At 61.5% G+C, this 56,768-nt stretch carries 49 protein-coding genes and 1 pseudogene; 24 read left to right on the forward strand and 26 right to left on the reverse strand.

Annotation, left to right across the window (positions count from 1 at the left end):
* Window positions 1-89: 89 nt before the first annotated feature.
* The gene (locus C3Y91_RS25810; protein WP_174827134.1) at window positions 90-548 is read right to left on the reverse strand and encodes a winged helix-turn-helix transcriptional regulator; all 459 of its coding nucleotides are present in this window, start codon (window positions 546-548) and stop codon (window positions 90-92) included.
* A 34-nt stretch (window positions 549-582) separates the two neighbouring features.
* Here C3Y91_RS25810 and C3Y91_RS25815 point away from each other — a divergent pair, with 34 nt between their 5' ends.
* Entirely contained in the window at window positions 583-1,476 is an 894-nt protein-coding gene (locus tag C3Y91_RS25815; RefSeq protein ID WP_018073992.1) for an oxidoreductase, read from the forward strand.
* 146 nt (window positions 1,477-1,622) lie between these two features.
* Here the strand turns inward: C3Y91_RS25815 and C3Y91_RS25820 are convergent, their stop codons facing one another.
* The 3 genes from C3Y91_RS25820 to C3Y91_RS25830 form a co-directional block, all read right to left on the reverse strand.
* On the reverse strand, window positions 1,623-2,075 hold the full coding sequence (locus C3Y91_RS25820) for a BA14K family protein (RefSeq protein ID WP_032996031.1): 453 nt from the start codon (window positions 2,073-2,075) through the stop codon (window positions 1,623-1,625).
* Between the two features lie 147 nt (window positions 2,076-2,222).
* Window positions 2,223-2,438, reverse strand: coding sequence for a cold-shock protein (locus tag C3Y91_RS25825; protein ID WP_003561293.1), 216 nt, complete (start codon window positions 2,436-2,438; stop codon window positions 2,223-2,225).
* Between the two features lie 487 nt (window positions 2,439-2,925).
* Complete coding sequence (locus C3Y91_RS25830; protein ID WP_018073994.1) at window positions 2,926-3,816, reverse strand: DMT family transporter; 891 nt, start codon at window positions 3,814-3,816, stop codon at window positions 2,926-2,928.
* Between the two features lie 100 nt (window positions 3,817-3,916).
* Between C3Y91_RS25830 and C3Y91_RS25835 the strand changes: the two genes are divergently transcribed.
* Window positions 3,917-4,387 (forward strand): DUF3052 domain-containing protein, encoded by a 471-nt coding sequence (locus C3Y91_RS25835; RefSeq protein WP_075224515.1) that lies wholly within the window; start codon window positions 3,917-3,919, stop codon window positions 4,385-4,387.
* A 637-nt stretch (window positions 4,388-5,024) separates the two neighbouring features.
* Here the strand turns inward: C3Y91_RS25835 and C3Y91_RS25840 are convergent.
* The 3 genes from C3Y91_RS25840 to C3Y91_RS25850 are packed head-to-tail and all read right to left on the reverse strand — an operon-like array spanning window position 5,025 to window position 9,378.
* A complete protein-coding gene (locus tag C3Y91_RS25840) occupies window positions 5,025-6,167 on the reverse strand; it encodes a PQQ-dependent sugar dehydrogenase (protein ID WP_168575999.1) in 1,143 nt (380 codons plus the stop codon).
* 60 nt (window positions 6,168-6,227) lie between these two features.
* Window positions 6,228-7,001 (reverse strand): class GN sortase, encoded by a 774-nt coding sequence (locus tag C3Y91_RS25845; protein ID WP_024319548.1) that lies wholly within the window; start codon window positions 6,999-7,001, stop codon window positions 6,228-6,230.
* Window positions 6,991-9,378, reverse strand: a complete 2,388-nt coding sequence (locus C3Y91_RS25850; protein WP_168576000.1) for a marine proteobacterial sortase target protein — start codon at window positions 9,376-9,378, stop codon at window positions 6,991-6,993. Before C3Y91_RS25850 ends, C3Y91_RS25845 begins: the two co-directional genes overlap by 11 nt.
* Window positions 9,379-9,762: 384 nt before the next feature.
* On the opposite strand from C3Y91_RS25850, the gene C3Y91_RS25855 reads away from it, so the two are divergent.
* The 4 genes from C3Y91_RS25855 (at window position 9,763) to C3Y91_RS25870 (ending at window position 13,839) form a co-directional block, all read left to right on the forward strand.
* Window positions 9,763-10,965 (forward strand): pyridoxal phosphate-dependent aminotransferase, encoded by a 1,203-nt coding sequence (locus tag C3Y91_RS25855; RefSeq protein ID WP_024319550.1) that lies wholly within the window; start codon window positions 9,763-9,765, stop codon window positions 10,963-10,965.
* A 270-nt stretch (window positions 10,966-11,235) separates the two neighbouring features.
* Window positions 11,236-12,141, forward strand: a complete 906-nt coding sequence (locus tag C3Y91_RS25860; RefSeq protein ID WP_024319551.1) for a glycosyltransferase family 8 protein — start codon at window positions 11,236-11,238, stop codon at window positions 12,139-12,141.
* Between the two features lie 43 nt (window positions 12,142-12,184).
* Window positions 12,185-13,054, forward strand: coding sequence for a hypothetical protein (locus C3Y91_RS25865; RefSeq protein WP_024319552.1), 870 nt, complete (start codon window positions 12,185-12,187; stop codon window positions 13,052-13,054).
* 95 nt (window positions 13,055-13,149) lie between these two features.
* Window positions 13,150-13,839: an LPS glycosyltransferase gene (locus C3Y91_RS25870; protein WP_018074003.1), complete on the forward strand. Its 690-nt coding sequence runs from the start codon at window positions 13,150-13,152 to the stop codon at window positions 13,837-13,839.
* Window positions 13,840-13,873: 34 nt separating this feature from the next.
* On the opposite strand, the gene C3Y91_RS25875 is transcribed toward C3Y91_RS25870, so the two are convergent.
* On the reverse strand, window positions 13,874-14,971 hold the full coding sequence (locus C3Y91_RS25875; RefSeq protein WP_024319553.1) for a calcium:cation antiporter: 1,098 nt from the start codon (window positions 14,969-14,971) through the stop codon (window positions 13,874-13,876).
* A gap of 231 nt (window positions 14,972-15,202) precedes the next feature.
* Here C3Y91_RS25875 and C3Y91_RS25880 point away from each other — a divergent pair, with 231 nt between their 5' ends.
* A complete protein-coding gene (locus tag C3Y91_RS25880; RefSeq protein WP_018074005.1) occupies window positions 15,203-15,490 on the forward strand; it encodes a DUF2188 domain-containing protein in 288 nt (95 codons plus the stop codon).
* Here C3Y91_RS25880 and C3Y91_RS25885 read toward each other — a convergent pair.
* On the reverse strand, window positions 15,487-16,002 hold the full coding sequence (locus C3Y91_RS25885) for a GrpB family protein (protein ID WP_130664906.1): 516 nt from the start codon (window positions 16,000-16,002) through the stop codon (window positions 15,487-15,489). The two genes, C3Y91_RS25880 and C3Y91_RS25885, sit on opposite strands and share 4 nt — an antisense overlap.
* Window positions 16,003-16,106: 104 nt before the next feature.
* Window positions 16,107-17,006: a LysR family transcriptional regulator gene (locus C3Y91_RS25890; RefSeq protein ID WP_168576001.1), complete on the reverse strand. Its 900-nt coding sequence runs from the start codon at window positions 17,004-17,006 to the stop codon at window positions 16,107-16,109.
* A gap of 94 nt (window positions 17,007-17,100) precedes the next feature.
* Here C3Y91_RS25890 and C3Y91_RS25895 point away from each other — a divergent pair, with 94 nt between their 5' ends.
* The gene (locus C3Y91_RS25895; RefSeq protein WP_168576002.1) at window positions 17,101-18,123 is read left to right on the forward strand and encodes an NAD(P)H-binding protein; all 1,023 of its coding nucleotides are present in this window, start codon (window positions 17,101-17,103) and stop codon (window positions 18,121-18,123) included.
* Here C3Y91_RS25895 and C3Y91_RS25900 read toward each other — a convergent pair.
* From C3Y91_RS25900 to trxB, 6 genes are all read right to left on the reverse strand, one after another.
* The gene (locus C3Y91_RS25900) at window positions 18,120-18,920 is read right to left on the reverse strand and encodes an aminoglycoside phosphotransferase family protein (RefSeq protein ID WP_130661999.1); all 801 of its coding nucleotides are present in this window, start codon (window positions 18,918-18,920) and stop codon (window positions 18,120-18,122) included. The two genes, C3Y91_RS25895 and C3Y91_RS25900, sit on opposite strands and share 4 nt — an antisense overlap.
* Window positions 18,921-18,995: 75 nt before the next feature.
* Window positions 18,996-20,120: an alkene reductase gene (locus C3Y91_RS25905; protein ID WP_164568157.1), complete on the reverse strand. Its 1,125-nt coding sequence runs from the start codon at window positions 20,118-20,120 to the stop codon at window positions 18,996-18,998.
* Window positions 20,121-20,145: 25 nt separating this feature from the next.
* Window positions 20,146-21,312, reverse strand: coding sequence for an MFS transporter (locus tag C3Y91_RS25910; RefSeq protein WP_168576003.1), 1,167 nt, complete (start codon window positions 21,310-21,312; stop codon window positions 20,146-20,148).
* Between the two features lies 1 nt (window position 21,313).
* Window positions 21,314-21,607: an ArsR/SmtB family transcription factor gene (locus tag C3Y91_RS25915; protein WP_018484589.1), complete on the reverse strand. Its 294-nt coding sequence runs from the start codon at window positions 21,605-21,607 to the stop codon at window positions 21,314-21,316.
* Window positions 21,608-22,161: 554 nt separating this feature from the next.
* Window positions 22,162-23,058 (reverse strand): LysR family transcriptional regulator VtlR, encoded by an 897-nt coding sequence (locus C3Y91_RS25920; protein WP_018446649.1) that lies wholly within the window; start codon window positions 23,056-23,058, stop codon window positions 22,162-22,164.
* A 22-nt stretch (window positions 23,059-23,080) separates the two neighbouring features.
* On the reverse strand, window positions 23,081-24,055 hold the full coding sequence (gene trxB / locus C3Y91_RS25925; RefSeq protein WP_003541649.1) for a thioredoxin-disulfide reductase: 975 nt from the start codon (window positions 24,053-24,055) through the stop codon (window positions 23,081-23,083).
* A 231-nt stretch (window positions 24,056-24,286) separates the two neighbouring features.
* On the opposite strand from trxB, the gene C3Y91_RS25930 reads away from it, so the two are divergent.
* Window positions 24,287-24,754 (forward strand): Lrp/AsnC family transcriptional regulator, encoded by a 468-nt coding sequence (locus C3Y91_RS25930; RefSeq protein WP_003541645.1) that lies wholly within the window; start codon window positions 24,287-24,289, stop codon window positions 24,752-24,754.
* 31 nt (window positions 24,755-24,785) lie between these two features.
* Here the strand turns inward: C3Y91_RS25930 and C3Y91_RS25935 are convergent, their stop codons facing one another.
* Window positions 24,786-26,132 carry a sigma-54-dependent transcriptional regulator gene (locus C3Y91_RS25935; RefSeq protein ID WP_130772597.1) on the reverse strand — a complete coding sequence of 449 codons (1,347 nt, stop codon included), beginning with the start codon at window positions 26,130-26,132 and terminating at the stop codon, window positions 24,786-24,788.
* 4 nt (window positions 26,133-26,136) lie between these two features.
* Window positions 26,137-28,005, reverse strand: coding sequence for a sensor histidine kinase (locus tag C3Y91_RS25940; protein WP_130772595.1), 1,869 nt, complete (start codon window positions 28,003-28,005; stop codon window positions 26,137-26,139).
* A gap of 224 nt (window positions 28,006-28,229) precedes the next feature.
* Between C3Y91_RS25940 and C3Y91_RS25945 the strand changes: the two genes are divergently transcribed.
* Window positions 28,230-29,564: a dicarboxylate/amino acid:cation symporter gene (locus C3Y91_RS25945; protein ID WP_168576004.1), complete on the forward strand. Its 1,335-nt coding sequence runs from the start codon at window positions 28,230-28,232 to the stop codon at window positions 29,562-29,564.
* 73 nt (window positions 29,565-29,637) lie between these two features.
* Here C3Y91_RS25945 and C3Y91_RS25950 read toward each other — a convergent pair whose 3' ends face one another.
* Window positions 29,638-30,696 carry a glycosyltransferase family 4 protein gene (locus C3Y91_RS25950; RefSeq protein ID WP_168576005.1) on the reverse strand — a complete coding sequence of 353 codons (1,059 nt, stop codon included), beginning with the start codon at window positions 30,694-30,696 and terminating at the stop codon, window positions 29,638-29,640.
* 27 nt (window positions 30,697-30,723) lie between these two features.
* A complete protein-coding gene (gene greA / locus C3Y91_RS25955) occupies window positions 30,724-31,200 on the reverse strand; it encodes a transcription elongation factor GreA (protein WP_018074018.1) in 477 nt (158 codons plus the stop codon).
* A gap of 253 nt (window positions 31,201-31,453) precedes the next feature.
* Here greA and C3Y91_RS25960 point away from each other — a divergent pair, with 253 nt between their 5' ends.
* Together C3Y91_RS25960 and C3Y91_RS25965 are read left to right on the forward strand one after the other, a co-directional pair.
* On the forward strand, window positions 31,454-32,686 hold the full coding sequence (locus C3Y91_RS25960) for a putative DNA modification/repair radical SAM protein (protein ID WP_130673546.1): 1,233 nt from the start codon (window positions 31,454-31,456) through the stop codon (window positions 32,684-32,686).
* A complete protein-coding gene (locus tag C3Y91_RS25965) occupies window positions 32,686-34,140 on the forward strand; it encodes a UdgX family uracil-DNA binding protein (protein WP_130713581.1) in 1,455 nt (484 codons plus the stop codon). The genes C3Y91_RS25960 and C3Y91_RS25965 overlap by 1 nt, the downstream gene beginning before the upstream one ends.
* Window positions 34,141-34,211: 71 nt before the next feature.
* On the opposite strand, the gene carB is transcribed toward C3Y91_RS25965, so the two are convergent.
* Together carB and C3Y91_RS25975 are read right to left on the reverse strand one after the other, a co-directional pair.
* Window positions 34,212-37,700: a carbamoyl-phosphate synthase large subunit gene (carB, locus tag C3Y91_RS25970; RefSeq protein ID WP_075224506.1), complete on the reverse strand. Its 3,489-nt coding sequence runs from the start codon at window positions 37,698-37,700 to the stop codon at window positions 34,212-34,214.
* A gap of 269 nt (window positions 37,701-37,969) precedes the next feature.
* Window positions 37,970-38,746 carry a LytTR family DNA-binding domain-containing protein gene (locus C3Y91_RS25975; RefSeq protein ID WP_130655948.1) on the reverse strand — a complete coding sequence of 259 codons (777 nt, stop codon included), beginning with the start codon at window positions 38,744-38,746 and terminating at the stop codon, window positions 37,970-37,972.
* A gap of 47 nt (window positions 38,747-38,793) precedes the next feature.
* Here C3Y91_RS25975 and C3Y91_RS25980 point away from each other — a divergent pair, with 47 nt between their 5' ends.
* Entirely contained in the window at window positions 38,794-39,324 is a 531-nt protein-coding gene (locus C3Y91_RS25980; protein WP_075224504.1) for a DUF2306 domain-containing protein, read from the forward strand.
* 76 nt (window positions 39,325-39,400) lie between these two features.
* Entirely contained in the window at window positions 39,401-40,321 is a 921-nt protein-coding gene (gene ypfJ / locus C3Y91_RS25985) for a KPN_02809 family neutral zinc metallopeptidase (RefSeq protein WP_018074024.1), read from the forward strand.
* A gap of 55 nt (window positions 40,322-40,376) precedes the next feature.
* On the opposite strand, the gene C3Y91_RS25990 is transcribed toward ypfJ, so the two are convergent.
* Window positions 40,377-41,372 (reverse strand): aldo/keto reductase, encoded by a 996-nt coding sequence (locus C3Y91_RS25990; protein WP_168576006.1) that lies wholly within the window; start codon window positions 41,370-41,372, stop codon window positions 40,377-40,379.
* A 110-nt stretch (window positions 41,373-41,482) separates the two neighbouring features.
* Between C3Y91_RS25990 and C3Y91_RS25995 the strand changes: the two genes are divergently transcribed.
* The 3 genes from C3Y91_RS25995 (at window position 41,483) to C3Y91_RS26005 (ending at window position 45,322) form a co-directional block, all read left to right on the forward strand.
* Window positions 41,483-42,394, forward strand: coding sequence for a LysR family transcriptional regulator (locus C3Y91_RS25995; RefSeq protein ID WP_018074026.1), 912 nt, complete (start codon window positions 41,483-41,485; stop codon window positions 42,392-42,394).
* Between the two features lie 137 nt (window positions 42,395-42,531).
* Entirely contained in the window at window positions 42,532-43,776 is a 1,245-nt protein-coding gene (locus C3Y91_RS26000) for a TCR/Tet family MFS transporter (protein WP_018074027.1), read from the forward strand.
* Between the two features lie 142 nt (window positions 43,777-43,918).
* On the forward strand, window positions 43,919-45,322 hold the full coding sequence (locus C3Y91_RS26005) for an MATE family efflux transporter (RefSeq protein WP_018074028.1): 1,404 nt from the start codon (window positions 43,919-43,921) through the stop codon (window positions 45,320-45,322).
* 10 nt (window positions 45,323-45,332) lie between these two features.
* On the opposite strand, the gene C3Y91_RS26010 is transcribed toward C3Y91_RS26005, so the two are convergent.
* The gene (locus C3Y91_RS26010; protein ID WP_018074029.1) at window positions 45,333-45,653 is read right to left on the reverse strand and encodes an antibiotic biosynthesis monooxygenase family protein; all 321 of its coding nucleotides are present in this window, start codon (window positions 45,651-45,653) and stop codon (window positions 45,333-45,335) included.
* Between the two features lie 128 nt (window positions 45,654-45,781).
* Window positions 45,782-46,987, reverse strand: a complete 1,206-nt coding sequence (gene carA / locus C3Y91_RS26015; RefSeq protein WP_168576007.1) for a glutamine-hydrolyzing carbamoyl-phosphate synthase small subunit — start codon at window positions 46,985-46,987, stop codon at window positions 45,782-45,784.
* Between the two features lie 272 nt (window positions 46,988-47,259).
* On the opposite strand from carA, the gene C3Y91_RS26020 reads away from it, so the two are divergent.
* Entirely contained in the window at window positions 47,260-47,715 is a 456-nt protein-coding gene (locus C3Y91_RS26020) for a GatB/YqeY domain-containing protein (RefSeq protein WP_018242983.1), read from the forward strand.
* Between the two features lie 3 nt (window positions 47,716-47,718).
* Here C3Y91_RS26020 and C3Y91_RS26025 read toward each other — a convergent pair whose 3' ends face one another.
* On the reverse strand, window positions 47,719-48,609 hold the full coding sequence (locus C3Y91_RS26025) for a hypothetical protein (RefSeq protein WP_168576008.1): 891 nt from the start codon (window positions 48,607-48,609) through the stop codon (window positions 47,719-47,721).
* 670 nt (window positions 48,610-49,279) lie between these two features.
* Between C3Y91_RS26025 and dnaG the strand changes: the two genes are divergently transcribed.
* The 6 genes and pseudogenes from dnaG to C3Y91_RS38160 form a co-directional block, all read left to right on the forward strand.
* Window positions 49,280-51,289, forward strand: a complete 2,010-nt coding sequence (gene dnaG, locus C3Y91_RS26030) for a DNA primase (protein ID WP_168576009.1) — start codon at window positions 49,280-49,282, stop codon at window positions 51,287-51,289.
* Entirely contained in the window at window positions 51,289-53,157 is a 1,869-nt protein-coding gene (recQ, locus tag C3Y91_RS26035; RefSeq protein ID WP_168576010.1) for a DNA helicase RecQ, read from the forward strand. The genes dnaG and recQ overlap by 1 nt, the downstream gene beginning before the upstream one ends.
* Window positions 53,158-53,327: 170 nt before the next feature.
* Complete coding sequence (locus tag C3Y91_RS26040) at window positions 53,328-54,056, forward strand: class I SAM-dependent methyltransferase (RefSeq protein ID WP_168576011.1); 729 nt, start codon at window positions 53,328-53,330, stop codon at window positions 54,054-54,056.
* Window positions 54,057-54,221: 165 nt separating this feature from the next.
* Window positions 54,222-55,409, forward strand: coding sequence for a glycine C-acetyltransferase (locus C3Y91_RS26045; RefSeq protein WP_018074037.1), 1,188 nt, complete (start codon window positions 54,222-54,224; stop codon window positions 55,407-55,409).
* Window positions 55,410-55,519: 110 nt separating this feature from the next.
* Window positions 55,520-56,557, forward strand: a complete 1,038-nt coding sequence (gene tdh / locus C3Y91_RS26050) for an L-threonine 3-dehydrogenase (RefSeq protein WP_130664892.1) — start codon at window positions 55,520-55,522, stop codon at window positions 56,555-56,557.
* A 9-nt stretch (window positions 56,558-56,566) separates the two neighbouring features.
* A pseudogene (locus C3Y91_RS38160) lies at window positions 56,567-56,659 on the forward strand (GFA family protein); the annotation flags it as partial.
* Window positions 56,660-56,768: the final 109 nt, after the last annotated feature.

Here is a 56,768-nt window from a genome sequence, read left to right on the forward strand (position 1 = left end):
AAACTATCTTAGAAACTCAGGATATGCTGCCGTCTAAAAACAGCACGCTCTAGAGTGCGAGGAGCGAATCTGAAAGATCGCGACGCGCTTTAGGCACGGGCCGCCGTCAGCTTCACGGCTTTGCACGCATCGAAATCGTCCAGGTGTTCGACGATCCAGCGCCAGAGCGCGGCGACCTGCATGAGGAGGTCGCGTCCGAGCGGCGTCAACTCATATTCGACGCGCGGCGGCACTTCGGGATAGAGTGTGCGGATGATGAGGCCATCTCTTTCGAGGGTGCGCAGCGTCTGCGTCAGCACTTTCTGGCTGATGCCCTCGACCCTTTCCATAAGGCGCGAGAAGCGCAGGGGTGCGCCGGCATCCGAGAGCACATGCAGAATGCGCAGCGGCCATTTCGCCGCCGCCCGCTCAATCAGTTCGCGGGCCCGCGCATCCTGTTCATCCGTCATGCTGCTGCAGAAATCGAACATGTCGCTGGTCACGTTGGTTACCTCAAGGTGTGTATGGATCGTCTGGGTACCTTCTTTCGATCGGATACAGTAGAGCATACATGAGCCGGGAACCAAAGAAGGAGGGTTTCCGATGTCCAGGGTCTGGTTGATAACAGGGAGTTCGCGCGGTCTCGGCCGGGCGCTGGCGGAGGCGGTTCTGGCCTCCGGCGACAATCTGGTGGCGACGGCGCGCGATCCCGGCCAGCTTGCCGATCTTTCCGAGCGGTATGGCGATCAGGTGCTGACGCTGGCGCTTGACGTGACCGACGAGGCGGCGGCAGCGGCGGCAGTCGAGGCGGGTGTGAAGCGGTTCGGGCGCATCGACGTGCTTGTCAACAATGCCGGCTACGGCAATGTCGGCTCGATCGAGGATACCAGCCTTGCCGATTTTCGCGCCCAGATCGAGACCAACCTCTTCGGCACGATCATCATGACCAAGGCAGTCATCGCCCTGATGCGTGGGCAGGGAGCGGGGCACATCATCCAGTTCTCATCCGTCGGCGGCCGGATCGGACCTGCCGGGCGCGGCGCCTATTCGGCGGCGAAATTCGGTGTTGAGGGATTTTCCGAGGTGCTGGCGAAGGAGGTCGCGCCATTCGGGATCAAGGTGACGGTGATCGAGCCCGGCGGCTTCAGGACCGATTTCGCCGGCTCCTCGACGGTGCTTGCCGAAGGGCGGCAGGACTATGCGGAGACGGTCGGCGCCACGGTGCGCTTCCAGCGTGAATACGATGGGCGCCAGCCCGGCGATCCTGCCAAAGCGGCTGCGGTCGTCATCCACATCGCCGGTCTCGAAGAGCCGCCGTTGCGGCTGCTGCTCGGCAGCGATGCGGTACGCAATGTCGAAAAGGCGGATGCGGCGCGTATCGAAGCTGATCGGATGTGGCGCACCGTGAGCGTCTCGACCGATTTTGATACCGAGGCCGAGTCCATGCCCCAGATCAGGATGATTTTAGGCCAGATCGGCCTAAAATCTGAATCCTGATCTAAATCAAAGAAATAGAGCATGATGTCGCCCGAAAACCGCGCACACTTTTCGGCATCATGCTCTAGGAAAAGAAGGCCGGTTGACCCATGCAAAACAAAAGCGCCGCTGAAAAGCGGCGCTTTGCATCAGGGATATTCGACGATTCAGCCGGCGGTGCAGAAGTGGCTGCGGCCGTCATTGCCGATATAGGTGCCGCTGCGCGGATCGAAGGAGCGGTAGCGGTACGAGCAGTAACGCTGCCATTGCGGTGACCAGGGCTCCACCGCCGTGCGAACCGGTTCGTAATATTGCGGCTGATCGACATAGACGCGGCGCGGGGCGCGATAGACTGGAGCGGGCTCGTAGTAATCCGGCTCGTAGGCTGGGTCGATGTAGCGACGCTCTTCGTAAACCGGACCATTATTGGCGTTGGCGATGGCAGAGCCGACGATCAGGCCGGTGGCCAGGCCGACGGCGCCGCCGACCCACGCATCGTTGTTGCCGTGATGATTGTCGTGGCGCCAGTGGCGGTCGCGGGCCGACGCTTCACCGATCGCGGAAAGCGTGAGTGCGGCAGCGGTTGCCGTCAGCAGAAGGGTCTTGGCGAGCCTGTTCATAAGCAAAAATCCTAATCCCGGGAACCGAACGCCGGTCCCTTTCTCGATGGTCACAGCAGTAAAGATTTGTAGCTGAACGAAGGCTGAACGACAAAACCCGGCATTGCTGCCGGGCTTCAACTCGAACTCGCCAGCCTTGTTAAGGGTTCAGCCCGCAATCTGCAGATTGACGGCCTTCGGGCCCTTGCCGCGGCGATCCGGCTCCGTGTCGAAGCTTACCTTCTGGTTTTCCGTCAGACCGGCCAGGCCGGAGGCCTGAACGGCAGAAATGTGAACGAAGATATCGGCGCCGCCCCGGTCCGGCTTGATGAAGCCGAAGCCTTTGTCGGTATTGAAGAATTTTACAGTGCCAGTCTCTGCCATGCGTCAGGTCCTTTTCTCTCTGCCCGCCATCCACACGGGCAGCATCATAGCATTGCCTCCCTTGCAGGAGGCGTTGGCAGGCAATTCTTGAAATTTGAGAAAAAGGTCCCCTCTACCTCGGCCTGTTCCAGGCAGGACTTTCGCCCGCCATTTTCGGAACCGGCTGACCGGAATATTAGCGTTCCCGGCGCGCAAATACTTAAGGACTTCCCATGCTCGCAAAATGCCCGAACGCGCTGAGAGTGCTGCGTTTAAAGGATTTTGGCAAGCAAAAGTTTTTTTACGTGTCGTTCCTGGCACACCCCTGCCGATATCCAATTTGCGCAAAAACGCAAAATTTCCTTCGCCGACAGGGAATGATTAACGTTTTATATCGTCAGCAATATAAGTTCCGAGCAGATTTTCCCAAAAATGCAACGTGAACGCGTCTCCCGCATCGGATAAAATTTTTTTCCGATGCGTGACTTACCCAAATTTGGACGCGTGTTCACGCGGCCGGCAGGCGCCGCCGGGTGAATCCGGGTACGAGTTCGACCACAAGCATAGCGATAAACATTAGCGCGCAACCTGCATAGCCTGTTACCGGCATCGTCTCGCCGAGCATCAGGGCCGCAAGCGAGGCACCGAAGAGCGCTTCGGAAGAAAGAAAGATCGCGGCCTGCGAGGGCGTCGTGTAGCGCTGGCCGATCACCTGCAGCACGAAAGCCACGCCCGACGAGAAGATACCGACATAAAGGATCTCCGGCGCCGCGGCCTGTATCGCCGAAAGGCTGACCGGTTCGACGGCTGCGGCAACGGCCAGCGCACAGACCGCGGTGACGGCGAATTGCACGGCGGAGAGCGCGAGCGGCCTTCCGGTCTCCGAAACGGTGGTGCCGGCAAGAGTGATCTGGATCGCCCAGAAGACGGCGCAGACGACGGTCAGCAGATCGCCAGGCGCCATCGCCGAGAGCTGGCCGCCGGACAGGAGGTAGATGCCGGTGATCGCCATCAATGCGCCCGGCCAGATGATCCAATGCGGAGCACGGCGTAGGAAGAACACGGCGATCAGCGGCACGAAAACGACGTAGAGGCCGGTGATGAAGCTGGAATTCGTCACCGTCGTCGTCTGCAGTCCGACCTGCTGCGTGGCTGCACCGCCGAAAAGGGCAAGGCCGATCAGGATGTAGAGCTTGGCATGGCGCGCGCTTGTCTTCTCCGTTGCCTTGCGCGCTTCAAAAAGGACAAAAGGCAGCACGGCCAGGGTGGCGACGGCAAAGCGCAGGCCGATGAACCAGAAGGGGCCGATCGCCTTCATCGCCGTCGACTGCGCGACGAAGCCGCCGCCCCAGATGGCGGCTGCAAGCAATAGAAGGAGATTCGCCTGAACGCGCGTCATGTCGTCCTCGATGGGGAAGGGAGATGTGCCCAAGCGGTTAGCAGTTGCGTTTCCTTTCGGCAAGGGTGAAGACTTCGTGTCGGTTGACGGAGATGAATGCATGCGACGCGAGGAACGGAAGCCGACCGGCGATGCGGCTGCGCCTAGGACGGCAGGTTATTCCGGCACGCCGCTTGTCAGGAAGCTCGGCCTTGCACAAGGGCAGGCCGCCGCCCTTCTCGGCATTCCGGAAACGATCGGTGACATCAATGGTTTCGACGGTTTTGCTTCGGTCGTCCGCGCGCTTCCCGAGACGCCTCAGCGTGCATTTGACTATGTGCATCTGTTTACGACCGAACGGGCGGCGCTGGATGCGGTTGCGCCTGCGCTTTTCCGTGTCCTCAGGCGGGACGGCATGGTCTGGATATCATGGCCAAAGAAGAGTTCACGCGTGCCGACTGACATCTCGGAGGACGTACTGCGGGAGGTTCTGCTCCCAACCGGTCTGGTCGACGTCAAGGTCTGCGCCGTCGACGAGATCTGGTCCGGGCTGAAGTTCGTCATCCGCAAGGAGCTGCGCGGCGCGTTGTGATCGCTCAGCCGTTGCCGCCGTGCGCCGTGTTCGATTTGATCGCAATCTGAAGACGGCAACTATCGCGCAGGGCTGGTCCAGATTGCAGATTATGTATATGGCGGAAGACCGTATCATCAAGTCGAATGCAGCCGGAGCGCGTTCTAATGTATGGCAGATATGTAAAGTATATCACTTTGTGGGGACTTCTTGCGGTTGCCACAGAACCAGCGGATGCCCGCGACGCTATAGATAGTGGAGCAACACAGCTTAGCGGCTCGAAATTCAATTATTCAGTCATTGCTCTAGCTTCCAAAGATCGAAGGATCGAAGTCACTCATAGCGGGGAAAAATACCGTGGCCCGCTAGCGAATATGTCGTTTCGGGATCGTCATTTGCAGGTCTTCGAGATGGTGGCGAGGTTGATCAAAAACAGCTGCCAGAACGGCGTCTCTTCGCTCGGCGATATATGGTTGAGCAAAGACCCGGAACAAGATGTGGATCCGGACGCTAGGCATCCCCAATACTTCATTTGGGAATATAGTTGTAAATAGACGCACGAGTTTGGGGTCCCAGCTCGCTGTCGAGATCGATGACGGCGTTCCATTCCGGGTTGCTAGCCTCGACCTTTAGTCCGTTTCTCATCGTCATCGTGACCTCAGCCGTTGCTGGCTTCCACGCGCGAAACCCTGAGCAGCGCGCCGTTATCCTCGTCCGTCACCATCAGCAGCGCTCCGTCGGGTGCGATGACAACGTCGCGGATGCGGCCGTATTCGCCCTCGAACAGGCGCTCTTCGGCGACAAAGGCGCCGCTATCGTCACGCTGCATGCGCGAGAGCAGTTGGAACTTCAGAGCTGCGACGATGAAATTGCCGTCCCATTCCGGAAACATGGCGCCGCGATAGATGGCGAGCGCGCCGGGTGCGATCGAAGGATCCCAATAATGCAGCGGCTGTTCCAGCCCTTCCTTGGCCGTGCCTTCGCCGATCTCGGCGCCCGAATAGTCGCGGCCATAGGTGATGATCGGCCAGCCGTAATTCTTGCCGGCCTCGGGCTGGTTGATCTCGTCGCCGCCGCGCGCGCCGTGCTCGACGGTATAGAGCTTGCCATCCTTGGCGTCGAAGGTGATGCCCTGCGGGTTGCGGTGGCCTTTCGACCAGATTTCCGGCAGCGCCTTGCCGCCGTCTTTGAACGGATTGTCGGCAGGGATGCTACCGTCGGCATTGATGTGGATGATCGAGCCGGCATCGTCCTGCCAGTCTTGCGAGCGGTCGCGGTCGCCACGGTCGCCGACGCTGATGAACAGCGAGCCGTCACCTGATATCGCGATGCGCGAGCCATACTGGATATTGCCTGAGGTGAAGCGCCGCATGCTGAAAACAGGCGTCACGGCGTGGAGCGTCTTTTCGTCAGTTGAAAGTGTGGCGCTGAAGGCTTCGGTGCCGGAGCCCTGGCTGTTGGCGATGGCGGCGGTGAAATAGAGCTTTCTAGATGTCGCAAAGTCCGGCGCGAGCGCCACGTCCATCAGGCCGCCCTGGCCACGGGCGCTGACCTTGGGCACGCCGCCGATCGGGTCGGAGACCGTGCCGTCGCGGACGATGCGCATGCGGCCCGGCCGCTCGGTGACGAGATAGGCGCCATCGGGCAAGACCTCGACCGCCCAGGGATGTTGGAGGCCGTTGGCGAGCTTGTCGACACGGACCGCGAGATCCTGCGTGTTGATGGTGTCGGCTGCATCCGCCGATGCGGTGCCGAACAGGACCAGCGCTGCGGCGAAATGGAAGGTGGACATTCGCTTCATCTTGCTTCCCCGTCGTCTCTCCAGGCTGAACGTGGAGCGGGCAGGGGACAGCTTCAACCCTCATTCGGTCTGCAATAACGGCTTTGTGTTTACCGTTTGAACCGATCCCGTTGCCTGGCCATCGACCAATTCCGCCTCGAGGATGTAGCGCAACGGCCCGCGTTCGGTGGCATTGAAGGGCCAGCAGGTGGTCAGCACCAAGTGGCGGCCATCGGAGGAGGGATCGATACCGCTTGCATCCCACGGGGCGATGCGGCCCTCGCCGGCCTTGAAGGTCAATAGTTTGCCGTCGCGGCGCGTGACTTCAATCGTATCGCCGGGCCTTATATATTGCAGCCAGCGGAAATGCGTGTCGCGATGGGCGGCGATGACGGAGGTGCCTTCCTCGCCCGGTTGCGGCGTGTTGGCGAGCCAGGCCGGACCGAAGGCGAGAGCCTCGCCGGAGGCGCCGGAGAGCACGATCGCCTCCTTGCCGAGGCGCGGGGCGCGCACCTTGGCCTCGGTGGTGAAATCCGCCCAGGGCCAGGGTTTTGTTTCTTCGCCCCGCAATTCGGCAGCGAAGGCGCGTTTCAGCAGAACCTGGGAAAGCTCTGCCTTCGCCTTCAGCAGGAAGCCGTCGCCGATCAGCGCCAGGCCATAGAGGGCAAGGCCGGCGATGGCAAAGGCAATTGCTTTTTCGATCGAGGAAAGGCGCCAGAGGAAGAAACCCTTCTTCTGGCGCATCTTCGGCCGATCATAGGCCGTGGCGGCGGCCATGGCGAGTTCCAGATAGGTCGGAAGCGGCTCGAATTCGGCCGCTTCCTCATTCTGGCTTGCGGAGAGCCTAGAGACCATTTCGCTTGACCCCGACCGCAATAATGCCCTTGAGGCGTCGCCGCCACACGGCAAGCCCGCTTGCCGCCGTCAGCGCCACGAGCAGCATGGTCAGCCCGCGGATGATCTGCTCGTCGGCGCGCGTCGCCGTCTGCGGCAGGTTCACGGTCGTGCTTTTTTGCGCGATCATGGTGGCCGCCTTGGCGGTCGGGGCTGCGGCCATCATGTTTGCGATCTCAGGCGATGCGGCGAGCTCCTGTGTTTCGGCCGCAGCCTGCTCCGGTCCGGGGTTTCCTGTCGGCGTAGCCGAGCCATGGCGCTCCGTGCCGCCAAGAGGGGCGGGGTTTTCGCCGAGGATCTTATCAAAGTCCCAACCTTCCGGCAGGTTGAGCGGCAGCTTGGTCGAGCCGAGCGGCTGGTCGACCGGACGAGACGGAGTGACGTCGACGGCGACCAGGCTGGTGACGCGGGAGACGAGGTGATGGGCGAGCGCCACGGTCTCGATATCCTTGTCGAGCGCGGCCGGATCCTGACGCTCATAGGCGCGCGCCTCGAAATCGTCGATCTTGCGCCGCGCCCAGAGCTTGGAAATGCCGTTGCCGTTGGCGGCATTGGCGATATCCATCTCGACGCGCCAGGGCTGGTCGCCTGTCTTGCCGATGATCTGCAGCTTGCCGGCGGGCTGATCGTCAGGCAGCTGCGCGGTCAGCACGACGGGCTCGCCGCTGTAGAGGTCCGGCATCGGGTTCGGCGTGATATCCTCGGCCTCGATGCCTTCGAAGGTGGCAGTGATATCGGTCATGGCTGGGTTCTGCAGCTTGGCGAAAAGCTCGCCCATGCGGCTTGCCACCTGATCGGTCGAGCCGATCGCCGTGAAGGTGCCGCGGCCGACTTCGGCGGCCTTGGTCATGAAATAGGTGTTCGGTGCCGAGCCGATGCCGACGGTGAAGACGCGGGCATCGGCTCGGTTCGCGGTGATTTCCTCAAAAAGCTGCTGTTCGTTGCCGATCGCACCATCCGTCAGGAATACGACCTGGCGCAGCGCTCCGGTTGCGACCGGTCCCTGGTTACGCAGCGCAGCCTGCAAGGCAGGCAGCATTTCCGTGCCGCCGTCGGCTGTCAGGCCTCTGACATAGGCGATCGCCTTTTCGCGATTGTCAGGGGTGGCTGCGACGAGACCCTTGAAATAATCGGTCATCGTATCGTCGAAACGGATGACGTTGAAGCGGTCGTCGGGGTTCAGCTTGGCGATGGCAAGCGCCAGGCTCTGCCTTGCCTGCTCGATCGACGGGCCGGACATGGAGCCGGAATTGTCGATGACGAAGACCACCTCGCGTTTTGCCGGCGGCGCTGCCGTATCCGGGGCCATGGGCGGGGTGACGAAGGCGAGCAGATAGGTCTTACCATCAATCACTTCGCGAAAGAGGCCGGCACTCGGCATCTTACCGGGGGCGGCCTTCCAGGTGAGCTCGAAATCCTTGTCGGCCGGAACGGAGTCCGCCTTCAGACTGATCGTCCTCGCCTGGTCGCCGTCCTGGCTGATATCGACCGCATGGAAGGAGGATTTGACGTCGCCGAGCGGGAAACCGGCCTTGAGGTCTACGGTCAGCGAAACCGGATTGATCCTGGCGTTCTCACGCGGATCAAGCGCGGGGGCTTCGATCTTGTCGCGGTTTTCCACCGGGTCGCGCGGCGTGGCAAAACCAGCGCCGTTGTTGAACTCGACGGTCTGGACGATCGGCGCCGGATTGTAGCGCGGGGCGACGACCATCGGGAAGCGCAGCGAGAACTCGCCGCCCGATTGGTGGATCATCTGCTGATATTCGATCTGGACGACGATGGTTTCGCCGGGGCCGATATTGGCGACCTGGTTGGTGAAGATGTTCGGCCGCTGCTGTTCGAGCAACGCCGTCTTCTTGCCCTCGGCCTTGGCCTGCTCGTAGATCTCGCGGGCTTCCTGGCGCGGCTTGATCTGGCCTTCGATGAAGCGTTCGCCGATCTGCATTTTCAGCGCGTCGACGGCGGAATTATCCGGCAGCGGGAAGACGTAGGTGCCTTCGACCCAACCCTGGCTCGGATTCTGGAAGCGCTGCGTCACCTTCACCCTGGCGATCGGGCCGGAGACATCGATGGCAACATCACTCTTCAGCCGCGGCGCTTCGACATAGAAGCCCGGCTCCTTCGACGGAAAGAGCAGCGAGCCGCTGTTGACGTCGTTCGGCCGGACAAGCGCTGCGAGCTGGACGGATGCCTGCGGCGTCTCGGCGGCGCGGGCGGCGGAGGCAAGCCCCAGCATCGCGGCGATGCAGGCGGCAAAGGCGGTGACGGCAACAAGGACTGAAACGGAAATTCGGCGCGCACGAATGCGCCCTATGGCAAACTCATCTTCCAGAAACATTGGCATACCCTCAATAACCAATTTCGGATGCCGGATGATGCGGCTTCGATCTCGGCGCGCTCGCGACCGAATTGCGGCGTGGCGCGGCATTTGTTGCGGCTTATTCGTGGCGATGGCCGAATTCGACGATGCCTCTGATTTCAGGGGATAAATCCGGATGACTTCAGAGATTGATTCAAGATCTGCGAATGGCCTTTCGACCGCGTGACGCAAGCCTCTCCCAAGGGCGCGGCATGCCGGGCGGGCGGCGCGGCGAACCGATCAATAAGAATCATGCCACCATGACGCCTTTCCGCTTGAAATGCCGTCATACATTGGACATAGAGCTAACCGCAGAACTCCGGTCCCGGCTTTCTGCCCGTTTCAACCATTAGGACCGTTATCATGGCTTTCCTTGCCGATGCTCTTTCCCGTGTGAAGCCTTCAGCCACCATCGCCGTCTCCCAGAAAGCGCGCGAGCTGAAAGCAAAAGGACGTGACGTCATTGGCCTCGGCGCAGGAGAGCCGGATTTCGATACGCCCGATAATATCAAGACGGCCGCCATCGACGCGATCAACCGCGGCGAAACGAAGTACACGCCGGTTTCCGGCATTCCCGAGTTGCGCAAGGCGATCGCCGCCAAGTTCAAGCGCGAGAACGGCCTTGACTATTCCTGGGAGCAGACGATCGTCGGCACCGGCGGCAAGCAGATCCTTTTCAACGCCTTCATGGCAACGCTGAACCCCGGCGACGAAGTCGTCATCCCGGCGCCTTACTGGGTTTCCTATCCTGAGATGGTGGCGCTGTGCGGCGGCACGCCGGTTTTCGTTTCGGCCACCCAGGAGCATAACTTCAAGCTCCAGGCGGCCGATCTCGAAAAGGCGATCACGCCGAAGACCAAGTGGTTCATTTTCAACTCTCCGTCCAACCCGACGGGGGCGGCCTATACACAGGACGAGCTGAAGGCGCTGACGGATGTGCTGATGAAGAATCCGCAGGTCTGGGTGCTGACCGACGACATGTACGAGCACCTGACCTATGGCGACTTCAAGTTCGTCACGCCTGTGGAAGTCGAGCCTAAGCTCTACGACCGCACGTTGACGATGAACGGCGTCTCCAAGGCCTATGCGATGACCGGCTGGCGTATCGGCTATGCGGCCGGCCCGATCCAGCTCATCAAGGCCATGGACATGATCCAGGGGCAGCAGACCTCGGGTGCGACGTCAATCGCCCAGTGGGCGGCTGTCGAAGCGCTGAACGGCACGCAGGACTTCATCCCTGCGAACAAGAAGATCTTCGAAGGCCGTCGCGATCTCGTCGTTTCGATGCTGAATCAGGCCAAGGGGATCGTCTGCCCGGTGCCGGAAGGCGCCTTCTATGTCTATCCCTCGTGCAAGGGTCTGATTGGCAAGACCGCGCCCTCCGGCAAGGTCATCGAGACGGACGAGGATTTCGTTTCCGAGCTTCTGGAAACGGAAGGTGTCGCCGTCGTTCACGGTTCGGCCTTCGGTCTCGGCCCGAACTTCCGCATCTCCTACGCGACTTCGGAAGAGCTGCTCGAGGAAGCCTGCCGCCGCATCCAGCGCTTCTGCGGCGCCTGCAAGTAAGCGGGTTAGTGTAACGCCGATCGAAGGCCTGCCGGCGACGGCGGGCCTTGTTGTTGTGCGGCGACGTTGGGCTGGCGCTGCGATTGTAGCTCACATCCCGATTCAACATCCTGCGGGGTTGATTCCGCTTTGCCTCGCAAGCCGTTGAAATCGGATTCAAAACGTGACGCAGAGTGACGGTCCGGCGGGTGATCTGCGGTTGCGGGTTGGCATCAAACCAACTAGATATCCGGCATCAAGTTGAAGTTGCCGCTTCGGGAGGCCGGGATTTTGCAGCAGAGTGCCGTGATCGTCTGTTCGGATGTCAACATGCTGCCGGCCGCCTGCTGCACCCTGCTTTCCGTCAAGCGCAATCTCTCAGGTTCCACTGTTGAGTTCCTGCTTCTCGGCATCGACCTCAAGCCGAATGAAATCGCCGAGGTCGGAAATTTCGCGCGACTGCACGGCATGGCGATCAGGGTGCTGCCCTACAATACGCCGGATACTGCGCTGCAGGCGCGGGGTCGCTGGTCGGGGGCGACGCTGGCGCGGCTCTACATGGATCTGTACATTCCCGATCATGTTGAGCGGCTGCTCTATCTCGACGCCGATGTGCTGGCGGTTTCGCCGGTCGACGAACTCTTCACGAGAAATCTTCAAGGCAAAGCGCTTGCCGCGGTCGACGACTATGTCATGGCCTTTCCCGAGAAGGCCGGGGCGCGGCAGCGCAAGATCGGCATGGGCCAGGGCGGCCGCTACTTCAATGCCGGCGTACTGCTGTTCGACTGGTCCGTCTGCCGGGCGAGGGGGCTTTTCGCCAGGACCCGGGAAATCTTCGAGGAGCGGTCGCATCTGTTCGAGAACAATGACCAGGATGCGTTGAACGTCACTTTCGACCGCGACTGGCTGGCGCTCGATCCGCGCTGGAATACACAGACGGGCCTGCTGCCTTTCGTCAATCGGCCGGCCATCCTTCATTTCACCGGCCGGAAAAAGCCGTGGCAGGCCACCGTGCCCTGGGTGCACCGGCGGATGGCCAAACAATATATCGAGGATCTCGGCAACACACCGTGGGCCTCTTTCTGCAGGCAGCCGTCGATGGCGGGCCGGGTTGCGGGTTTCCTCTCGCATTTGGGGAAGCGCATCGGCGGGCTGACGCGGCTTGCCCGGATGCGCACCTATTTTAGCAACAGCTAGTCGGGCGGACCGCGTCGTCCTTGGAAAGTGCATGTGAGGCGATATGGAAGCAATCCCCAGCGATAACAAGGCTACGACCGCTCCGGATGGCGGCTTCAGTTTCTTGACGCCGGAAGCGTGGAAGGCGCTGTTGTCGGGCTATTCCCATGTCGTGCTGGTAGCAAACAGCGAGGTGGTCGATCTCGAACGGCTGCGGAGCGAACTGCCGGAGACGGCGCTCTACATCTTCTTCAACAAGGCCTATAAGGTGCTCGACGAACCCTTCGTCGGCCATTCGATGCTGGTTGCCCGCAGCGACGTGATGGGCGCCCATATCGTCCATCGGCGCGAAGCGGCGGATGTCTTGCGCTTCTTTGGCGGCGACGATTTCCTCGGCGTCGTCAACATCCGGGTCTCCGTCGAGGAGAATCTCAGCGAAAAGAGCTGCTTCGAAGGCGCTAAGGCCCGTCACCTTGATCTGACACAAATGCTCGCCGATCTCTATCCGATCGGCAAGATCGCGACGAGCGGCTTTGCGGTAGCGCTGTGGCTCGCCGATCTGCAACTGCCGGGCAAGATCCTGCTTGCCGGCTTTTCGGCGAAGCGGAGCGAGAAGTGGAAGGTCTTCGACGTGCACGATTGGACGTTCGAGCAGATCTTCCTGCGTCTCTTTGCGCGCAAGGGGTCGATCTCGATGGTGGGCGGCGTCGATGCCAGCCCCTATTCGGCGCTCGCCAAACGGTTTCCTGAGGTGCCGCCGATCGAGATCGCGATGACTGCGGCTGAGGTCCTGTCGGAGCGGCTCGACAATACGAACAGCCAGATCGACAGGCTGATGTCCGTCACTAAATTCATCCGCGCCGTCGACAGTTTCTTTCGGCGGTTCAAACCGAAAACCCGCAAGCAGCGTTTTCTCGAAAAGTCGAAGGGATGACTGTCGCAGGCCTTTGCTAACAGGCGTGGGTGGCCAAAAACGCTGTTTCCGATACCAATCAATTCATCTCTCTATACTGGCGATCGAGGTGGACAATGGAACAACAGAACGTCCGAATTTTCGTGGGATTCGATCCCAAGGAAGTGGTTGCCTACCACGTTCTCGTACAGAGCATCATCGAGAAGTCGTCGATCCCGGTCGAGTTCTCGCCCATTGCGCTCTCCAATCTTGGCGGGATTTTCACCCGCCAGCGCAACGCGCTGCAATCCACGGAGTTCTCCTTCTCGCGTTTCCTGACTCCCTATCTGAGCGGTTACGGGGGCTGGAGCATCTTCATGGATTGCGACATGCTGATGCGTGCCGATATCGCCGAGCTTTGGGCATTGCGCGACTGGCGTTACGCCGTCATGTGCGTCAAACACGATTACCAGCCGAAGATCGACACCAAGTTCCTCGGCCAGGCGCAGACCAAGTACGAAAAGAAGAACTGGTCGAGCTTCATCCTCTTCAACAATGACGAATGCCGCGCACTGACGCCCAACTACGTCAATACCGCGACCGGGCTGCAACTGCATCAGTTCAAATGGCTGGAGAATGAAGACCTCATAGGCGAATTGCCGGTGACGTGGAATTACCTCGTCAATGAATACGACTACCGCGAAGACGCCAAGAACGTCCATTTCACCGATGGCGGGCCGTATTTCGAGGAATACAAGAACGACGATTACGCCGAGGAATGGTTCGCAGCCCGCGAACGCCTGCTCTTCGCCCAACAGCCCGCCTAAACAGCTTGTTCTTTCCCTTTCTCCGCGGGAGCCTTCAAAGCCCCAGCGCGGTCAGCATGACGAAGGTGGCGAAGAGGATGAAATGCGTCATGCCCTCGATAGCGTTGGTCTCGCCGTCGTTGAGGTTGATCGCGGCCGCAATCAGCGTGATCGCGACCATCACCGTCTGTACCGGGGTCATCGCCATCATGAAGGGCTGGCCGGTATAGAGCGCGATCGCTTCCATGACGGGCACGGTCAGGATGACCGTCGACAGCGAGGCGCCCATGGCGATGTTGACCGTCGCCTGCATGCGGTTCCTGAGTGCCGCCCTCAACGCGGTCAGGATCTCGGGTGCGGCCGAAATTGCCGCGACGACCACGGCGGTCACCGCGATCGGCGCGCCGCTGTCGCGCAGGCCTTCGGTCATGAAGGCCGCCATGAACTCCGCCAGCAGGCCGATGATGACGACGCCGACGAGAATGGTGGCGATCGAAATCGCGGCCGACTCGTCGGGGCCATGCTCGTCCGGACTTTCCTTCTTTCGTTCGGAGCGCGGATAGCTGTAGCTGAAGAAATAGCTGTGCTGGCCAACCTGCATGCGCAGGAAGAGGCCGTAAAGCGCGATCATCGCGACGATGGTGAAGGCGGAATAATAGTGCCATTTGTCGCTGGGCACGAATTCCGGCACGATCATCGAGATGCCCATGGCGGTGAGGATCATCACGCCGTAGGTCTTGCCGGAATTGTCGTTATAGGGCTGTTCGCCGTGCTTGAGGCCGCCGAGCAGGGCGGCCAGGCCGAGAATGCCGTTGATATCGAGCATCAGGGCCGAATAGATCGTGTCGCGTACCAGCGTCGGCGAGCTCTCGCCGCTCATCATGATGGCGAGGATGATAACTTCGACGGCAACAGCCGAGAGCGTCAGGATCATCGTGCCGTAGGGATCGCCGACCTTGACGGCGAGCAGCTCGGCATGATGGGCAACACGGATCGAGGCGAGCACGATGGTGCCGACCAGGGCAGCGGCGGCAATCAGCGCGACGCCTCGCCCCATCTCGATCACTGCGTGTTCCAAGAGATAGGCAATCGCCGCAACGACAAGTGCGGCGACCAGAAACTTTTCCTCTTTAAAGCGTGACGCGATCCCCAAGCCTCTGCTCCGGTTCAGATTCATGCATTTTATCTAAGTCACTGATTTCGCCTATCAAGTAAGCCCCGGTCGAGTGCCATTTGCAGTCTTCGGCGTTTAATGGAATACTGAACGTCATCGGGGCCGGAAAGCAGATCGCGGCGTCCTCGAATTCTCGTCAAGCGGCCGCGATGATCCGGATCCTGTCCGGAAGCGTGCGAATGCGCAACAAGAAGATGAGGAGACGGATGCATGATCAAGGTGGTCTACGAAGTCGTGCCGCATGACGGCGGCTGGGCCTACAGGCTGGGAGGTGTCTATTCCGAGGCATTCCCGACCCATGCCGAGGCGCTCGAAGCTGCACGCATCGTCGCGGCCGAACAGCAGGTCGGCGGCGATTCCGCCGAGATCAGTTGGCAGGACGAGAACGGCAAGTGGCATGAGGAATATGCCGAGGGCGGCGACCGGCCGGAAACCGAGGTGGTGGACGGCCAGTGGAAGGATCGCACGGCCGAGGCCTCGCAAGGCATCGGAAACTAACCATCTCCCGCCAATGCCCGCGCGACGATCGCATCGACGAATTCGCGCTTATGCGCAGTATAGCCGTCGCCGTCCATCCGGAATTCGGCTGCCAGCCTGCGTTTGAGTGCGGCATAATCGGCCGCCGCTTGTGGATGCGCGGTGAGATAATCCCGGAAAGCCAGCCTGTTTCGATGCGTGCCGTTGCCGAAAGGGCAAAGGTAGACCCGTTCTACCGGCACCGAACCTTTCGATAAGAATGCCCAGACATCGTCGTCATAGCGGTTGCCGCGCGGCTCGTAGCCCTCGGCCAGAAGCACGCGCGTGGCGTCCTCGATATGGCCGAGGCCGGGAAGAACGATGTCGATATCGATAAGCGGCTTGGCGATCATGCCTGGTATGGACGTGCTACCGATGTGATCGATGGAGAGCGCCTGCGGCAACAAAGCCAGAAGCCTGCCGCGGATGCGCTGGAAGGCTTGTGGCCATTGCGGATCGCAGGGCACGAGTTCAACCGCATGGTGCTTTGTCATTTGCATCCCGCTGGGGTGCACGTCCGATAAGACGCGTTAAGGAGGCTCTATCGCTTCGAAATTTGCGCATGATTCTTTGCGAAAATCGATTCCGATTTTTGCGATTATGCGCTGGTCGAATATCGGAGATAGTCCTGAAGCCCCTTGACCAATACGTCAAAGGTAGCGCGGCAGCGCGGCGAAGACTTCAGGCTCTCATGCATCGCCACCCACGTGCCGAGCGGTAGGCTGAAGGCATCAGGCAGGATGTGAACAAGGTCGGGATTTTCACGCGCGAGCCCTCTCTGGCAGATGCCGATGCCGACGCCGGCGCGGATTGCGGAAAGCTGGGCAAGATTGCTGTCGGTCCTGTAGGAGAACTCGATGCCGGGCACCGCATAGCGTTTCATCACCATGCGGACATAGGCCGTCTGGCGGTCGAAGCCGATAAGCCGGTGGTTTGCGAGGTCAGCCAGGGTTTGCGGAATGCCGTATCGTTCGAGATAACGGTGATGGGCGTGAAAGCCGAGCGGGATATCGCCGATGCGGCGCACGACGAGTGCAGCCTGCTGCGGCTCCGCCATGCGCACGGCGATATCGGCCTCGCGGTTCACCAGGTCCTCGATCGTATCGGATGCCGAGAGCTCGATCTGCAGTTCGGGATAGGTTTCCTGCAGCGGTCCGAGAATCCCGGGCAGCACTTCGACGGCGATGACCTCGCTGGCGCTGATTCTGACGGTTCCAGCCACGCGCTCGCGCTGCCCGGATGCGGTGCGCAAAAGGGCGGCCGTGGTTGCCGCCAGCGTCTCGGCGTAAGGCTTCAGCGCCAGTGCGGCGTCCGTTGGCAGCAGCCCATTCGGTGAGCGGGTGAAGAGTTCGGCGCCGATCGCCAGTTCCAGTGCGTCGACATGGCGGCCTATGGTCGGCTGGGTCAGCCCCAGTTCGCGGGCGGCGGCCGACAGCGATCCCTGTTGGAGCACGGTCAGGAAACTGCGGTAGAAATCCCAGCTGGGTTCATAGTTCATATATTTTCGTATATCAGATGCATTTCTTTCGTCAATTTCGTTTATATCCCTCTGATGGCATGATCCTCTCATTCCATCGAAGGAGATGATTGTCATGAACAGCGAAATGAAGACGACGGCCCTCATTCTCGGCGCCACCGGCGGTATCGGCGGCGCGGTGGCCCGCAAGCTGCTGGCGCGCGGCTGGCGCATCCGGGCGCTCAATCGTGATGCCGCCAAGGTGTCGAGGAACGAGCCAGCCTTCGACTGGGTGCAGGGCGATGCGATGAATGTCGGCGACGTCCTGAAGGCGGCTGAAGGCGTCGGCCTGATCGTCCATGCCGTCAACCCACCTGGCTACCGCGACTGGGAAACGCTGGTGCTGCCGATGCTCGACAATACCATCGCCGCTGCTCGCGCCGTCGGCGCGCGAATCGTGCTGCCGGGCAATATTTATAATTTTGGTCCCGATGCCCTGCCGACGCCGACGGAAGAAAGCCCGCAGCATCCAACGACGAAGAAGGGGGCGATCCGCGTCGAAATGGAGAAGCGGCTGAAGGCGGCGTCGCGGTCCGGCGCCGGCGCCATCATCGTCAGGGCAGGGGATTTCTTCGGTCCAGGCGCGACGGCCAACAGCTGGTTTTCGTCCGGTCTCGTGACCCCAGGCAAGCCGGTTGGCACGATCAGGAACCCGGCACGGCGCGGCATCGGTCATCAATGGGCCTACCTGCCCGACATGGCGGAAGCCGTTGTCCAGCTCATCGAACGGGCCGATCGGCTGCCGCCTTTCTCCGTCTATCACATGGAGGGCTTCTGGGATGCGGACGGCATGCAGATGGCCGAAGCAATCAAGCGCGTCGCCGGCGGCAAAGCAAAGATCGGCAACTTCCCCTGGTGGATCGTGCCGCTGGCCGCTCCTTTTGTTCCTGTGATGCGGGAGATCAAGGAGATGCGCTATCTCTGGAAGGTGCCGGTGCGGATGCGGAACACCAGGCTTACGGCCGAACTCGGCGGGGAACCGCAGACGCCGATCGACGAGGCGGTCAGGGCTTCGCTCGTGGCGCTTGGCTGCCTGCCCGAACCGCGTCGTGACACGGCGGCTGCCTTTGTCGGGCACCCGTCGCAGAACGCGGGTTAGCTCTCGAGTTCGGCCAGCGCGATCCGGGCGACCGTCATGGCCGTTTCTGCCTGCTGAATATTCGGATCACCGAGGAACCAGGCGGCGGAAAGACCGGAATAGGCGGCGATCCATTGCAGCAGTCGCTTCGGCTCCAGCTTCGCCTCCGCTGAAACGATGGCGAGTTGGCGGCGGAAACGGGCGGGATCGGTGATCGTTGGCAGTTCTTCGTTGGCGAAGATATTGGCGAAATCGAAGCCGCGCTCGCCGTACAGCCGCTTCGGATCGATCGCCAGCCAGCCGCGCGCCTGGAAATCGAGAATGTTGCCGTGATGGATGTCGCCGTGGAGGATGGTGACATCACGCTGATCGGCAAGGAGGACGTTGGCGATCGCCGAGCAATCGGCAAGCGTGCTGCCATGCTTGCCTGCTGCCGGCTCCAGATCGCGAAACCAGCGGGTGAGGGGCACGGGATCGGGAAGCGGTTTTTCGCGCGGCGCATGCAGCCGTGCCGCCGTCCCGCAGAGGATGCGGCTTGCCTCATCGTCCTCGCCGTTCATCGCCATGGCAAGCAGCGAGCGTTTTCCCGTCGCCCGTTCCAGCAGCACGGCGTCGCCCTCATGGGCGTAGACATAGGCTGCGCCGTCACCGTCCCACCACTGCATCAGAAGCGCGCCGTATCGTTCGTCGATATCTGCCGCCACTTTCAGCATGGCGGGCCTGTCCCGCCAGAGGACCGGCAGCAGGCGGCTGGAATGGGTAATGATGGGCTCGCCGTCAGCAATCAGCGACCAGCGATCAAGATGGGAACTAAACATGGTGCAAGTTACCGAGACGTCGTGAAAATGGAAATCCCGCCTCTCGGGCGGGATTCGCGTTTGCGTGTGAAAGGTTCAAGCGACCTTTTCGAGGATGGGATAGTCGATATAGCCCTTGCCGGTGCCGCCGTAGAAGGTCGACTGGTCGGGCGTGTTGAGCGGCAGGTTGTGTTCAAGGCGCTCGACGAGATCGGGATTGGCGATGAAGGGCTTGCCGAAGGCGACGAGATCGGCGCGGCCGCTTTCGACGGCGTCGATCGCCAGATCGCGATCGTAGCCGTTGTTGACCATCCAGTCGGCTTTGCCGCCGGCCTTTTCATAAGTCTGGCGCAGTGCCTTGTAATCGAAGGAGGGATTGTCGCCCTGCTTGTAGTCGCGCTCGCCGCCGGTTTGGCCTTCGATGACATGGATATAGGCGAGGTCGTATTTGGCCAGTCCTTCGACGACATGGGTGAAGGTCACCTGCGGATTGGAATCGTAGCTTTCGCCGGACGGCGTCACCGGCGAGATGCGGATCGCCGTGCGGCCGGCGCCGATTTCCTTGACCACGGCATCGACGACTTCGAGGGTCAGGCGGGTGCGGTTTTCGATCGAGCCACCATATTGGTCGGTGCGGTCGTTGATGCCGTCGCGGATGAACTGGTCGAGCAGGTAGCCGTTGGCGCCGTGGATCTCGACACCGTCGAAGCCAGCGTCGATCGCCGCCCGGGCAGCCTTGCGGTAATCGTCGATGATGCCGGGGATTTCGGCTGTTTCGAGCGCGCGCGGCTCGGAGGTGTCGGCAAAGCTGCCGGTGCTGTCGGCATTGACCAGATAGGTCTTGGCCTTGGCGACGCGATTGGTCGAAGAAACCGGCTTGCCATCGTTCGGCTGCAGCGTCGTGTGCGAGATGCGGCCGACATGCCACATCTGGACGACGATCTTGCCGCCGGCCGAGTGAACGGCGTCGGTGACGCGCTTCCAACCGTCGAGAGCCTCTTTGCTGTAGAGACCAGGCACGTTGGCATAACCCTGGCCCTGATGGGTGATCGCGGTTGCTTCGGTGATAATCAGGCCTGATGTGGCGCGCTGGCGGTAGTATTCGACGTTGAGGTCGTTGGGGATTGCGCCCGGCGAACGGTTGCGGGTGAGTGGCGCCATGACGATGCGGTTCTTGACTGATATGTCGCCGACTTTCGTGGGTTCGAAAAGCTTGGCCATGATGGTCCTTTCTTTTGCGGGAGGATCACTCGGCAGGGGCGAGGGCGGCCCGGCCCCTGGCGGAGAGATAGGTGAGCGCCGTCGCGCCGAGGCCGATCAGGGCCATCAAGGCTGCAGCGAGCGGAACGCGGGTGAGATCGAAGCCGGCGTCGATGACCAGGCCACCCACCCAGGCGCCGAGCGCATTGCCGGTGTTGAAGGCGCCGATATTGATTGTCGAAACCAGGTTCGGGGCGTCCTTCCCGAAGCCGACGACGCCGACCTGAAGTGCCGGCACGGCGGCGAAGCTTGCCATCGCCCAGAGGAAAAGGGTGATTTCAGCCGGGATGAAGAAGCGGCTCGTATAGCTGAAGGCGATCGAGGTGATGGCGATCGCGGCAAAGACGCCGGCAAGCGTCGCGCCGAGGCGCCAGTCGGCAAGTTTGCCGCCGACGAGGTTGCCGATGGTCAGTCCGAGGCCGATCAGGAACAGCGTCCAGGTGACGCCTTCCGGTGACACGCCGGTGACGTCGCGCAGCAACGGCGCGATATAGGTGAAGAGGGCGAACATCGAGGCGGCGAAGAAGACAGTGGTGGAGAGCGCCAACCACAGGCCGCCATTCCTGAGGGCTGCGATCTCCCGCAGGATGCTGCCGTTTTCCTGCTGCTTATCCCTGGGCAGGATGGCGATCAGGCCTGATATGGTGACGATGCCGATGACGGTGACGACGCCGAAGGTGGCGCGCCAGCCATAGGCCTGGCCGATTGCGGTGCCAAGCGGCACGCCGAGAACATTGGCGAGCGTCAGGCCGGTGAACATCAGCGCGACGGCGCGGGCCCTGCGGTCTTCGGCGACGAGGCCGGCGGCAACCACCGAGCCGATGCCGAAGAAGGCGCCGTGGCAGAGTGCCGTCACAACACGGGCGATCATCAGCACCCAATAGTCGCTCGCCAGAGCGCAAAGCAAATTGCCTGCGATGAATAAGGCCATCAGCGCAATCAGGGCGGTACGGCGCTTCAGCTTCGCGGTCAAAACGGCCATCACAGGGGCACCGATCGCGACCGCCAGGGCATAACCGGTGACCAGCCATCCGGCCTGCGGGATGGTCACAGAGAGATCGGTGGCGACCTCCGGCAACAGACCCATGATGACGAATTCGGTGGTGCCTATCGCAAACGAGCTCAAGGCGAGAACGAGAAGGGCGAGGGGCATTCTAAAGATCCTGCGTCAGTTGCTTGAGGAAGGCGGCGATCGTTTCTTCGTTGCGTTTGTAAAAGATCCACTGGCCGACGCGTTTGGTGGTGACGAGGTCGGCGCGATGCAGCGTGCCGAGATGGGCCGAGACCGTCGACTGCGATAGGCCGCAGCGCTCGAACTGGCTGGCGCAAACGCCCATTTCGAAAGGATGCTCCTGCGAGGGGAAATGTTCCTCGGGGTTTTTCAGCCAGCTCAGAATGTCCATCCGGGTGGGATGGGCGAGCGCCTTGATAATTTCGTCTTTGTCCATCGTTGTTCGCCGAACTATAAATCGTGTTTGAGCGATATATTGATCGTCAGACTTCGATATGCAAATCACGGAGGCGTGAGGCAATGGTTTTTAGTGAATGCGCAAATTTTGGGCAAAAAAAGAGGGCCACCGGAAAACCAGGGCCCTTATAATTGTGAAGGTCAAAAACCTCCAGAGGGGAACAGCTAATGCGGTGGTACTGGGAGAGAAACCACAAGATGCATCAGCTGAGTAGAGATATGGTGCTTCCTTGAGCAGGTTTCAATGCTTTTTTGTGCATGTCTGCTATGCGTCGCACAATTTTTTTGCGGTGCGGCATTTATCAAGGAAGCAAAGACAAAAAAAGAGGGCCACTGGAAAACCAGGGCCCTTATAAGTGTGAAGGTCAAAAACCTCCAGAGGGGAACAGCTAATGCGGTGGAACTGGGAGGAAAAGCCACCATGTGCATCAGCTATGTGCGATATGGTGGTTTATTGGGCAAACGGCAACCCTCATTTGTGCATGTCAGTCATGCACGTTCTGCATAGTCGGTAATTCATCAATAAAACCGGGCTTAAAAGTTCCAGTTTCTGGCCTTGCTGACGATAAAATCGCGGAAGGCCTTCAGCTTGGCGGCGTTCTTGATCTCGTCGGGATAGCAGAAATAGGTGTCGAAGGACGGGACGTCGGCATTGATCGCCAGCTGAATCAGGCCGGGGTCGCGGCCGACGATGTAATCCGGCAGGCAGGCGACACCGATTCCGAGCAGGGCGGCGCGCTTGATCGAGGTCTGGCTGTTGATCTGCAGATGCGGGATGCGCTTGTTGTCGGAGGAGCGGCCGGCGACCTCAAGCCAATTGACATCGAGCAGGTAACTCGGCGCCGGCTCGCCAAAGGTGATGATGCGGTGATTGTCGAGATCCTCGACCTTCTGCGGCTCGCCGTGGCGATTGATGTAGGACGGGGCCGCATAGACGTGCATGTGCACGGTGAAGAGCTTGCGCTGGATGAGGTCGGATTGCTGCGGCTGGCGCAGGCGGATCGCGCAGTCGGCATGACGCATGTTCACATCCACTTCCTCGTTGTCCAGGATCAGCTGGATCTGCACATCGGGATAGAGCTGCAGGAATTCCTGGATCTTGTCGGTCAGCCAGCCCTGGCCGAGGCCGACCGTCGTCGTGACGCGCAGCTTGCCGGATGGCGTCTCGGTCGTCTCGGTGAGCTGCATCTTCACGGTTTCGAGCTTCAGCAGCACGTCATGGGCGGTGCGGTAAAGCAGCTCGCCCTGTTCCGTGAGAATCAGGCCGCGTGCGTGGCGGTGAAACAGCTTGGTGCCGACATCCTGCTCCAGCGCGCTGACCTGGCGGCTGATGGCGGATTGGGACAGATGCAGTTTATCCGCCGCATGCGTGAACGAACCCGCCTCGGCAGCTGCGTGAAAAATACGCAGCTTGTCCCAATCCAATGGCATTCCCCCACCCCTCATGCCGATCTTACTCCGCGGCCACGGCGACGGGCATGTGGCCCGTCAAGTATCGCTCGGCTTCAAGTGCAGCCATGCAACCCAAGCCGGCGGCAGTGATCGCCTGGCGGAACGTATCATCCGTCACGTCGCCGGCGGCATAGACGCCGTCCAGGCTGGTCGCGGTCGAATCCGGCGCGGTCCAGAGATAGCCATTGTCCTTCAGCTTCAGCTTGTCCTTGAAAAGCTCGGTTGCCGGCGCATGGCCGATCGCAACGAAGACGCCATCGATCACCATGTCGGTGATCGTGCCCGTGCGGGTGTCGCGCAGGCGCGCGCCGGATACGGATTGCGGCATCGGCGGCTTGGCCGGTGTGCCTGTTATTTCGGCCACTTCGGTATTCCACAGCACCTTGACATTGTCCTTGGAGAACAGGCGTTCCTGCAGGATCTTCTCGGCTCGGAAGAAGTCGCGCCGGTGCACTAATGTCACCGACTTGGCGATGTTGGAGAGATAGAGCGCCTCCTCGACGGCGCTGTTGCCGCCGCCAACCACGATCACATCCTTGTTGCGATAGAAGAAACCGTCGCAAGTGGCGCAGGCCGAAACGCCAAAGCCCTGGAAATGCTGCTCGCTCTCGATGCCGAGCCACTTGGCCTTGGCGCCGGTGGCGATGATCAGCGTATCGGCGGTCCAGACCTGGCCGCTGTCGGTGCGGGCGACGAAAGGACGCTGGTTCATGTCGACTTCGGTCACGAGGTCGTTGACGATCTCGGCGCCGACATGTTTTGCCTGCTGCAGCATCTGTTCCATCAGCCAGGGACCCTGGATCGGATCGGCAAAACCCGGATAGTTCTCGACATCGGTGGTGATCATCAGCTGGCCGCCCTGTTCGAGACCGGCGATCAAAACCGGTTTCAGCATGGCGCGCGCGGCATAGACCGCGGCAGTGTAGCCTGCGGGTCCGGAACCGATGATGAGCACCTTGGTGTGGCGGGCAGGCATGTCATTTCCTTTCGACTGGCAGGAGGGCGGCGGCTAAGTGGCGATTGCGGCCGTTTCGCGGTCCATGGGCCATTTATGAACGTCCAATGCTTTTATTCAAGGGCAGCCTTGCGTTACCAACAAGGCAAATCACCCGGATATGCAAGAATCCGTCATCGGCGTGAAACTTTCTTGCGTATTCCGCGGCTTTATATAGAAGCTCCCCGCGGAGAATTAAAGAAAGGCAATGATGTGGGGCGTGCGGAACTCGACGTCATCGATATAAAGATCCTCCGGGAGCTGCAGGCCGATGGCCGCATGACCAATGTGGAGCTTGCCGATCGCGTCGGCATCTCGGCGCCGCCTTGCCTGCGCCGTGTGCGCAAGCTCGAGGAAGCCGGCATTATCGAGGGCTACCACGCGATGCTGAACAGCCCGAAGCTCGGCTTCGACCTCGTCGCTTTTTGTATGGTCGGCCTCAAGCACCAGTCGGAAGGCAATCTCAAGGCGTTTGCCGCCGCCACCGCCGAATGGCCGCTGGTGCGCCAGGCCTGGATGGTCTCGGGCGACAGCGATTTCCTGCTGCATTGCGTAGCGGAGAACCTCACCCGCTTTCAGGATTTTGTCATCGAGGTGCTGACGGCGAACGAACATGTCGATACCGTGCGCACCATGCTGACGATCCGGCAGGTGAAGAAGCTGGGACTGGTGGAAGTCTGAAGCCACTCGGCAGACAGACCGTCATCGCCAACTATTTGCGCGAGATATAGCCGCCCCGATTGATGCCGTGGCGCTGAAGTTTGTCATAAAACGTCTTTCTCGGAATGCCGAGCGCTTCGATGGTCCGGCGAACGTCTCCATCATTGGCCGACAGCGCGTCACGGATGATCTCCGCTTCGTAGCGCTCTAGCCGTTCGGGAAGTGTCTCGCCTGTCGGCTGCGGAGAGACAACCGCCGTTGCCCCACCTTCCACGCCAAGCACGACTCTTTCGGCATAATGGGAGAGTTCGCGGACATTGCCCGGCCATGCGTGCGAGGCAAGATGCCGGCGGACATCGGGTGAAAGCGGCGGCACATCACGGCGGAAGCGCTCCGCGGCGCGGGCAGTGAAGTGGGAGAACAGCAGCGGAATATCGTCGCGACGTTCTCTCAGCGGCGGAATGGAGATCGTCACGACATTCAGCCTGTAATAGAGATCCTCGCGAAAATCCCCGCGCACCGAGGGATCTCCGAGGTCGATCTTGGCTGCCGCGACGACGCGAAGATCGACCGGACGCACCTCGTTGGTGCCGAGCGGCGTGATCTCCCGCATTTCCAGCACCCTCAGCATTTTGACCTGCGTGGCGGCCGGCATGCTTTCGATTTCGTCGAGGAAAAGCGTGCCGCCGCTTGCATGTTCGATGCGGCCCGTGCGGCGCTTCTGAGCGCCGGTAAAGGCGCCGGCCTCGTGGCCGAACAGCTCGCTTTCGATGACGGTTTCGGGCAGGGCGCCACAGTTCAGCGCCACGAAATTGCCCTTCCGGCGGTGGCTCCATTGATGCAGGATCTGGGCGACCACTTCCTTGCCGCTGCCCGTTTCGCCGGCGACGAGCACGTCCACATCTGTATCGGCGATGTGCCGAAGGATGTTTCTGAGGTTTTCCATGACAGGCGTCTGGCCGATCAGCGGCAAATTCTCCTGCGCATCCTCGGCCGCTTTCCGCAGCATGCGGTTCTCCAGAACAAGCTGCCGCTTCTCACTTGCGCGACGCACGCTCTGCACGAGCCGATCGGCGGCGAAGGGCTTGGCGATGAAATCATAGGCGCCGTCCTGGATCGCCTGAACGGCCATGGGAATATCGCCGTGGCCGGTCATCAGGATCACTGGCAGGTCGGCATCCATGCCTTGTAGCGTGGCGAAGAGTTGCAGTCCGTCGATCTCCGGCATGCGGATATCGGTGACGATAGGGCCAGCAAAATCCGCCGGCAGGTCTGCCAGCGCGGCTTTTGCACCGTCATAGGCGGAAACGGAAAATCCGGCGAGTTCGAGCGTCTGCGCGGTGGCGCGACGCAGATCCTTGTCGTCGTCGATCAGCGCAACGGGCATCAGTGTGTCCATGACATCAAGCCTTCTTCAACTGAACGGTGAACCGAGTTCCGCCGCCGTCGCTTGCAACCTCCATCCGGCCGCCGTAATCGCCGACGATATCCTTGGAGATCACCAGGCCAAGGCCGAGACCGCTTTCCTTCGAGGTATTGAATGGCGTGAACAAGCCTTTGCGGATCTCCGGCGGGATGCCGGGGCCGTTGTCGGCGACCGTCACCGTTACCATCCCTGCATCAGTGGACGTCGTGACCTCGACGCGACCCTCTCCGCCCTTCGGCGCCACCGCCTCCAGGGCGTTTTGAAGCAGGTTGATGAGCACCTGCTCGAGACGAATCCGGTTTCCCATCACTTGCAGGTCAGGGGGCGGCAGGTCGATGTCGAGCGTATCCATCCGCCCGGCAAAGCGGCTGCGCAACAGCATCACCGCACCCTCGATGACGTCTTTCAATCCGGTTGGTTCGGCGCTGCCGCGGCCCTTGCGGGCAAAGGTCTTCAGCTCCTCGGTGATCGAGCCTATGCGCTCCGTCAGCGCCGCAATGCTTTCGAGATTTTCGCCGGCAGGCGCCGTCTGGCCGCGATCGAGGAAGGTGCGGGCGTTATCCGCATAGGCACGAATGGTCGCCACCGGCTGGTTGATCTCATGGGCGACGCCGGCGGCCACCTGACCCAGTATGGCCAACCGGTTGGCCTGCACCAGATCCTGTTGCACCGCCTGCAGCTTCTGCTCCGTACTCTTGTGGCCGATGATTTCAGCCTGCAGCCGGTCCCGCGCCTGGCTGAGATCCAGCGTCCGCTCGACTACCCGCCGTTCCAGTTCCTCCCGCGCCTGCTGTTCGCTGGAGATCCGCAGGGTGATCACATGGCGGCGGCGCAACAGGAAGGCTGCTCCGGCCAGCAGCGGCAGGAGTATCAGCAATGCCAGCATGCGGGCCTCGCGAATCCCCGCATCGACGGACGGCCCGAGCGCCACGAGATGCTGCAAATGCCATCCGGTCGCCGGCACCGACGTTGCGACATTGAGAAACCTGGTTTTCCCGGCATCGCCCGGCATGACGATCTCGACGACATCGAGCCCGTCACCGAGATTTCGGACCATGTCGAGCGGCAAGGGTTGAAGCGGCGCATCGCCGAATTGAAGGCTTTCGCGGATCGCCGTCAGCCGGTCTTCGGCGATCCGGCCGATCGTCATGAACCGCCATGATGGAAGACTGGTGATGAGGACAATCCCGCGCTCGTCAACGACGTAGGACGGGGTGCCCGAGGCGTTCCAATCTGCCTCGACGTCGTCGAATTCGACCTTGACGACAACGACGCCCAGCAGGCCATGGCTGCCCGAAATCCGCTGGGAGATATAGAGACCCGGTTTCTTGCTGACCGTGCCGAGCGCGAAGTGCTCGGCCTGTCCTCGTTCGGCCGCCCCCTGAAAATACTCCCGGAAGCGGTAGTCATTGCCGACGAAGCTCGTCGGTTCGCGCCAGTTGCTGGCCGAAACCGCGATGCCGTCCTTGTCGATGACATAGATGACGGCAGCCTTCGTGCCCGCCGCCAGCATTTCAAGCTTCCGACTGAGCTGCTCGAACGTGCCGGCATCGTTTCCCGCCAGTGCCGCGGCGAGCGCGGTATCCTGCGACAGCACGAAGGGAAGCGCCCGGTATTTTTCGAGAACCGTGCGCAGCAAAGCCGCATTCAGCCTCGCATCCATGCGGGCCTGTTCCTCGAGGGCAGCCTCCGCCCGGTGCCGGCCGATCTCGCCGCTGGCCCACAGGCTTGCGGCGACAGCGAGGAGGGCGAGCACAGCATAGGCCCACCACATCCGGCGGATGCGGTGTTGCAGGGGCAGGGAGGGCCACAATTTTTGCGACACGGACATGGCGGATTTGTGCATTTTTCTGCACGAAACGCAAATGGATTTGTGCGGATTTCCGCATTGCTTAATTAGCCATCAGCAGTCTTGTAAATTTTTCCTTAATAAATTCAATATGTTGTTTGGTTGCGCAAAACTGGCACGGCGATTGCGAAGGAGGTGGCAACAACGGCTGAGCTGTTGGACTTGAAGCGAACGGCTCGGGAGGCCGGAGTTCGTTCCGGACGAGCCATTAGGAGGACATCATGATCGCAGCACCATTCGATGCAGTCGCAGGCAGCAAGGGCAAGAAGCCCTTTTATACCCATCTTTACGTTCAGGTTCTCGCCGCTATCGCCGCCGGTATCCTGCTCGGCCATTTTTATCCCGAATTCGGCACCCAGTTGAAGCCGCTTGGCGATGCCTTCATCAAGCTCGTCAAGATGATCATCGCACCGGTCATCTTCCTGACTGTCGCGACCGGCATTGCCGGCATGAGCGACCTGCAAAAGGTCGGCCGCGTCGCCGGCAAGGCGATGCTCTACTTCCTGACCTTCTCGACGGCGGCGCTTATCATCGGCATGATCGTCGCCAATGTCGTCCAGCCCGGCGCCGGCATGAACATCGATCCGGCCTCGCTGGACCCGGCCGCCGTCGCCAGCTACGCCGCAAAGGCGCATGAGCAGAGCATCGTCGGTTTCCTGACCAACATCATCCCGACGACGATCGTCGGCGCCTTTGCCGATGGCGACATTCTGCAGGTGCTGTTCTTCTCGGTGCTCTTCGGTATCGCGCTCGCCATGGTCGGCGAAAAGAGCGAACCGGTCGTCAACTTCCTCAATGCCCTGACGGCGCCCGTGTTCAAACTTGTCGCCATCCTCATGAAGGCTGCCCCGATCGGCGCCTTCGGCGCCATGGCATTCACCATCGGCAAGTACGGCGTCGGGTCGATCGCCAACCTCGCCATGCTGATCGGCACCTTCTACGTTACATCTCTGCTCTTCGTCTTCATCGTTCTCGGCGCTGTTGCCCGCTACAACGGCTTCTCGATCGTGGCGCTGCTGCGCTACATCAAGGAAGAGCTGCTGCTGGTGCTTGGTACGTCGTCTTCAGAGGCCGCCCTTCCGGGACTGATGAACAAGATGGAAAAGGCCGGCTGCAAGCGCTCGGTCGTCGGCCTCGTCATCCCCACGGGCTATTCCTTCAATCTCGACGGCACCAATATCTACATGACGCTGGCGGCCCTGTTCATTGCCCAGGCAACCGGCATCCAGCTTTCCTGGGGTGACCAGATCCTGCTGCTGCTGGTCGCGATGCTGAGCTCCAAGGGTGCCGCAGGCATCACCGGCGCCGGCTTCATCACGCTTGCCGCGACGCTCTCCGTCGTCCCGTCCGTGCCGGTCGCTGGCATGGCGCTCATCCTCGGCATCGACCGCTTCATGTCGGAATGCCGGGCGCTGACCAACCTCGTCGGCAATGCGGTTGCGACGATCGTCGTGGCACGTTGGGAAAATGAGCTGGATACGGCGCAGCTTGCTGCGGCACTGGGGGGGCAGACCGGAGAGGATACTTCGGCTGCCGGGTTGCAGCCGGCCGAATAACTAACCGGACTATCGGTGTCCCAAGAATCCTGCAAACGGCCCGTTATCCGACGGGCCGTTTCTCTTTTCTGCTTCAGCTGCGATTGTCGCCGAGAAGGCTGTTATAAACGGCGCCGATCGCGCTCGCTTCTTTCTCCAGCGCGAAATTCGCCCTGACATGCCGCAGCGCACTCTGGCCATGCGCGATCGCCAGCGCGGGATCGGCGATGTAAGGCGCGATTGCCCGCGTCAGCGCCTCGCCGTCGCCGGCGGCGACGACCGAACCCGTCTCGCCCGTGACGATGAGCTCGGCATAGGCGCCCGCATCCGATGCCACCACCGCGGTCCGCGAGGCCATGGCTTCGAGCGGCGTCAAGCCGAAGCCCTCGTTGCGGGAGGGGGCGACGTAAAGCGTCAGGCGACGATACCAGACCTTGATATCAGGCACTTCGCCGAGGAAGTGGATACGGTTGCTGAGCCCGGCGGCGGCGACATCCGCCTTGAGTTTGTCTGCGAATGCCACGTGCTCGGCCGTCACGCGACCGGAGACGACTGCCGTCCACTCAGTATGCTGCGGCAGCAGTTCGATCATCGCCCTGACGAAAAGGTCAGTGCCTTTCTGATGGCGCACACGGCCGAAACAGCCGACGAGATGGCGGCCGGGCAGGCCGGTGGCGGCGATGCCGTCCTCTGCGGTATCAGGCGGATGGAAGAGGGCAAGGTCGACGCCGTGCTGGATGACCGTGTGCGGCACCTCGAGGAACGAGCCGGAACGGTCGCTGGTCGCGATGACGGCGTCCATGCGGCGGATCAGCCATTTCGTATAGGCGGTGTGGCGGCGTTGCGCGGCCGAGGTGAAGAGAAGCTTCAGCGGCATGCGCGTGAGATGGCGAAGCAGGATGCCGACGGCCATCTCGTTGTTGCGGCGCGCGTGCCAGACACGCCGGCGCCGGCTCGCCGGCGGGCGCCAGAGGCCAAGGAGCTGCCGCCACTTAAGTTTCGGCAGGTCCTCCGGCAGGCCGGGGCCGAGTGTCGCGATCTTGATCCCGAGCCGGATCTGGCACGGGATGAGCTGGACGATCGTCGACGTGACGCCGGAGAGCCGGCGCTTGAAATTGGGCGCAATGATCTCGACGTCACGGATATCAGGCAAGGGAGGGGTCTCGCGGCTGGCGGGCGATCAGCCCCAGGAAACCTGGAGGATTTCGTAGGCCTTGGAGCCGCCCGGCGCGTTGACCTCGATGGAATCGCCGACTTCCTTGCCGATCAGCGCACGGGCGATTGGCGAGGAGATGGAGATGCGGCCGGCCTTGACGTCCGCTTCCTGGTCGCCGACGATCTGGTAGGTCTTTTCTTCCTCGGTGTCCTCGTCGATGAGCTTCACCTTGGCGCCGAACTTGATCTTGTCGCCCGACATCTTGGTGAGGTCGATGACCTCGGCGCGCGCCGTCAGGTCTTCCAGCTCGCTGATGCGGCCTTCATTGTGGCTCTGGGCTTCCTTGGCGGCGTGGTATTCGGCGTTTTCGGAAAGGTCGCCATGGGCACGGGCTTCGGCGATCGCCTCGATGATTCGGGGGCGCTCCTCCTGCTGACGCCAGCGCAGCTCTTCCTGCAGCTTGACGAAACCGCCCTGTGTCATCGGTACCTTTTCAACCATTTTTCTGTCCTTCAATCCTCGTATCCGCACAATCAGCGGCGAACACAAAAGAAAACAGGTCCCGAAGGGGAGCTTCGGAACCGTGCCACAATCTTAGTCGGACGCTTATAGCAGATCGCCAAGGCCGATTTCCAGAAAATTCGCATAAAAGAAACGCGGCCCGCCCCGATATCAGGTGGTGCGACTTGAAAATGGGCAGAAATCGGATCGTCCTGATTGACTCCCATTGTAGGAACATATAGTGAACATACTAATGAAGAAGTCGCTCACAGAACGCTTGGCCATCCTTTCCGATGCTGCGAAATATGACGCTTCCTGCGCTTCCAGCGGCACGGTGAAACGTGATTCCCGGGCAGGTGGGGGGCTCGGTTCGACCGAAGGATCCGGCATCTGTCATGCCTATGCCCCGGACGGACGGTGCATTTCGCTTTTGAAAATACTGCTGACCAATTTCTGCATCTACGACTGCGCCTATTGCGTCAATCGCTCGTCGAGCAATGTCGAACGGGCGCGCTTTACGCCCGAGGAGGTCGTCTGGCTGACGCTGGAATTTTACCGCCGCAACTATATCGAAGGCCTGTTCCTTTCCTCCGGCATCATTCGTTCGTCCGATTATACGATGGAAGAAATGGTCCGCATCGTCCGCGAACTGCGTGTGACGCATAATTTTCGCGGCTATATCCATCTGAAGTCGATCCCCGAGGCGTCGCCGCATCTGATCGAAGAAGCGGGGCTTCATGCCGACAGGCTGTCGCTGAATATCGAGTTGCCGACGGATAACGGCATCACCCGCTTCGCGCCGGAAAAGAAGCCTGCCAATATTCGGCGATCGATGGGAGATCTGAGGCTGAAGATCGAGGCCGCCGGCGAACCGACGCTGCGGACGAAGAAGCGTCAGCGTTTTGTGCCGGCCGGCCAGAGCACGCAAATGATCGTCGGCGCCGATGGCGCGAACGATGCGACGATCCTTGCGACCAGCGGTCGGCTTTACAGCAGCTACGGCCTTAAGCGCGTCTATTATTCCGCCTTCAGCCCCATCCCGGATTCGTCGAAAAATCTGCCGCTGATCAAGCCGCCGCTGATGCGCGAACACCGGCTATATCAGGCCGATTGGCTCTACCGATTCTACGGCTTCGGCATTGACGAGATCACCGCGAACCAGGCGGGAGGCATGCTCGATCTTACCCTCGACCCCAAACTTGCCTGGGCGCTCGCCAACCGGGCCGAATTCCCTGTCGACATCAACAAGGCCGAGCGTGAACGGTTGCTGCGTGTGCCCGGCCTCGGCACCAAGACAGTCAAGGCGATCGTCTCGGCCCGCCGTTTTCGCCGCCTTCGGTTGGACGATCTCCAGCGGCTCGGCATTTCGATCAAGAAGGTCCAGTCCTTCATCTCGGCAGAAGGATGGTCGCCGCGCCGATTGATCGAGCGCCCCGACCTTCGCGCCATGTTCGAACCGCAACCTGAACAATTGTCGTTGCTGTGATGCGCCGGGTCGTGCTTGCAGGACGCGGGGAGCTTGCCGAATGGCGTGACGCCGCGCGCGCTTTCGCGGCCGCCGGTATCCTGCCGGAAGAGATCGATTGGCGCGAAAGAGGCGCAGAGGCGGACCTTGCGTTTCAACGCGACGCCATGCCGCCGACGCCTATCATGGCACGCAAGCTGATGACGGTGCCGCCCGCCTTCATCGAGCTCGCGGAAACAGTTCTCTGCCATTCCGACCCGGCGCGCTTTTCCCTGCTTTACCGTCTGCTCTGGCGGCTGCAACTGGACCGGCAACTGCTTGAAGTGGCTTCAGACGAGGACGTCGCCCGTGCCAGGCTGATGGCGAAAAACGTTCGACGCGACGCGCACAAGATGACGGCCTTCGTCCGCTTCAAGGAGGTTGCTGTGGTATCGGCGGACCGTCGAAAATTCCTCGCCTGGTTCGAGCCGGATCATCATATCGTCAGGCGCACAGCCCCCTTCTTCCAACGGCGCTTCACCGACATGGACTGGCTGATCGCCACGCCCAAGGGGTTGGCCGCCTGGGACGGCGAGCGGCTGACGATGAGCGATGCGCCGTGCGAAAAACCCAATCTCACCGATGCCACCGATGAACTTTGGCGCACCTACTACGCCAGCATTTTCAATCCGGCGCGGTTGAAGCTGAAGGCGATGCAGGCGGAGATGCCGAAAAAATACTGGAAGAACCTGCCGGAAGCCGATCTCATCCCCGGGCTGATCGCATCGGCGGAGAGCAAGGTGCGCGCTATGGCCGCACGGGAGGCGACCCAGTCATTGCCCTTTCACGATCGCCTGCAGCAGGCCGCGCGCACTGTTCCTGCCGAGCCCGAAGCACCGGCGGGCACGCTGGAAGCACTGCGCGCGGAAGCTGCCGCCTGCACCCGCTGCCCGCTTCATGCGAAGGCGACGCAAACCGTATTCGGGGAGGGCCCGCGCGATGCGGAAGTGATGTTCGTCGGCGAGCAGCCGGGCGACCAGGAGGATATAGCAGGGCGCCCCTTCGTCGGTCCCGCTGGCAGGCTGCTGGACCAAGTGATCACTGAAGCGGGCATCGACCGCTCAACGCTTTACGTCACCAATGCCGTCAAGCATTTCAAATATGAGCCGCGCGGCAAGCGTCGCATCCATCAGAAGCCCAATATGGGCGAGGTGAAGCATTGCCGCTGGTGGCTCAATCTGGAGATGGCGCTGATCAAGCCGAAACTGGTCGTCGCCATGGGTGCGACGGCGCTCGCGGCGCTGACCGATGCGAAACAGCGGCTGCAGGATGTCAGGGGGAAAGCGATCGCGATCGACGAGAGGCGAACGCTCTTCGTGACGGTGCATCCATCCTATCTGCTGCGTATTCCCGACGAGCGGTTGAAAACGGAAGAACTGGCACGATTTCGCGAAGATATGCTGAAAATCCAGCGGCTTATGGCAGTGGCTGGATAAATTGATTCCGATTTAAGGGACGACCGAACGGAGGTGCGCCACCGCTCATCGAGCGATGGCGTTGCCGTATCTCAGGCGAAGTAGCTCTGCAGCGGCCGCACTTCGAGATTGCCGGCCTTCAGCGCCTTGATTGCCTGGGCGGCGGCCTCGGCGCCTGCCATCGTCGTGTAATAGGGTACCTTCTGCATCAGCGTCGCACGGCGCAGCGACTTGGAGTCCGAGATCGCCTTGTTGCCATCGGTGGTGTTGATGACGAGCTGGACCTGGCGGTTGCGGATCGCGTCCTCGATATGCGGACGGCCTTCAAGCACCTTGTTGATCTTGGTGGCCGTGATGCCGTTTTCGGCGAGGAAGCGGGCGGTGCCGCCGGTCGCCAGAACCTTGAAGCCCTGTTCGACGAGGATGCGGATCGCCGGCAGAACGCGCGGCTTGTCGGCGTCGCGGACGGAGACGAAAACCGTGCCGTCACGCGGGAGCTCGACGCCAGCGCCAAGCTGCGACTTGGCGAAGGCCAGCGCAAAATCGGTGTCGAGACCGATGACTTCGCCGGTCGAGCGCATTTCCGGGCCGAGCAGCGTGTCGACGCCGGGGAAGCGGGCGAAGGGGAAGACGGCTTCCTTGACGGCGATGTGCTTCAGCTTGCGCGGATCGGGCTTCTCACCATAGGCGGCGAAGGTCGCATCGAGTTTTTCGCCGGCCATGACGCGGGCGGCGATCTTGGCGATCGGCGCGCCGATGGTCTTGGCGACGAAGGGCACGGTACGCGAGGCGCGGGGATTGACTTCGAGAACGTAGACGGTGCCGTCCTTGATGGCGAACTGGACGTTCATCAGGCCGCCGACATTGAGGGCCTTGGCCATCGCCTTGGCCTGGCGCTCCAGCTCGTCGAGCATCTCGTTGGAGAGCGTGCGCGGCGGCAGCGAGCAGGCGCTGTCACCGGAATGGATGCCGGCTTCCTCGATATGCTCCATGATGCCGGCGACATAGACGTCGGTGCCGTCGGAGAGGCAGTCGACATCGACTTCGATGGCGTGGCTGAGATAGCTGTCGAAGAGCAGCGGGTTCTTGCCGAGCAGAGTGTTGATCTGGCCGGTCTTGTCGTTCGGATAGCGCTGCTTGATATCCTCAGGCACCAGCTCAGGGACGGTATCAAGCAGGTAGCTCTGCAGCTGGCCTTCCGAATGCAGGATCTGCATGGCGCGGCCGCCGAGCACGTAGGAGGGACGAACGACCAGCGGGAAGCCGATTTCGGTGGCGACCATTCGGGCCTGCTCGACCGAATAGGCGATGCCGTTGTTCGGCTGGTTGAGGTCGAGCTTCATCAGCAGCTTCTGGAAGCGGTCGCGGTCCTCGGCAAGGTCGATCATATCGGGCGCGGTACCGAGGATCGGGATGCCGTTCTTTTCCAGCGCCTCGGCAAGCTTCAGCGGCGTCTGGCCGCCGAACTGGACGATGACGCCGACGACTTCGCCCTTTTCCTGTTCTGCCCGCAGAATCTCGATCACGTCCTCGGCCGTCAGCGGCTCGAAATAGAGGCGGTCCGACGTATCGTAATCGGTCGAGACGGTTTCCGGGTTGCAGTTGATCATGATCGCCTCATAACCCGCATCCTTCAGCGCGAAGGCGGCGTGGCAGCAGCAATAGTCGAACTCGATGCCTTGGCCGATACGGTTCGGGCCACCGCCAAGGATGACAACCTTCTTGCGGTTGGACACTTCAGCCTCGGAGCGGGCGGCGCCGACGAAAGGCGTCTCATAGGTCGAATACATATAGGCGGTCGGCGAGGCGAACTCGGCCGCACAGGTATCGATGCGCTTGAAGACAGGGCGGACATTCAGGCTGTTGCGGAATTCGGCGACTTCCTTCGGGCGCTTGCCGGTCAGGGTCGCCAGACGCGCGTCGGAGAAGCCCATGGCCTTCAGCATGCGCAGGTTTGTGGCATCCTGGGGCAGGCCGTGCTCGCGGATGCGAGCCTCCATCTCGACGATCGCCTTCAGTTCGGCGATGAACCAGGGATCGATCTTGCAGCCTTCGTGGACTTCGGCTTCGCTCATGCCCTGGCGTAGCGCCTGGGCGACCATGCGCAGGCGATCGGGCGTCGGTGTGCCGATTGCGGCGCGGATAGCGTTCTGGCTGGATTCGCCCTCTTCAAAGCCGGGGATCTCGATCTCGTCGAGGCCCGTCAGGCCGGTTTCCAAGCCACGCAGCGCCTTCTGCAGCGATTCGGCGAAGGTGCGGCCGATCGCCATGACTTCACCGACCGATTTCATCGCGGTCGTCAGCACCGGCGAAGCGCCGGGAAATTTCTCGAAGGCAAAACGCGGGATCTTGGTGACGACGTAGTCGATCGACGGTTCGAAGGAGGCAGGCGTTGCACCGCCGGTGATATCGTTATCCAGTTCGTCGAGCGTATAGCCGATCGCGAGCTTGGCGGCGATCTTGGCGATCGGGAAGCCGGTGGCCTTGGAGGCGAGCGCCGACGAGCGCGAGACGCGCGGGTTCATTTCGATGACGACGAGACGACCGTCCTCCGGATTGACGGCGAACTGGACGTTCGAGCCGCCGGTCTCGACGCCGATCTCGCGCAGCACCGCGATCGAGGCGTTGCGCATGATCTGGTATTCCTTGTCCGTCAGCGTCAGCGCCGGCGCGACGGTGATCGAATCGCCGGTGTGGACGCCCATCGGATCAATGTTCTCGATCGAGCAGATGATGATGCAGTTGTCCGCCTTGTCGCGGACGACCTCCATTTCATATTCCTTCCAGCCGAGCACCGATTCCTCGACCAGCACTTCGGTGGTCGGCGAGGCATCGAGGCCGCCGCCGACGATCTCGAAGAATTCCGAACGATTGTAGGCGATGCCGCCGCCGGTGCCGCCGAGCGTGAAGGAGGGGCGGATGATAGCGGGCAGGCCGACATGGTCGATCGCCTGGGCGGCAATCGCCATGGCATGGCTCATGTAACGCTGCTTGCGGTCGCTCTCGCCGAGGTTCCACTGGTTTTCCAGTTCGTCCAGCGCCGTGTCGAGGTCGGGTCCGGAAAGGCTTTCACGCAGCTTGATGCGCTCGGCCTCGTGTGTCTTGCGGTCGAGGTCCTTGATGTCGGTGGCGTTCGCCAGCATCGAGCGCGGCGTTTCCAGCCCGATGCGGGCCATCGCCTCGCGAAACAGCGCACGATCCTCTGCCATGTCGATGGCGGCGGGTTTGGCGCCGATCATCTCGACATTGTAGCGGTCGAGCACGCCCATGCGCTTCAGCGAAAGCGCGGTGTTCAGCGCCGTCTGGCCGCCCATGGTCGGCAGCAGCGCATCCGGGCGCTCCTTGGCGATGATCTTGGCGACGACCTCGGGGGTGATCGGCTCGACATAGGTGGCGTCGGCAAGGCCCGGATCGGTCATGATCGTCGCCGGGTTGGAGTTGACGAGGATGACGCGGTAGCCTTCCTCTTTCAGCGCCTTGCAGGCCTGGGTGCCGGAATAGTCGAACTCGCAAGCCTGGCCGATGACGATCGGTCCCGCGCCGATGATGAGGATCGATTTGATATCTTGGCGCTTCGGCATGAGTGCTTCCGTTTTCTGGCTGCGCAGAAAGCCGGCCAGGGTGGGTGATCACCGGGTCGGGTCGCGCATGCTGGGTCTTTTCAGGCTAGAAGCGGCTTATAGGCAAATGTATTTGCAAACGGAACCCCATAAATCGCGGAATCGACAGGAATCCAACACAGCACGAAAGACTATTTCCCGTCAGGCACGACCACCACCCGGATTTCGCCGCCGCCCTGCTTCCGGAAGAGCGAAAGCGGGAGTCCCATCAAGCGCTTGGCGCGACTTCTTTAGGTGAAGCGGCGGCGCACATCCTCGGCATAGCTGCGGCTGACCGGGATTTCCGTGCCGTCGCGGGTGAGGATCTGCAGCCTGCCATTGTCGCGTTTCAGGCTTTCGACATGGGCGTCGGCCACCCAGTGCGAGCGATGGACGCGAAGGCCCGGCGTTGCGGCGGTTTCCTTCAGCGCATCGGCGAAACGTAAGAGCACCAGTTCGCGCCCGCGGCCGGTCACCACCTCGGTGTAGTGATCCTGAACGGAGAGGCGCAGCAGCGGGCCCCGATTCTCAGGCTTCAGCCGGTCGAGGATTGAGGCGCCCGGGCTGGCTTCCTCAGGAACTGCGGCTTCGGCTATTTTCTGGCTCATCGCCATGTAGGTCAAAAGGCAGAAGAGGGCGCAGAGCGGCACCGCAAAAAGCGCGCGTTGCAGGCCGCTTTGCAGCGTGGTCGTTTCGCCGGTGAAAACATAGTCGACGAGGCCGATGGCAAAACCGATCGGCAGGGCGGCTATGAGCGAACCCGTCATCATGCGGGCGAACATCGAAACGATCACCTCCCGCAGCAGTCTTTCGGCCGCAACCGCGCAGAGGATGGCGATCGCCCAGGCAAGGGCATGCAGGGTCAGCCAATAGGCGAGGCGTTCGCCGAAGGCCATGCTTTCCATCGTGCCGTAGGGACCGGTGACGGCAAAAAGCAGGACGATCGCGGCAAAGGTTCCCCAGAAACGCCGGGAGTGGAGAAAGACCTGCAATTCGCGAAGCGTGGATTGCAAGAAGGGGTGAATCACGAAGTTTTCCTGCCGTTCGCGCGGTTCGGATTGAGGCAGATGGAGTCTTGGCGGAAACAGGGATCGAATTCAACCGGATGTCGCTCATGACCCTCGAACCGCTCCTCGACGCCCCGTTCGCCGTTCAGATCCATGTCGCCGCTGTTACGCCGGCGGCACTTCTCGGCGCCTATATCCTGCTGCGCCCCAAGGGCACGCCACTGCACCGGCTGCTCGGCAGGATCTGGATGGCGCTGATGGTTGTCACGGCGATATCAAGCTTCTTCATTCATGAGCTCGATCTTTTCTACGGGTTCAGTCCAATCCATCTTCTGTCGATCGCAACATTGTTCGGCAGCTGGAATGCGATCGCGGCGGCTCGTCGCGGCGATATCCGCCTGCACAAGCGCATCGTCGCCGGCCTTTATTTCGGTGGCATCGTCCTTGCCGGCCTGTTCACTTTCGTGCCTGGCCGGATCATGCATGCGGTCGTCTTCACCGGCGTCGAATGGCCGGCTGCCCTTGCCGCGGCGGTGATCGGCTCGATCCTGGTCGCGATCGTGCTGCGTCGCCGGCGCGGGCGCCTGATTGCCCGATGAAGTCGCTGGAATTCCGGCCGCCGACGGATATATAACTCGTTGAGTGCAAGCACGGGCATTGCTGGGGAGAGCGAAGATGGAATGGAGAGGCCGGCGTCAGTCCGACAATATCGAGGATCGCCGCAGCGATCCGACCGGCGGCGGTTTCGGCCGCGGCGGCGGCTTCAACTTTCCTTCCGGCGGCGGCGTTCGCCGGGCCGGCGGCGGCCTCAGCATCGGCACGATCATCTTCCTCGTCGTCATCTATTTCATCTTCAAGATGATGGGCATCGATCTGCTGCAGGTGCTCGATACCGGCAGCACGACAAGCGGTCCCGGCTACGAGCAGAGCCAGTCCAGCGGCACACGCACACCCGCCAATGACGAGATGACCGCATTCATGCGCACCGTCCTTGCCGAGACTGAGGATACTTGGAAGGGCATCTTCCAGGCGCAGGGCCAAAATTACGAAGAGCCGCGTCTCGTGCTGTTCTCGGGCTCGACGGCCTCGGCCTGCGGCTCGGCATCGGCGGCAACAGGTCCGTTCTACTGCCCGAGCGACCACAAGGTCTATCTCGATACAGAATTCTTCCAGGAGCTTTCCGACCGCTTCGGCGCGTCGGGCGATTTTGCCGAGGCCTATGTCGTTGCCCATGAGGTCGGCCATCACGTGCAGAACCTGCTCGGCATCCTGCCGAAGTTCAACCAGGCCCGCCAGCGCATGAGCGAGGCCGAGGCCAACAAAATGTCGGTGCGCGTCGAATTGCAGGCCGATTGCTTTGCGGGCATCTGGGGCAAATATACCCAGCAGAAGGGCCTGCTCGAGTCAGGCGATCTGGAGGAAGCGCTGAACGCCGCCCAGCAGATCGGCGACGATTCGCTGCAGAAGCGGTCACAGGGTTACGTCGTGCCTGAGAGTTTCAACCACGGCACCTCGGAGCAGCGGGTCAGATGGTTCAAGCGCGGCTTCGACAGCGGCCAGCTGTCGGCCTGCGATACGTTCTCGGGACCGGTTTGAGGGGAGATGAAGGGCGCATGGCACAAAGCACGTCGCAGCCCCTTCCATTCCTTGCTTACTTCTCGCTGTCCATATGCTGCAGCATATGTTCCGGATAACGCCCACCCGCGGCCGCATCTTTCGGCACGGCGCGTTCGATGATGGCGAAATCGTCTGGCGACAGGTCGACGGCGCGTGAGCCGAGCGCCTCGGTCAGTCGGTCGCGGCGGCGAGCGCCGATGATCGGGACGATATCCTTGCCCTTGGCGGCGACCCAGGCGATGGCGATCTGGGCGACCGAGACGCTCTTTGCCTGGGCGATCTCACGCAGCTTCTCCACCAGAGCGAGGTTCTGCTCGATATTGCCTTCCTGGAAGCGCGGGCTGTAGGCGCGGAAATCGCCGGCCGTCCCACCCTGGCCCTTCTGCCAGTGGCCGCTGATCAGGCCGCGCGAGAGCACGCCGTAAGCGGTGATCGAAATGCCGAGTTCGCGTGTCGTCGGCAGGATCTTCTCCTCGATGCCGCGCGAGATCAGCGAATATTCGATCTGCAGGTCGACGATCGGGGCGACAGCGGCGGCGCGGCGGATGGTGTCGGCGCCGACTTCCGACAGGCCGATATGCCTGACATAACCTGCCTTGACCATGTCGGCGATGGCGCCGACCGTGTCCTCGATCGGCACGTTCGGATCGAGGCGGGCGGGGCGGTAGATGTCGATAGAGTCGACGCGGAGGCGCTGCAGCGTATAGCTGAGGAAGTTCTTCACCGCGACCGGCCGAGTGTCGATGCCGCTCCAGCCGCCGACGGGATCGCGCAGACCGCCGAACTTGACGCTGATGACGGCGTCCTCGCGCCTGCGGCCCTTCAATGCCTCGCCGATCAGCATTTCGTTGTGGCCCATGCCGTAGAAATCGCCGGTGTCGAGCAGGTTGATGCCGGCATCGAGCGCGGCATGGATCGTCGCGATGCTTTCTGCACGGTCGGAGGGGCCGTACATGCCCGACATGCCCATGCAGCCGAGGCCGATGGCCGAGACATCGGGTCCGGTCTTTCCCAAACGATAGGTCTGCATTGTCTTCTCCTTTTCGGCGCCGGGGCGGCGCTGTCGGACGCCGTTTTACCGCTTTCGCATTTGTGCGATAATCCGGATAGTGTCGAACGGGTCGTACGGAAAAATGCACAATGAACGATCTTCCTCTGAGTGATCTGGATGTCTTCACGGCGATTGCAAGGGAGCGAAGCTTCCGCGCCGCCGCCCGCAAGCGCGGGGTTTCAGCGTCTTCGCTGAGCGAGTCGCTCAGGCGGCTGGAGGAGCGGCTCGGCGTGCGCCTGCTCAACCGGACGACGCGCAGCGTCACGCCGACGGCAGCCGGCGAACGGCTGCTGGCCCAGCTGGCGCCGGCGCTCAGTGAGGTCGCGGCCGCACTTGGGGCGCTCGACAATTTCCGCGACAGGCCGGCCGGTACGCTGCGGCTCAATGTGCCGACGATCGCGGCGCGGCTGTTCCTGCCCGACATTGCCTGCCGGTTCCTGAAGCTCTATCCCGAGATCGAGCTGGAGATCGTCGCCGAGGATACGTTCATCGACGTGCTCGCCGCCGGTTTCGATGCCGGCATCCGCTATGACGAGCGCATCGAGCGCGACATGATCGCCGTGCCGATCGGCCCGCGCCGGCAGCGCTACGTCACCGCCGCTTCGCCGGCGTATCTCAAGGAAAGGGGCGTGCCGCAGCATCCGCGCGACCTGCTGGAGCACAGCTGCATCCGGCACCGGTTCCTCAGCGGATCGGCGCTGACCTGGGAGTTCGAGCGCGGCGGGGAGTCGCTGACGATTTCGCCGCGTGGAGCGCTTACCTCCAATTCAATCGAGGTGGAGCTTGCGGCCGCTGTGGCGGGACTGGGCATCATCGGCTCATTCCAGGAGCTCCTGGAACCGGGCCTTGGCTCTGGTCTACTGGTTGCTATCCTCGACGATTGGGTCAGCGAGTTTTCCGGACCGTATCTCTACTACGCGAGCCGACGGCATATGCCGGCACCGTTGCGCGCTTTCGTCGATTTTTTGAAGCTGGAACGGCCGCGCGCGCCCTCCGGTTGAGATCTCTGATAAATTCCCGTACAGCATTATCAAAAGCTTTGAAATGTTCACGGATTGTTTCGGTTTCTTTTCTGAGCTATGTCACTTTCTCGGCGACGAGATCGTCTTTTCAGAACAAACCGCTGTAGAGATGCCTCATGCTTGACCCGAAATTTGTTCGCCGCGGCCTTTTCCTGGTCTTCATCATCCTTTTCCTCGACATTATCGGCATCGCCATCATCATGCCGGTGCTGCCCGCCTATCTGGAGCAACTGACCGGCGGCAGCGTCAGCGATGCGGCGATCGACGGCGGCTGGTTGATGCTCGTCTATGCCGGTATGCAATTCCTGTTCGCGCCGCTGCTCGGAAACCTGTCCGACCGTTTCGGCCGCCGGCCGATCCTTTTGCTTTCGGTGCTGACCTTCGCGATCGACAATTTCATCTGCGGCATCGCCACCAGCTTCTGGATGCTGTTCGTCGGTCGCGTGCTTGCCGGCATCAGCGGCGGCAGTTTCGCCACCTGCTCGGCCTATATCGCCGATATCAGCACGGAAGAGAACCGGGCGAAGAATTTCGGGCTGATCGGCATCGCCTTCGGTGTCGGCTTCACCATCGGCCCCGTCGTCGGCGGTGTCCTCGGCGAATTCGGCCCGCGTGTGCCATTCCTCGGCGCGGCCGCGCTATCGCTTGTCAATTTCATCGCCGCCTGCTTCCTGTTGCCGGAAACGCTGGAGGCGAAGAACCGCCGCCGGTTCGAGTGGAAACGTGCCAATCCGCTCGGCGCGTTGCGCCAAATGCGCCACTATCCCGGCATCGGCTGGGTCAGCCTCGTCATGTTCCTGTTCTTCCTGGCGCATGCCGTCTATCCCTCGGTCTGGTCGTTCGTCTCAACCTATCGCTACGGTTGGAGCGAGGGGCAGATCGGCCTGTCGCTCGGCATTTACGGCATCGGCGCCGCGATCGTCATGGGGCTGGTCCTGCCGCGGATCGTGCCGGTGCTCGGCGAGTGGAAGACCGCTCTTCTCGGCCTCTGCTTCTCGGCCGTCGGGCTCACCGGTTATGCCTTCGCCTGGGAAGGCTGGGTCGTCTACGTCATCATCGTTGCGACCGTCATGGAAAATGTCGCCGATCCGCCGCTGCGCAGCATCGCCGCCGGCATGGTGCCGCCCTCGGCGCAGGGTGAGTTGCAGGGCGCGCTTACCAGCCTCAGCAGTATCACCACCATCGCCGGGCCGCTGATCTTCACCCAGATGTTCGGCTACTTCACGCGGCCCGAGGCGCCTGTCACCTTTGCCGGCGCGCCCTATCTTGCCGCCGCCCTGTTCATCCTGGTGGCCGCCGGCGTGTTCCTCGTGCGGGTCCGGGTCCGTGAACCGGCCGAGGCGCTGGAAGCGGCAGGTTGATCGATCAGAAACGCTGATGTGATGATGAATTTTTCATCATCTGCCTCATTTGGGGTAGTTCTTTGCGGGGCTTTGATCTAAGCCCGGATGATATTTCGCCGCAAGCTGCGGCGACGCATATTTCAATCACAGGACTGGTGTCATGGACACGCCGATCGACGCGCGCAGACTTGCGCCGACAACCGATAATCGTTGGGGCGCACATTTCCGTGCCACGCTGGCGCTCGGCATTCCGCTGATCGGCGCGCAGCTTGCCCAACTCGGCATCAACACCACCGATGTGATGATCGTCGGCCGCCTCGGCGCCGAGCATCTGGCGGCAATGGTGCTTGCGGCACAGTTCCTCTTCACGATCCTGATCTTCGGCTCGGGCTTTGCCATCGCCGTCATTCCGATGGTGGCGCAGGCCTATGGCCGCGGCGACCTCGTCTCGGTGCGCCGGTCGCTGCGCATGGGTCTGTGGGTGGTGATCGCATACTGGGTCATCATGCAGCCGGCCTTCTTCAATTCGGAGCAGATCCTTCTCTTCGCACAGCAGAAGCCCGAGGTGGCCAAGCTCGCCCACGGCTACATCATGATCGGCCAGTTCGGCGTGCTGCCGGCACTGCTCTTCAACGTCATGCGCGCGCTGGTCAGCGCCATCGGCAAGGCGGGCATCATCCTCAACGTCACCATCGCCACGCTGGTGATGAACGCGATCTTCGCCTATATCCTCGTGCTCGGGCATTTCGGCTTTCCGGCGATGGGGCTCGAAGGTGCTGCAATCGTTTCGGTCGTCGTCCAGACGGCCGGCTTCCTGTTCATCCTGGCTTTCGTGCAGCGGCGGGAAGAGACGCGGCGCTACGAGATTTTCGTGCGGTTCTGGAAGCCCGACTGGCATGCGCTGCTGGAGGTCATCCGGCTCGGTTTCCCGATCAGCGTCACCATCCTCGCCGAAGTCAGCCTGTTCACGGTGGCCTCGCTCTTGATGGGCTATATCGGCACCATCGAGCTCGCCGCCCACGGCATTGCCCTGCAATGGGCCTCGATCGCCTTCATGATCCCGCTCGGCCTCAGCCAGGCGGCGACGGTGCGCGTCGGCGTCGCGCATGGGCGGGGCGATTATCAAGGGCTGGTGCGCGGTTCGATCACGGTGCTCATCCTCGCCTGCGCCATTTCGGCGGTGGGCAGCGTGCTCTTTGCCACCATGCCGCAGTTCCTCGGCAGCTGGTTCCTCGACGTCAACTCGCCCGAGGCGCCTAAGGTGCTTGCCTATGCCGGACCGCTGATCGTCGTTGCCGGACTTTTCCAGCTCGTCGACGGGCTGCAGGTGATTGCCAATGGATTGCTGCGCGGCCTCAAGGACGCACGTGTGCCGATGATCATGGCGTTGATCGCCTACTGGCCGATCGGCTTTTTCCTCGCCTGGGCCTTTGCCTTCCCGCTGGGTTTCGGCGGCATCGGCATCTGGTTCGGCTTTCTCGTCGGGCTGGCAGCCGCCGCCGTCATGCTCTGCGCGCGCTTCTACCTTCTTCTTCGCCGCGAAGGAGTGGCGGCCGGCGCCTGATATCTCCTGATCAGGCTGCGACCGGCTTGTAGCCGGCGATATCGGCGCGGATGCCGAGCCGTTCGAACATTTCCTGCGCACTAAGGTTCGTCGTCGCCTGCGCGGCGGCGCCCGCTGCCTGCGATTGCTCGAACGCTTCGGCATTTTCCCATTCGGCGATCGTCACGAAGTTGAATTCGCCGGGTCCTGCGACCTGTTCCAGGACAGAGTGACGGGTGAAGCCTTGCTGCGTCTGCAGCAAGGCATGTGTGCACACCATATGCATCAGGAACTCGTCACGCGCCGGGGGCGGCACGGCGAACTTGTCGATCCTGTAGAAAACGCCGTTCATCCGGTTTACCCCCGCATCAGTTGTCTGCAGGCAGATCTGTAATTCCTCAAGTTAAGCTGAGGTCAATAGGCGAATAAAGAAAAAGGCCCGCCTAAGCGAGCCTTTTTTTGAATGGGCATTATTTGAAATCAGCGTTCGGCGAGCGCCGGTTCGCCCTTCTTCTCGCGCACCATGTTGATGAAGCGACGGAAGAGATAGTGGCTATCCTGAGGGCCTGGAGAGGCTTCCGGATGGTGCTGGACGGAGAAGACCTGCTTGCCGAGGACGCGCAGGCCGCAATTGGTGCCGTCGAAAAGCGAAATATGAGTCTCTTCAACGCCATCCGGCAGCGACTTCGAGTCGACCGCGAAGCCGTGGTTCATCGAGACGATCTCGACCTTGCCGGTCGTATGGTCCTTGACGGGGTGGTTGGCGCCGTGATGGCCCTGATGCATCTTCTCGGTCTTCGCGCCGAGTGCGAGGCCCAGCATCTGGTGGCCGAGGCAGATGCCGAAGACCGGGATATCGGTCTTAACAAGCGTCTTGATCACAGGCACGGCATATTCGCCGGTTGCCGCCGGATCGCCCGGGCCGTTCGACAGGAAGATGCCGTCCGGCTGCATGGCGAGTACGTCTTCGGCGCTCGTTGCGGCCGGCACGACAGTCACCTTGCAGTCGAGGCCGGCAAACAGGCGCAGGATGTTGCGCTTGACGCCGTAATCGAGGCAGACGACGTGGTATTTCGCGTCGGTCGCCTTGAGTTCACCGTAGCCTTCATTCCACACCCACGGCGTTTCGGCCCATTGCGAGGACTGGCCCGAGGAGGCGATCTTGGCAAGGTCGAGACCTTCGAGGCCGCTCCAGGCTTTGGCTTCGGCCTTCAGCGTCTCGATGTCGAAGACGCCGTTCGGGTCGTGGGCGATCACCGCGTTCGGAGCGCCGTTCTCACGGATCCAGGCGGTCAGCGCGCGCGTGTCGATGCCGCAGAGACCGATGACGCCGCGGGCCTTCAGCCATTGGTCGAGGTGCTTGGCGGCGCGGTAGTTCGAAGGGTCCGTGATGTCGGCCTTGAAGATGACGCCGACGGCGCCATGGCGGGCGGCAGGGGTCAGATCCTCGATGTCTTCATCGTTGGTGCCGATATTGCCGATATGCGGGAAGGTGAAGGTGACAATCTGGCCGAGATAGGAAGGGTCCGTCAGGATCTCCTCATAGCCGGTCAGCGCGGTGTTGAAGACCACTTCGGCCGGCACCTTGCCGGTGGCGCCGATGCCCTTGCCTTCGATGACCGTGCCGTCGGCAAGAACGAGCAGGGCGGTCGGCTTTTCGATTGTCCAGGGTGCTGTCGCGGTCATCTTCATCCCGTTTCCGGCGATCGGTCACGCGTTGCCGCGGCTGGCCGCCTTTTGATCTCGCAGGCGTGTGGACGCGGCAATGCCGCGCGCTTCAAGCCTGATCACGAATTTTGGTGCAGGTGGCGGTAAATAGCCACGCAATCGCTTGCGGTCAATCTTTGTAGCCGAGATTGCTGCCGTTTTCCTGCGCTTTATCGCACTGACCGCGCAATTTATTTGATCCCCCGCATCAGCGTGGTTTATGAAGCGGCATCAAAACAGGAGTGAAGACCATGCTGCGCGATCAACTCGCCACCCAGCTGAAAGAGGCGATGAAGGCCAAGAATGCGGAGCGGCTTTCCACCGTCCGGCTGATTCAGGCCGCGGTCAAGGACCGCGATATCGCCAATCGCGGCATTGGCAAGGAGCAGGCGAGCGACGACGAGATCCTGCAGATTCTCGCCAAGATGGTGAAGCAGCGCGACGAATCGGCCAAGATCTACGAGGAGAATTCCCGGCCGGAGCTTGCCGCCAAGGAGCGCGCCGAAATCATCGTCATCCAGGATTTCATGCCGAAGCAGCTTTCCGACAGCGAAGTGCGCGCCAACGTCTCGGCGATCATCGCCGAGACGGGTGCCGCAGGCGCCAAGGACATGGGCAAGGTGATGGCGGCGCTCAAGGAGCGTTATGCCGGCCAGATGGATTTCGCCAAGGCGTCGGCGACCGTCAAGGAACTGTTGAACGGATAAGCTTCAGATAACGCGTCTTGCCTGCGGTTCGTCACGGACCGCAGGCCCGAGCACCGCTTCGGCGGCAGCATCGATGATGGCGAATTTCGCCGCCTGATAATTCCGATATTCACGGATGAAGTGGCCCGACAGCCAGAAGTCGCCCTTGCGGGAGGGTTCCGTCCAGCCAATGCTCTCCATGGTCGCTGCCTGCATCAGAAGCCGCTTCAGGTGGGTATTGGAGATCATGAACTGTTCGCGGATTTCCCTGAGCGACAGAGGGCCGAGCACGACGCGATCGGCCGTCCTTGGAAAATCGGGAAGGCGCGATATCAGGTAGTCCATCACCAGCCCGCCGGAATTCGCCCAGTTGAAGAGGTTGAAGGTAGCACCTGGATTGCGGACCGCTTCACTTCCTATGATCGCCCTTGCGATTAGCGGCTGGATCGCTGCCATCATCGCCGAGGGGTCGGCGGTGATCTTATCGGCGCGCTCACCGCCGTCGAGGCTGTCGAGGATCATCATATGGGCGACGAGCCATCGGGTGAAATGCTGCTCGGCGATTTCGGTAGGCTCCAGGTAACGTGTGCGCTTATCGGGGCCGGGAACCGGTCGCAGGAAACGATAGGCCAGCATTTCCTGCATGAAGGCCGCGGCCGTGTTGCGGCTGGCAATGTCGTTCCTGACTGCAAAATCGATGAAGCGGCCGGAATAGAGGCCGCCGCTCTTCCCGTCGTCGGAATAACCGTAATGAAGCGCGAAGCCGGCATGGGCCATCAGCCAGCGCTGCTGCGCGGCGAAGATCGAGGCGATGCGCGGGCTCTCGCGATAGATGGCGAGCATCTGATCGGCGCAATGCAGGATGGCAGCGAGAAAGCGATCGTCTGCTGCGAGATTGTCCGCGGTAAAAGCCATTTGGAGAGGTCCAGGGAGTTCGGCGCATACATCTTTCATGCAGGCGCCGCCTGTCAACGGTTTTGTCAATAAGCGGTTAATTTCAAAGGGAGAGTTGTCGTAAGGAGAGCCACAATTTAAGAAGGCAGGAGCTGGGGGCGCTCCTGCCTTCTTGCTCTTTGCTTCCACCGGCACGCAGGGCCGAAGCCCAAGCCGGAGGGTATTTGCAAAGGCACCCTTGCGAAGCGGCGCCGGGGGTAGGGATGGTGCTTCGCTCGGGGATCGCTTTGTTGAGATCGAACCTATTGCGGTGCGGCGGCTTATTCAAATTACAAAAAAATAATAATTGCCGGAATCGGCGGATTGGGAGGCGTCGAGGCGGACTCTCGGGAGGTGGCGCAGAGGATGATGAAGCGCAATCATCTGAGGAAATAATCCATTGTTTCCAAAAGATTTTTTCTCATCTCTGTTGGATGCCGCCGCCCTCGCTGTAGCTTTTCTGACGGCGGAATTCCGGCTCTGAAGGGACAATAATGTCGCACCCTGTCGCAGGGGGCGATAACGCGTTGTTGATTGGATAATCGGAGCCGCCGATGACCGCCACATAGCCTGTGAATAGTGGGTTTTCATGACAAGTTTCGTGGCATGGAGCGGAAAAGCAGCTTATATGGAGATTGGCCAAGAGGTATAAATGCGCTTTTCCAACACCTTTCTCGATGATATTCGCGACCGCGTTCCGATTTCGAACGTGATCGCGCGCCGCGTCAGCTGGGACAAGCGCAAGACCAACGTGTCGCGCGGCGATTACTGGGCCTGCTGCCCGTTCCACGGCGAGAAATCACCGAGCTTCCACTGCGAGGACCGAAAGGGCCGTTATCATTGCTTCGGCTGCGGTGTCACCGGAGACCATTTCCGCTTCCTGACGGAACTTGAAGGTCTGAGTTTCCCCGAGGCGGTGCAGCAGATCGCCGATATGGCCAGCGTGCCGATGCCGCTTGCCGATCCTGTGATGGAGAAGCGCGAGAAGGAGCGCGGCTCGCTGATCGACGTCATGGAGATGGCGACACAATTTTTTCAGGATCAGCTGCAGACGGCGAATGGGGCGAGGGCGCGCGCCTATCTGCGCGACCGCGGATTGACGGGCCGCACCATCGAGACCTTCCGTCTCGGCTTTGCGCCCGACAGCCGCAATGCGCTCAAGGAATTCCTCGCCGGCAAGGGTGTCTCCAAGGAGCAGATCGAGGCCTGCGGTCTGGTCGTCCATGAAAACGTGCCGGTTTCCTACGATCGTTTCCGCGACCGCATCATGTTCCCGATCCTCTCGTCGCGGGAAAAGGTGATCGCCTTTGGCGGCCGCGCCATGTCGGCCGATGCGCCGGCGAAATATCTGAACTCCAACGAGACGGAGCTCTTCCACAAGGGCAACGTCCTTTACAATTTCGCCCGCGCGCGGCGCGCGATCCAGGGACCGGGCCGCAGCGACGCTCAGGACGACAATGCGACCGGCACAATCATCGCCGTCGAAGGCTATATGGACGTGATCGCGCTGCATCAGGCGGGCATCGAGAATGCCGTTGCGCCGCTCGGCACGGCGCTCACCGAAAACCAGCTCGAACTGCTCTGGAAGATGGTGCCGCAGCCGGTGCTCTGCTTCGACGGAGACGGCGCCGGCATCCGCGCCGCCAATCGCGCCGCCGAACTGGCGCTGCCGCATCTGAAGCCCGGCCGTTCCGTTCGCTTCGCGCTTCTGCCCGACGGTAAGGATCCCGACGATCTGGTGCGCGATGACGGGCGCGCGCCTTTCGACAAGGTGATGAGCCAGGCAAAGCCGCTCTCCGAGATGCTGTGGAGCCGGGAGATCAACACCGGCAAGTTCGATACGCCCGAGGCGCGCGCCGAGCTCGAGGCGCGGCTGAAGCAACTGGTCGCCGTCATCGCCGACGAGAACGTCCGTCGTCACTACCAGCAGGATATTCGCGACCGGCTGAACGCCTTGTTCCAGCCGCAGTTCCAGAACCGCAATAATGGCGATCGCCGCGGCGGCTTCAACGGCAATGGCAATTACCGGACGGGCCGCGACAATGCGGGCAAGGCAGGGCCGAAAAGCCCGAGCGTCATTTCCGAAAGGCTCGCCCGCTCAGGCCCGGTGCGCGGCCACCAGAACAATACGGCGCTGCGGGAATGCGTGCTCGCGCTGACCGTCGTCAATCACCCCTCGCTGATGATCGACGATTATGACGAGATCGCCGCGATCGAATATGACAGCCGCGAGCTGCAGCGGCTCTGGTCGGCGATGCTGGGGGCAGCCGCGGCCGTCGCCGGGCCGCATCTGACGCGCGAATATCTGACCGAAAGGCTGGAAATCGAAGGCTTCGGCCCGCTCATCAAGAGCCTCGACCAGCAGGTGCGCAATGCCCGGCTGTGGATCGCGACCGAGGAGGCGGCGATGGAGGATGCGCGTGAGGGATACCGCCAGGCGCTGGCTTCCCACAAGCGGGCGAAGGCGCTGCGCCGGCAGAAGATCGAGCTCGAGCGCGAGATCGCGCTGGCGACCGAAGCCGGCGACGGCGAGGCGATCGTTCAACTGATGCGAGCGCAGCAGGAAGTGCATTTCGAAGGGGTGCGCCTCGAGAACCAGGAGGCCATCATCGATGGCTTCGGCGTGCTTTCCGGCCGCGTCAAAGGGGCGGCGAACCACTGATGTCGCTGACTGAACGCAATGAACCGGGCTTTTCCGCTTCCGGCGCGCTGTTTTCTTCCGGCCGCTCGCCGCTCGATATCCTCAAGCAAGTCTACGGCTATTCCTCCTTCCGCGGCAAGCAGCAGCAGGTCGTCGAGCATGTGGTTTCCGGCGGCGATGCGGTCGTGCTCTTTCCCACGGGCGCCGGCAAGTCGCTGTGCTTCCAGATCCCGGCGCTCTGCCGCGACGGTGTCGGTATCGTCGTTTCGCCGCTGATTGCGCTGATGCGAGATCAGGTGGAGGCGATGAAGCAGCTCGGCATCCGCGCCGCAGCACTCAATTCGTCGCTGTCGCGCGAGGAGTTCGTCGAGGTTCGCCGCGCGCTTTCGGCGGGCCAGCTCGATCTTCTCTACGTGACGCCCGAGCGTATTCTGACCGATGGTTTCCGCGAGTTGATCGCCAACGAGAAGATCGCGCTGTTTGCGATTGACGAGGCCCATTGCGTCTCGCAATGGGGTCATGATTTCCGGCCGGAATATCGCGAACTCGGCCGGCTCGGCGAGCAATATCCCGGTGTTCCCAGAGTGGCGCTGACGGCGACGGCCGATCCGCATACGCGCGACGACATGATCGAGCGGCTGGGTTTGGATTCTGCTGAGATCTTCACCACCAGCTTCGACCGACCGAACATTGCCTACGAGATCGTCGAGCGCGACCAGCCGCGCCAGCAGTTGCTGCGGTTCCTGTCCGGCCACAAAGGCGACAGCGGCATCGTCTATTGCCTGTCGCGCGCCAAGGTCGAGGATACGGCCGAGTGGCTGAACGGGCAGGGCATTCGCGCGCGTGCCTATCATGCCGGCATGGACAGGGCGGTTCGTGACGCCAACCAGGATGCCTTCCTGAAAGAAGAGAATCTTTGCCTGGTCGCCACCGTCGCCTTCGGCATGGGCATCGACAAACCGAACGTGCGTTATGTTGCCCATCTCGACCTGCCGGGCTCGGTAGAAGCCTATTATCAGGAGACTGGGCGCGCCGGCCGCGACGGCCTGCCGTCCGAAGTCTGGATGGCCTATGGCTTGGCCGACGTCATCCAGCGCGGCCGGATGATCGACGAGGGCAGTGCCGCCGCGGAGATCAAACGGGTCGAACGCGCCAAGCTCAATGCGTTGCTGGCGATCTGCGAGACCGCCTCCTGCCGCCGCCAGGCAATTCTTGCCCATTTCGGCGAAGCGCATGCCGGACAATGCGGCAATTGCGACACCTGCCTGAAGCCGGTAGAGACCTGGGAGGGCACGGAAGCGGCGATCAAGGCGCTGGCGGCCGTCTACCGCACCGGCGAGCGTTTCGGCGCTGGCCATGTCGTCGACGTGCTCCTCGGCAATGTCAACGAAAAGACCGAACGTTTCGGCCATGCCGAAATGCCGGTCTTCGGCGCCGGCAAGGATATTCCGGCGCGCGTCTGGCAGTCGGTCTTCCGCCAGCTGCTCGCCATGGGGTTGATCCGCGTCGACCACGAGGCTTTCGGGGCGCTGAAGCTGGAGCCGGAGGCGCGTGCCGTCTTCAAGCACGAGCGGCAAGTGTTCTTCCGCAAGGACCGCCCGGCCTCGGAACGGCGCACGAAGAAGGCAGAGCGCAGCGAACGCAAATCGGGACTATCAGGCGCCGACGGCGGTCTTTTCGAGGCGCTGCGGGCCGAGCGCATGGCGATCGCCAAATCGCTCGGCGTGCCGCCCTATGTCGTCTTTCCCGATACGACGCTGATCGCCTTCGCCACGGAGCGGCCTCGCAGCCGCAAGGAATTGCTCGCCATATCAGGCGTCGGGCAGGCGAAGCTTGAGCGCTACGGCGATGCCTTCCTGGAGATCATCCTGGCGCAGGACAACGGTTAACGGACCCGCCTGATCCTTGAGATCGGGCGAGGGGGCATGGTAGTGCTGCCTCTACAGCGCCGCGCGTCTTTTCAGACGCGCAAAGGACGCTGTAGCACTTTGAATGGCTGCATAATTTTATCCTTAAATCGATTCCGATTTAAGGAATTATGCAGTAGGGAGGAGCGCCGATGGCCCAGAATATCTACGACCGACCGGAATTCTTCGCCGGATATAGCGGCATGAGACGATCCTTGCATGGGCTCGACGGAGCATCCGAGTGGCCGGCGGTACGCGCGTTGCTGCCCGATCTTGCCGGCAGGCGTGTTATCGATCTCGGCTGCGGCTTCGGCTGGTTTTCGCGTTTCGCCGTGAGCCAAGGTGCTGCAAGCGTGTTGGCGCTCGACATCTCGGAAAAGATGATCGCCAGAGCGAGGGCCGATACGACTGAAGCAGCGATCACCTACGAGATCGCCGATCTCGAGCATCTCACGCTTGCTCAAGCTTCTTTCGATTTCGCCTACAGCTCGCTAGCGCTGCATTATATCGAGGATTTCGACGGTCTGGTCGCGACGGTCTATCGCGCGCTTTTGCCGGGATCGCATTTCGTCTTCACCATCGAGCATCCGATCTTCATGGCGCCGACCAATTCCGCCTGGACAACCGATGCCGAAGGGCGGCGCATCTGGCCGCTCGACCGCTATTCCGTCGAAGGTTCGCGCACCACCGACTGGCTCGCCAAGGGTGTCGTCAAGCAGCATCGCAAGCTCGGCACGACGCTCAACACCTTGATCGCGGCCGGCTTTGCCATTCGCCATGTCGGGGAGTGGAGCCCGAACGAAGATGAGCTCCAAGACAATCCAGACTGGGCGGAGGAGCTGGACCGGCCGATGTTCCTGCTGATCTCGGTCCAGCGCTGAGAAGACAAGCCGGCGGCAATATGCTAACCCGGCGGTAGCGCATCGGCCCGAAAATCGGAATCGATTTTTGGAAAGCACGATGCGCAGATTAAAAGTGTAACAGCGTCCTTTGCGCGTCTGATAAGACGCGCGGCGCTGTAGGGAAATCTCTGGGAAAGGCCGTCCATGACCTCGCAATTTCTCTCCCATCTCAGCAACGAGATCTCAGCGCTGAAGGATGCCGGCCTCTACAAATCCGAGCGCGTCATCAGCTCCAAGCAGGCGGGCGAGATCGTGATTTCCACCGGCGAGCGGGTGCTGAATTTCTGCGCCAACAACTATCTCGGCCTTGCCGACAACGAGGAACTGGCCGAGGCCGGCAAGCAGGCGCTCGACCGATACGGCTACGGCATGGCCTCGGTGCGCTTCATCTGCGGCACGCAGGAAGAGCATAAGCAACTCGAAGCGCGCATCTCCTCCTTCCTCGGCATGGAAGACACGATCCTCTATTCCTCCTGCTTCGACGCCAATGGCGGTCTGTTCGAGACGCTGCTGTCGGAAGAGGACGCGATCATCTCCGACTCGCTGAACCACGCCTCGATCATCGACGGCGTCAGGCTTTCGAAGGCCAAGCGTTTCCGCTACGCCAACAACGACATGGCGGCGTTGGAAGAAGAACTGAAAAAGGCCGAAGGCAGCCGCTTCAAGCTGGTCGCCACCGACGGCGTCTTCTCGATGGACGGCATCATCGCCAATTTGGGCGGTGTCTGCGATCTCGCCGAGAAATACGGTGCGATGGTCATGGTCGATGACAGCCATGCCGTCGGTTTCGTCGGCAAGAACGGTCGCGGCTCCGCCGAACATTGCGGCGTCGAGGGCCGGATCGACATTATCACCGGCACGCTCGGCAAGGCGCTCGGCGGCGCCTCGGGCGGCTATACCTCCGCCAAGGCGGAAGTCGTCGAATGGCTGCGGCAGCGCTCGCGGCCCTATCTGTTCTCGAACACGCTGGCGCCCGTCATCGCCGCTGCCTCGCTCAAGGTGTTCGACCTCATCGAAAACGGCGATGCCTTGCGCAAGCGTCTTTCCGACAATGCGGATCTCTTCCGCAGCGAAATGACCAAGCTCGGCTTCACGCTTGCCGGCGAAGGCCATCCGATCATCCCCGTGATGCTGGGGGAGGCTAAGCTCGCCCAGGATATGGCCGGCCTGATGCTGAAGAAGGGGATCTATGTGATCGGCTTCTCCTTCCCCGTCGTGCCGAAAGGCCAGGCCCGCATCCGCACGCAGATGTCGGCGGCGCATTCGCGGGCGGATGTCGAGCGGGCGATCGCGGCCTTTGCCGAGACAGGGCGGGAACTGGGTGTGATTTGAGTTTGACGGCGTGCCGTGTCGCCCCCTCATCCGCCCTACGGGCACCTTCTCCCCGCTGGGGAGAAGAGGGGATAGCAAAGTCGGGCGCCAAGTAAGGGTGGATATTGTCGATGTCGAACATGATGAAGGCGCTGGTCAAAGCGAAACCGGAAGTCGGGCTTTGGATGGAGAATGTGCCGGTTCCCGAGGTCGGGCCGAACGATGTGCTGATCCGGGTGAAGAAATCGGCGATCTGCGGCACCGACGTCCATATCTGGAACTGGGACCAGTGGGCGCAGAAGACCATTCCGGTGCCGATGGTGGTCGGCCATGAATTCTCCGGCGAGATCGCCGAGATCGGCTCAGCGGTCACCCGCTATCATGTCGGCGAGCGGGTCTCCGGCGAGGGGCATATCGTCTGCGGCAAGTGCCGCAACTGCCGGGCGGGCAGGGGGCATCTCTGCCGCAACACGCTCGGCGTCGGCGTCAACCGCCCGGGTTCGTTCGGTGAGTTCGTCTGTATTCCCGAAAGCAATGTCGTGCCGATCCCGGATGATATTTCCGACGAGATCGCCGCAATCTTCGATCCGTTCGGCAATGCCGTGCACACGGCGCTTTCCTTCGATCTCGTTGGCGAGGACGTGTTGGTTACCGGCGCCGGGCCGATCGGCATCATGGGCGCGCTCGTCGCCAAGCGATCCGGCGCCCGCAAGGTCGTCATCACCGATATCAATCCGCACCGGCTGGAGCTGGCGCGCAAGCTCGGCATCGACCATGTCGTCGACGCATCGAAGGAAAACCTTGCCGACGTGATGAAGGTGATCGGCATGACGGAGGGATTCGACGTCGGGCTCGAAATGTCGGGGGCCGCACCTGCCTTCCGCGATATGATCGACAAGATGAACAATGGCGGCAAGATCGCCATTCTCGGCATCGCGCCGGCCGGCTTCGAGATTGACTGGAACAAGGTGATCTTCAAGATGCTCAATCTCAAGGGCATCTACGGCCGCGAAATGTTCGAGACCTGGTACAAGATGATCGCCTTCGTCCAGGGCGGCCTCGATCTCGCGCCCATCATCACCCACCGGATCGGTATCGACGATTTCCGCGACGGCTTCGAGGCGATGCGGTCGGGCAATTCCGGCAAGGTTGTGATGGATTGGATGTGAGGGGACGACATGCGCTATGAAGGAAGCTGCCATTGCGGCAATGTGGCTTTCGAGGTCGAAGGCGAATTCACCGAGGCGCTCGACTGCAACTGCTCGCCGTGCTTATGACGGCGCGGCGCGATAGCCACTATTCCTCAGGCTAGCTCATCGGCCCGAAAATCGGAATCGATTTTCGGAAAGCACGATGCGAGGATTGAAAGTGTTAGAGCGT

The sequence above is a fragment of the Rhizobium ruizarguesonis genome (assembly GCF_012349115.1).
Lineage (GTDB): Bacteria > Pseudomonadota > Alphaproteobacteria > Rhizobiales > Rhizobiaceae > Rhizobium > Rhizobium ruizarguesonis.

Excerpts from the sequence above, each read along its gene's own strand:
- C3Y91_RS26040 (WP_168576011.1), top strand. The coding sequence starts at position 53,328 with ATGGCCCAGAATATCTACGACCGACCGGAATTCTTCGCCGGATATAGC.
- carA (WP_168576007.1), bottom strand. The coding sequence starts at position 46,987 with ATGACCGCGACAGCACCCTGGACAATCGAAAAGCCGACCGCCCTGCTC.
- C3Y91_RS26045 (WP_018074037.1), top strand. The coding sequence starts at position 54,222 with ATGACCTCGCAATTTCTCTCCCATCTCAGCAACGAGATCTCAGCGCTG.
- C3Y91_RS26005 (WP_018074028.1), top strand. The coding sequence starts at position 43,919 with ATGGACACGCCGATCGACGCGCGCAGACTTGCGCCGACAACCGATAAT.
- C3Y91_RS25830 (WP_018073994.1), bottom strand. The coding sequence starts at position 3,816 with ATGACGCGCGTTCAGGCGAATCTCCTTCTATTGCTTGCAGCCGCCATC.
- C3Y91_RS25935 (WP_130772597.1), bottom strand. The coding sequence starts at position 26,132 with ATGGACACACTGATGCCCGTTGCGCTGATCGACGACGACAAGGATCTG.
- C3Y91_RS25940 (WP_130772595.1), bottom strand. The coding sequence starts at position 28,005 with ATGCACAAATCCGCCATGTCCGTGTCGCAAAAATTGTGGCCCTCCCTG.
- C3Y91_RS25990 (WP_168576006.1), bottom strand. The coding sequence starts at position 41,372 with ATGCAGACCTATCGTTTGGGAAAGACCGGACCCGATGTCTCGGCCATC.
- C3Y91_RS25880 (WP_018074005.1), top strand. The coding sequence starts at position 15,203 with ATGATCAAGGTGGTCTACGAAGTCGTGCCGCATGACGGCGGCTGGGCC.
- C3Y91_RS25915 (WP_018484589.1), bottom strand. The coding sequence starts at position 21,607 with ATGGACAAAGACGAAATTATCAAGGCGCTCGCCCATCCCACCCGGATG.
- C3Y91_RS25840 (WP_168575999.1), bottom strand. The coding sequence starts at position 6,167 with ATGAAGCGAATGTCCACCTTCCATTTCGCCGCAGCGCTGGTCCTGTTC.
- C3Y91_RS26025 (WP_168576008.1), bottom strand. The coding sequence starts at position 48,609 with ATGGCTTTTACCGCGGACAATCTCGCAGCAGACGATCGCTTTCTCGCT.
- C3Y91_RS25965 (WP_130713581.1), top strand. The coding sequence starts at position 32,686 with ATGCGCCGGGTCGTGCTTGCAGGACGCGGGGAGCTTGCCGAATGGCGT.
- C3Y91_RS25825 (WP_003561293.1), bottom strand. The coding sequence starts at position 2,438 with ATGGCAGAGACTGGCACTGTAAAATTCTTCAATACCGACAAAGGCTTC.
- C3Y91_RS25850 (WP_168576000.1), bottom strand. The coding sequence starts at position 9,378 with ATGTTTCTGGAAGATGAGTTTGCCATAGGGCGCATTCGTGCGCGCCGA.
- recQ (WP_168576010.1), top strand. The coding sequence starts at position 51,289 with ATGTCGCTGACTGAACGCAATGAACCGGGCTTTTCCGCTTCCGGCGCG.
- C3Y91_RS25960 (WP_130673546.1), top strand. The coding sequence starts at position 31,454 with ATGAAGAAGTCGCTCACAGAACGCTTGGCCATCCTTTCCGATGCTGCG.
- C3Y91_RS25885 (WP_130664906.1), bottom strand. The coding sequence starts at position 16,002 with ATGACAAAGCACCATGCGGTTGAACTCGTGCCCTGCGATCCGCAATGG.
- C3Y91_RS25835 (WP_075224515.1), top strand. The coding sequence starts at position 3,917 with ATGCGACGCGAGGAACGGAAGCCGACCGGCGATGCGGCTGCGCCTAGG.
- C3Y91_RS25920 (WP_018446649.1), bottom strand. The coding sequence starts at position 23,058 with ATGCCATTGGATTGGGACAAGCTGCGTATTTTTCACGCAGCTGCCGAG.
- dnaG (WP_168576009.1), top strand. The coding sequence starts at position 49,280 with ATGCGCTTTTCCAACACCTTTCTCGATGATATTCGCGACCGCGTTCCG.
- C3Y91_RS25865 (WP_024319552.1), top strand. The coding sequence starts at position 12,185 with ATGGAAGCAATCCCCAGCGATAACAAGGCTACGACCGCTCCGGATGGC.
- C3Y91_RS25810 (WP_174827134.1), bottom strand. The coding sequence starts at position 548 with ATGCTCTACTGTATCCGATCGAAAGAAGGTACCCAGACGATCCATACA.
- greA (WP_018074018.1), bottom strand. The coding sequence starts at position 31,200 with ATGGTTGAAAAGGTACCGATGACACAGGGCGGTTTCGTCAAGCTGCAG.
- C3Y91_RS26020 (WP_018242983.1), top strand. The coding sequence starts at position 47,260 with ATGCTGCGCGATCAACTCGCCACCCAGCTGAAAGAGGCGATGAAGGCC.
- C3Y91_RS25815 (WP_018073992.1), top strand. The coding sequence starts at position 583 with ATGTCCAGGGTCTGGTTGATAACAGGGAGTTCGCGCGGTCTCGGCCGG.
- C3Y91_RS25995 (WP_018074026.1), top strand. The coding sequence starts at position 41,483 with ATGAACGATCTTCCTCTGAGTGATCTGGATGTCTTCACGGCGATTGCA.
- C3Y91_RS25945 (WP_168576004.1), top strand. The coding sequence starts at position 28,230 with ATGATCGCAGCACCATTCGATGCAGTCGCAGGCAGCAAGGGCAAGAAG.
- carB (WP_075224506.1), bottom strand. The coding sequence starts at position 37,700 with ATGCCGAAGCGCCAAGATATCAAATCGATCCTCATCATCGGCGCGGGA.
- trxB (WP_003541649.1), bottom strand. The coding sequence starts at position 24,055 with ATGCCTGCCCGCCACACCAAGGTGCTCATCATCGGTTCCGGACCCGCA.
- C3Y91_RS25910 (WP_168576003.1), bottom strand. The coding sequence starts at position 21,312 with ATGCCCCTCGCCCTTCTCGTTCTCGCCTTGAGCTCGTTTGCGATAGGC.
- tdh (WP_130664892.1), top strand. The coding sequence starts at position 55,520 with ATGTCGAACATGATGAAGGCGCTGGTCAAAGCGAAACCGGAAGTCGGG.
- C3Y91_RS25895 (WP_168576002.1), top strand. The coding sequence starts at position 17,101 with ATGAACAGCGAAATGAAGACGACGGCCCTCATTCTCGGCGCCACCGGC.
- C3Y91_RS25870 (WP_018074003.1), top strand. The coding sequence starts at position 13,150 with ATGGAACAACAGAACGTCCGAATTTTCGTGGGATTCGATCCCAAGGAA.
- C3Y91_RS26010 (WP_018074029.1), bottom strand. The coding sequence starts at position 45,653 with ATGAACGGCGTTTTCTACAGGATCGACAAGTTCGCCGTGCCGCCCCCG.
- ypfJ (WP_018074024.1), top strand. The coding sequence starts at position 39,401 with ATGGAATGGAGAGGCCGGCGTCAGTCCGACAATATCGAGGATCGCCGC.
- C3Y91_RS25845 (WP_024319548.1), bottom strand. The coding sequence starts at position 7,001 with ATGGTCTCTAGGCTCTCCGCAAGCCAGAATGAGGAAGCGGCCGAATTC.
- C3Y91_RS25855 (WP_024319550.1), top strand. The coding sequence starts at position 9,763 with ATGGCTTTCCTTGCCGATGCTCTTTCCCGTGTGAAGCCTTCAGCCACC.
- C3Y91_RS25890 (WP_168576001.1), bottom strand. The coding sequence starts at position 17,006 with ATGAACTATGAACCCAGCTGGGATTTCTACCGCAGTTTCCTGACCGTG.
- C3Y91_RS25900 (WP_130661999.1), bottom strand. The coding sequence starts at position 18,920 with ATGTTTAGTTCCCATCTTGATCGCTGGTCGCTGATTGCTGACGGCGAG.
- C3Y91_RS25905 (WP_164568157.1), bottom strand. The coding sequence starts at position 20,120 with ATGGCCAAGCTTTTCGAACCCACGAAAGTCGGCGACATATCAGTCAAG.
- C3Y91_RS26000 (WP_018074027.1), top strand. The coding sequence starts at position 42,532 with ATGCTTGACCCGAAATTTGTTCGCCGCGGCCTTTTCCTGGTCTTCATC.
- C3Y91_RS25820 (WP_032996031.1), bottom strand. The coding sequence starts at position 2,075 with ATGAACAGGCTCGCCAAGACCCTTCTGCTGACGGCAACCGCTGCCGCA.